The organism is Gemmatimonadaceae bacterium (assembly GCA_036003045.1).
In the GTDB taxonomy this organism is placed as follows: Bacteria; Gemmatimonadota; Gemmatimonadetes; order Gemmatimonadales; family Gemmatimonadaceae; genus JAQBQB01.
In genome coordinates this window covers 57,672-113,037 of the sequence record DASYSS010000047.1, presented here as the reverse complement: position 1 = coordinate 113,037, position 55,366 = coordinate 57,672, and the positions used below count along the sequence as shown (strand labels likewise).

General features: G+C 66.6%; 53 protein-coding genes (1 of these 53 running past the window's edge). 28 read left to right on the top strand and 25 right to left on the bottom strand.

Annotation, left to right across the window (positions count from 1 at the left end):
• The 3 genes from VGQ44_12385 to VGQ44_12375 form a co-directional block, all read left to right on the top strand.
• Positions 1 to 473, top strand: a 473-nt coding sequence (locus tag VGQ44_12385; protein ID HEV8447617.1) for an electron transfer flavoprotein subunit alpha/FixB family protein, incomplete at its 5' end; no start/stop codon positions are given.
• A complete protein-coding gene (locus VGQ44_12380) occupies positions 473 to 2,548 on the top strand; it encodes a heterodisulfide reductase-related iron-sulfur binding cluster (protein ID HEV8447616.1) in 2,076 nt (691 codons plus the stop codon). The genes VGQ44_12385 and VGQ44_12380, both read left to right, overlap by 1 nt.
• Position 2,549: 1 nt before the next feature.
• Positions 2,550 to 3,314 carry a methyltransferase domain-containing protein gene (locus VGQ44_12375; GenBank protein ID HEV8447615.1) on the top strand — a complete coding sequence of 255 codons (765 nt, stop codon included), beginning with the start codon at positions 2,550 to 2,552 and terminating at the stop codon, positions 3,312 to 3,314.
• On the opposite strand, the gene VGQ44_12370 is transcribed toward VGQ44_12375, so the two are convergent.
• From VGQ44_12370 to gpmI, 7 genes are all read right to left on the bottom strand, one after another.
• Positions 3,304 to 4,005: a class I SAM-dependent methyltransferase gene (locus VGQ44_12370; GenBank protein ID HEV8447614.1), complete on the bottom strand. Its 702-nt coding sequence runs from the start codon at positions 4,003 to 4,005 to the stop codon at positions 3,304 to 3,306. The two genes, VGQ44_12375 and VGQ44_12370, sit on opposite strands and share 11 nt — an antisense overlap.
• Before the next feature lie 5 nt (positions 4,006 to 4,010).
• Positions 4,011 to 5,261 carry a gephyrin-like molybdotransferase Glp gene (gene glp, locus VGQ44_12365; protein HEV8447613.1) on the bottom strand — a complete coding sequence of 417 codons (1,251 nt, stop codon included), beginning with the start codon at positions 5,259 to 5,261 and terminating at the stop codon, positions 4,011 to 4,013.
• Positions 5,262 to 5,266: 5 nt separating this feature from the next.
• A complete protein-coding gene (dacB, locus tag VGQ44_12360) occupies positions 5,267 to 6,754 on the bottom strand; it encodes a D-alanyl-D-alanine carboxypeptidase/D-alanyl-D-alanine-endopeptidase (GenBank protein HEV8447612.1) in 1,488 nt (495 codons plus the stop codon).
• A 91-nt stretch (positions 6,755 to 6,845) separates the two neighbouring features.
• On the bottom strand, positions 6,846 to 7,475 hold the full coding sequence (locus VGQ44_12355) for a molybdenum cofactor guanylyltransferase (protein HEV8447611.1): 630 nt from the start codon (positions 7,473 to 7,475) through the stop codon (positions 6,846 to 6,848).
• A 1-nt stretch (position 7,476) separates the two neighbouring features.
• On the bottom strand, positions 7,477 to 7,893 hold the full coding sequence (locus tag VGQ44_12350) for a 6-carboxytetrahydropterin synthase (GenBank protein HEV8447610.1): 417 nt from the start codon (positions 7,891 to 7,893) through the stop codon (positions 7,477 to 7,479).
• Between the two features lie 13 nt (positions 7,894 to 7,906).
• A complete protein-coding gene (locus VGQ44_12345; protein ID HEV8447609.1) occupies positions 7,907 to 8,623 on the bottom strand; it encodes a hypothetical protein in 717 nt (238 codons plus the stop codon).
• On the bottom strand, positions 8,620 to 10,176 hold the full coding sequence (gene gpmI, locus VGQ44_12340; GenBank protein ID HEV8447608.1) for a 2,3-bisphosphoglycerate-independent phosphoglycerate mutase: 1,557 nt from the start codon (positions 10,174 to 10,176) through the stop codon (positions 8,620 to 8,622). Before gpmI ends, VGQ44_12345 begins: the two co-directional genes overlap by 4 nt.
• A 192-nt stretch (positions 10,177 to 10,368) precedes the next feature.
• On the opposite strand from gpmI, the gene VGQ44_12335 reads away from it, so the two are divergent.
• The 10 genes from VGQ44_12335 (at position 10,369) to VGQ44_12290 (ending at position 20,347) form a co-directional block, all read left to right on the top strand.
• Positions 10,369 to 11,373 carry a hypothetical protein gene (locus tag VGQ44_12335; protein ID HEV8447607.1) on the top strand — a complete coding sequence of 335 codons (1,005 nt, stop codon included), beginning with the start codon at positions 10,369 to 10,371 and terminating at the stop codon, positions 11,371 to 11,373.
• The gene (locus VGQ44_12330; GenBank protein HEV8447606.1) at positions 11,370 to 12,416 is read left to right on the top strand and encodes a hypothetical protein; all 1,047 of its coding nucleotides are present in this window, start codon (positions 11,370 to 11,372) and stop codon (positions 12,414 to 12,416) included. The genes VGQ44_12335 and VGQ44_12330 overlap by 4 nt, the downstream gene beginning before the upstream one ends.
• A gap of 43 nt (positions 12,417 to 12,459) precedes the next feature.
• Positions 12,460 to 12,882: a hypothetical protein gene (locus VGQ44_12325; GenBank protein ID HEV8447605.1), complete on the top strand. Its 423-nt coding sequence runs from the start codon at positions 12,460 to 12,462 to the stop codon at positions 12,880 to 12,882.
• On the top strand, positions 12,879 to 13,337 hold the full coding sequence (locus VGQ44_12320; protein ID HEV8447604.1) for a YkvA family protein: 459 nt from the start codon (positions 12,879 to 12,881) through the stop codon (positions 13,335 to 13,337). Before VGQ44_12325 ends, VGQ44_12320 begins: the two co-directional genes overlap by 4 nt.
• Positions 13,338 to 13,499: 162 nt before the next feature.
• On the top strand, positions 13,500 to 14,948 hold the full coding sequence (gene guaB / locus VGQ44_12315; GenBank protein HEV8447603.1) for an IMP dehydrogenase: 1,449 nt from the start codon (positions 13,500 to 13,502) through the stop codon (positions 14,946 to 14,948).
• A gap of 38 nt (positions 14,949 to 14,986) precedes the next feature.
• Entirely contained in the window at positions 14,987 to 15,508 is a 522-nt protein-coding gene (locus VGQ44_12310) for a hypothetical protein (protein ID HEV8447602.1), read from the top strand.
• A gap of 216 nt (positions 15,509 to 15,724) precedes the next feature.
• Complete coding sequence (locus VGQ44_12305) at positions 15,725 to 17,278, top strand: amino acid permease (GenBank protein HEV8447601.1); 1,554 nt, start codon at positions 15,725 to 15,727, stop codon at positions 17,276 to 17,278.
• Positions 17,279 to 17,363: 85 nt separating this feature from the next.
• Entirely contained in the window at positions 17,364 to 18,428 is a 1,065-nt protein-coding gene (locus VGQ44_12300) for a DHH family phosphoesterase (protein ID HEV8447600.1), read from the top strand.
• 19 nt (positions 18,429 to 18,447) lie between these two features.
• Positions 18,448 to 19,572: an Mrp/NBP35 family ATP-binding protein gene (locus VGQ44_12295; GenBank protein ID HEV8447599.1), complete on the top strand. Its 1,125-nt coding sequence runs from the start codon at positions 18,448 to 18,450 to the stop codon at positions 19,570 to 19,572.
• A gap of 19 nt (positions 19,573 to 19,591) precedes the next feature.
• Positions 19,592 to 20,347 carry an SAM-dependent chlorinase/fluorinase gene (locus tag VGQ44_12290; protein HEV8447598.1) on the top strand — a complete coding sequence of 252 codons (756 nt, stop codon included), beginning with the start codon at positions 19,592 to 19,594 and terminating at the stop codon, positions 20,345 to 20,347.
• Positions 20,348 to 20,353: 6 nt separating this feature from the next.
• On the opposite strand, the gene VGQ44_12285 is transcribed toward VGQ44_12290, so the two are convergent.
• From VGQ44_12285 to VGQ44_12275, 3 genes are all read right to left on the bottom strand, one after another.
• Positions 20,354 to 21,454: a polymer-forming cytoskeletal protein gene (locus VGQ44_12285; protein HEV8447597.1), complete on the bottom strand. Its 1,101-nt coding sequence runs from the start codon at positions 21,452 to 21,454 to the stop codon at positions 20,354 to 20,356.
• A gap of 2 nt (positions 21,455 to 21,456) precedes the next feature.
• Complete coding sequence (locus VGQ44_12280; GenBank protein ID HEV8447596.1) at positions 21,457 to 22,047, bottom strand: hypothetical protein; 591 nt, start codon at positions 22,045 to 22,047, stop codon at positions 21,457 to 21,459.
• A gap of 97 nt (positions 22,048 to 22,144) precedes the next feature.
• Positions 22,145 to 22,753 carry a sigma-70 family RNA polymerase sigma factor gene (locus VGQ44_12275; GenBank protein ID HEV8447595.1) on the bottom strand — a complete coding sequence of 203 codons (609 nt, stop codon included), beginning with the start codon at positions 22,751 to 22,753 and terminating at the stop codon, positions 22,145 to 22,147.
• Between the two features lie 163 nt (positions 22,754 to 22,916).
• Here VGQ44_12275 and VGQ44_12270 point away from each other — a divergent pair, with 163 nt between their 5' ends.
• The 5 genes from VGQ44_12270 to VGQ44_12250 are packed head-to-tail and all read left to right on the top strand — an operon-like array spanning position 22,917 to position 27,227.
• The gene (locus VGQ44_12270) at positions 22,917 to 23,666 is read left to right on the top strand and encodes a ubiquinone/menaquinone biosynthesis methyltransferase (protein HEV8447594.1); all 750 of its coding nucleotides are present in this window, start codon (positions 22,917 to 22,919) and stop codon (positions 23,664 to 23,666) included.
• Positions 23,667 to 23,669: 3 nt separating this feature from the next.
• The gene (locus VGQ44_12265; GenBank protein ID HEV8447593.1) at positions 23,670 to 25,163 is read left to right on the top strand and encodes a menaquinone biosynthesis decarboxylase; all 1,494 of its coding nucleotides are present in this window, start codon (positions 23,670 to 23,672) and stop codon (positions 25,161 to 25,163) included.
• Entirely contained in the window at positions 25,160 to 26,131 is a 972-nt protein-coding gene (locus VGQ44_12260; GenBank protein HEV8447592.1) for a UbiA-like polyprenyltransferase, read from the top strand. The genes VGQ44_12265 and VGQ44_12260 overlap by 4 nt, the downstream gene beginning before the upstream one ends.
• Entirely contained in the window at positions 26,128 to 26,730 is a 603-nt protein-coding gene (locus VGQ44_12255) for a flavin prenyltransferase UbiX (GenBank protein ID HEV8447591.1), read from the top strand. The genes VGQ44_12260 and VGQ44_12255 overlap by 4 nt, the downstream gene beginning before the upstream one ends.
• A 14-nt stretch (positions 26,731 to 26,744) precedes the next feature.
• Positions 26,745 to 27,227 (top strand): metallophosphoesterase family protein, encoded by a 483-nt coding sequence (locus tag VGQ44_12250; GenBank protein ID HEV8447590.1) that lies wholly within the window; start codon positions 26,745 to 26,747, stop codon positions 27,225 to 27,227.
• Between the two features lie 8 nt (positions 27,228 to 27,235).
• Here the strand turns inward: VGQ44_12250 and VGQ44_12245 are convergent, their stop codons facing one another.
• The 6 genes from VGQ44_12245 to VGQ44_12220 form a co-directional block, all read right to left on the bottom strand.
• Positions 27,236 to 27,457 (bottom strand): hypothetical protein, encoded by a 222-nt coding sequence (locus tag VGQ44_12245; protein HEV8447589.1) that lies wholly within the window; start codon positions 27,455 to 27,457, stop codon positions 27,236 to 27,238.
• A gap of 123 nt (positions 27,458 to 27,580) precedes the next feature.
• Complete coding sequence (locus VGQ44_12240) at positions 27,581 to 28,699, bottom strand: UvrB/UvrC motif-containing protein (protein HEV8447588.1); 1,119 nt, start codon at positions 28,697 to 28,699, stop codon at positions 27,581 to 27,583.
• Complete coding sequence (mutM, locus tag VGQ44_12235) at positions 28,687 to 29,514, bottom strand: bifunctional DNA-formamidopyrimidine glycosylase/DNA-(apurinic or apyrimidinic site) lyase (GenBank protein HEV8447587.1); 828 nt, start codon at positions 29,512 to 29,514, stop codon at positions 28,687 to 28,689. Before mutM ends, VGQ44_12240 begins: the two co-directional genes overlap by 13 nt.
• Complete coding sequence (purD, locus tag VGQ44_12230; GenBank protein HEV8447586.1) at positions 29,492 to 30,808, bottom strand: phosphoribosylamine--glycine ligase; 1,317 nt, start codon at positions 30,806 to 30,808, stop codon at positions 29,492 to 29,494. The genes mutM and purD overlap by 23 nt, the downstream gene beginning before the upstream one ends.
• Positions 30,793 to 31,767: a M48 family metallopeptidase gene (locus VGQ44_12225; GenBank protein ID HEV8447585.1), complete on the bottom strand. Its 975-nt coding sequence runs from the start codon at positions 31,765 to 31,767 to the stop codon at positions 30,793 to 30,795. Before VGQ44_12225 ends, purD begins: the two co-directional genes overlap by 16 nt.
• A gap of 57 nt (positions 31,768 to 31,824) precedes the next feature.
• Positions 31,825 to 33,069, bottom strand: a complete 1,245-nt coding sequence (locus tag VGQ44_12220; protein ID HEV8447584.1) for a cystathionine gamma-synthase — start codon at positions 33,067 to 33,069, stop codon at positions 31,825 to 31,827.
• A gap of 73 nt (positions 33,070 to 33,142) precedes the next feature.
• On the opposite strand from VGQ44_12220, the gene VGQ44_12215 reads away from it, so the two are divergent.
• The 7 genes from VGQ44_12215 to VGQ44_12185 all read left to right on the top strand — a co-directional run bounded on the left by VGQ44_12215 (position 33,143) and on the right by VGQ44_12185 (position 39,870).
• Complete coding sequence (locus VGQ44_12215; GenBank protein HEV8447583.1) at positions 33,143 to 34,225, top strand: HD domain-containing phosphohydrolase; 1,083 nt, start codon at positions 33,143 to 33,145, stop codon at positions 34,223 to 34,225.
• An 81-nt stretch (positions 34,226 to 34,306) separates the two neighbouring features.
• The gene (glmM, locus tag VGQ44_12210) at positions 34,307 to 35,704 is read left to right on the top strand and encodes a phosphoglucosamine mutase (GenBank protein HEV8447582.1); all 1,398 of its coding nucleotides are present in this window, start codon (positions 34,307 to 34,309) and stop codon (positions 35,702 to 35,704) included.
• The gene (gene glmS, locus VGQ44_12205; GenBank protein HEV8447581.1) at positions 35,682 to 37,550 is read left to right on the top strand and encodes a glutamine--fructose-6-phosphate transaminase (isomerizing); all 1,869 of its coding nucleotides are present in this window, start codon (positions 35,682 to 35,684) and stop codon (positions 37,548 to 37,550) included. The genes glmM and glmS overlap by 23 nt, the downstream gene beginning before the upstream one ends.
• Before the next feature lie 46 nt (positions 37,551 to 37,596).
• Positions 37,597 to 38,022: a MarR family transcriptional regulator gene (locus VGQ44_12200; protein ID HEV8447580.1), complete on the top strand. Its 426-nt coding sequence runs from the start codon at positions 37,597 to 37,599 to the stop codon at positions 38,020 to 38,022.
• A gap of 127 nt (positions 38,023 to 38,149) precedes the next feature.
• Positions 38,150 to 38,716, top strand: a complete 567-nt coding sequence (locus VGQ44_12195) for a YceI family protein (GenBank protein HEV8447579.1) — start codon at positions 38,150 to 38,152, stop codon at positions 38,714 to 38,716.
• Between the two features lie 42 nt (positions 38,717 to 38,758).
• On the top strand, positions 38,759 to 39,280 hold the full coding sequence (gene dtd / locus VGQ44_12190) for a D-aminoacyl-tRNA deacylase (GenBank protein HEV8447578.1): 522 nt from the start codon (positions 38,759 to 38,761) through the stop codon (positions 39,278 to 39,280).
• On the top strand, positions 39,277 to 39,870 hold the full coding sequence (locus VGQ44_12185; GenBank protein ID HEV8447577.1) for a Maf family protein: 594 nt from the start codon (positions 39,277 to 39,279) through the stop codon (positions 39,868 to 39,870). Before dtd ends, VGQ44_12185 begins: the two co-directional genes overlap by 4 nt.
• On the opposite strand, the gene VGQ44_12180 is transcribed toward VGQ44_12185, so the two are convergent.
• A complete protein-coding gene (locus VGQ44_12180) occupies positions 39,837 to 40,892 on the bottom strand; it encodes a glycosyltransferase family 9 protein (protein HEV8447576.1) in 1,056 nt (351 codons plus the stop codon). The genes VGQ44_12185 and VGQ44_12180 overlap by 34 nt on opposite strands.
• Positions 40,889 to 41,899 carry a glycosyltransferase family 9 protein gene (locus VGQ44_12175; GenBank protein ID HEV8447575.1) on the bottom strand — a complete coding sequence of 337 codons (1,011 nt, stop codon included), beginning with the start codon at positions 41,897 to 41,899 and terminating at the stop codon, positions 40,889 to 40,891. Before VGQ44_12175 ends, VGQ44_12180 begins: the two co-directional genes overlap by 4 nt.
• A gap of 68 nt (positions 41,900 to 41,967) precedes the next feature.
• On the opposite strand from VGQ44_12175, the gene VGQ44_12170 reads away from it, so the two are divergent.
• Positions 41,968 to 43,116 (top strand): glycosyltransferase family 4 protein, encoded by a 1,149-nt coding sequence (locus VGQ44_12170; GenBank protein ID HEV8447574.1) that lies wholly within the window; start codon positions 41,968 to 41,970, stop codon positions 43,114 to 43,116.
• On the opposite strand, the gene VGQ44_12165 is transcribed toward VGQ44_12170, so the two are convergent.
• From VGQ44_12165 to VGQ44_12155, 3 genes are read right to left on the bottom strand one after another with little or no spacing between them, the layout of a single operon-like run.
• On the bottom strand, positions 43,029 to 43,808 hold the full coding sequence (locus tag VGQ44_12165; protein ID HEV8447573.1) for a lipopolysaccharide kinase InaA family protein: 780 nt from the start codon (positions 43,806 to 43,808) through the stop codon (positions 43,029 to 43,031). The two genes, VGQ44_12170 and VGQ44_12165, sit on opposite strands and share 88 nt — an antisense overlap.
• Positions 43,808 to 45,337 carry an adenylate/guanylate cyclase domain-containing protein gene (locus VGQ44_12160; GenBank protein HEV8447572.1) on the bottom strand — a complete coding sequence of 510 codons (1,530 nt, stop codon included), beginning with the start codon at positions 45,335 to 45,337 and terminating at the stop codon, positions 43,808 to 43,810. Before VGQ44_12160 ends, VGQ44_12165 begins: the two co-directional genes overlap by 1 nt.
• Before the next feature lie 7 nt (positions 45,338 to 45,344).
• On the bottom strand, positions 45,345 to 46,871 hold the full coding sequence (locus tag VGQ44_12155; protein ID HEV8447571.1) for a chorismate-binding protein: 1,527 nt from the start codon (positions 46,869 to 46,871) through the stop codon (positions 45,345 to 45,347).
• Positions 46,872 to 46,916: 45 nt separating this feature from the next.
• Between VGQ44_12155 and VGQ44_12150 the strand changes: the two genes are divergently transcribed.
• Complete coding sequence (locus tag VGQ44_12150; GenBank protein HEV8447570.1) at positions 46,917 to 49,076, top strand: hypothetical protein; 2,160 nt, start codon at positions 46,917 to 46,919, stop codon at positions 49,074 to 49,076.
• 222 nt (positions 49,077 to 49,298) lie between these two features.
• Positions 49,299 to 51,302 carry an ATPase, T2SS/T4P/T4SS family gene (locus VGQ44_12145; GenBank protein HEV8447569.1) on the top strand — a complete coding sequence of 668 codons (2,004 nt, stop codon included), beginning with the start codon at positions 49,299 to 49,301 and terminating at the stop codon, positions 51,300 to 51,302.
• Positions 51,303 to 51,317: 15 nt separating this feature from the next.
• Here VGQ44_12145 and VGQ44_12140 read toward each other — a convergent pair whose 3' ends face one another.
• The 4 genes in view from VGQ44_12140 to lon are tightly spaced (at most 39 nt apart) and all read right to left on the bottom strand, a layout consistent with a single transcriptional unit that may run on beyond the window.
• Positions 51,318 to 52,163 (bottom strand): acyltransferase, encoded by an 846-nt coding sequence (locus VGQ44_12140; protein HEV8447568.1) that lies wholly within the window; start codon positions 52,161 to 52,163, stop codon positions 51,318 to 51,320.
• Between the two features lie 39 nt (positions 52,164 to 52,202).
• Positions 52,203 to 52,913: a hypothetical protein gene (locus VGQ44_12135; GenBank protein HEV8447567.1), complete on the bottom strand. Its 711-nt coding sequence runs from the start codon at positions 52,911 to 52,913 to the stop codon at positions 52,203 to 52,205.
• Positions 52,895 to 53,527, bottom strand: a complete 633-nt coding sequence (yihA, locus tag VGQ44_12130; protein HEV8447566.1) for a ribosome biogenesis GTP-binding protein YihA/YsxC — start codon at positions 53,525 to 53,527, stop codon at positions 52,895 to 52,897. Before yihA ends, VGQ44_12135 begins: the two co-directional genes overlap by 19 nt.
• A gap of 6 nt (positions 53,528 to 53,533) precedes the next feature.
• A protein-coding gene (lon, locus tag VGQ44_12125) for an endopeptidase La (GenBank protein HEV8447565.1) crosses the window boundary here: on the bottom strand, positions 53,534 to 55,366 show its 3' portion. 627 nt of this gene lie beyond the right edge of the window; the window shows 1,833 of its 2,460 coding nt (coding positions 628–2,460); its start codon lies beyond the right edge, outside the window — the gene reads right to left on this strand; it ends in the stop codon at positions 53,534 to 53,536.

The following is a 55,366-nucleotide window of genomic DNA, read 5'->3' as shown; positions in this document are numbered from 1 at the left end:
GCTCCGAGTCGGTCGCGCTCGGCGCCGACCCGGCTGCGTCGAAGATCAAGGTCAAGGAGATCGCCGAAGGCGCGTCGGGCAAAATCGACCTCGGCGACGCGCCGATCATCATCTCCGGCGGACGGGGGCTCAAGTCGGCGGAGAACTTCAAGCTCGTCGAGGACCTTGCCGCGGCGTTCGGCAACGCGGCCGTCGGCGCCACGCGCGCGGTGACAGACGATGGATGGCGCCCGCACAGCGACCAGATCGGACAGACGGGGCGGCAGGTGAGCCCGCGTCTCTACGTCGCGGTCGGAATCTCCGGCGCGATCCAGCACCTCGCCGGCATGCGCACGTCGAAGACGATCGTCGCCATCAACAAGGACCGCGAGGCGCCGATCTTCAACGTGGCCGACTACGGCATCGTCGGCGACGTGCTCGAGGTTGTGCCCGCGCTGACGAAGGCGGTGCGCGAGGCGAAAGCCGGCCACTGATGTCGGCCTCGATCGCGATTTTCCTGGTCGTGTTCACGTTGAGCGCGGGGTTGTTCGCGCTCAACGTCCAGCGTCTCGTTCGCTACGCGCGGCTCGGCCTTCCGGAAGACCGCACCAACGATCCGCGCACGCGGATCAGGAACCTGATCTCGATCGGCATCGCGCAGAGCAAGATCTTCCGCGAGGAGCCGGCGGGGCTCATGCACGCGACGATCTTCTGGGGCTTCGTCGTGCTCACGGCGGGCACCGTGGAGATCATGATCCAAGGTGTGTTCGGCGGATTCTCGTACGGTCTGATTCTGCCGAAGCCGGTCTATCTCCTCTATTCGTTTTCGCAGGATGCCTTCGCGGCGCTCGTCATCGCCGCCGTCGCGTTCGCGTTCTACCGCCGCCTGGTGCTCCATCCGAAGCGCCTCGAGGGGGACAAGCTCGAGCACACCGACGCGCTCATCATCCTGAGTCTCATCGGCGGGCTGATGGTGACGCTGCTGCTCGCGAACGCCTGCAACTATCTCGCGTTGCCCGGCGGGGGCACGATCGGGCCGGAGAAGGTCGTGTCGCGCGGGCTCGCGGGGGTGATCGGATCGTCGGTGAGCAACCCGGCCGCATTGGCGATGGGGTTCTGGTGGGCGCACGTCGTGTTGATCCTGACTTTCCTGAACTATTTGCCGTACTCGAAGCACCTCCACGTCGTGACGTCGCTGATCAACGTGTATCTGTCGAACACGAGCGGTCCGGGCACGCGCGGCGCGATGAAGCCGATGGACCTCGAGGCCGAGAACGCGCAGTTCGGCGCGGCGGACGTCGAGCAGTTGTCGTGGAAAAACCTTCTCGACGGATACTCGTGCACCGAATGCGGCCGCTGCACGGCGGCGTGTCCGGCCAATATCACGGGCAAGCCGCTCAGTCCGCGGAAGATCGTCATCAACACGCGGCAGCGTCTGATGGAGATGGGCCCGGCCGCCACGGGCGACTGGATGGCGTTCAAGGGGCCCGCGCTCGCGCACGAGACCGCGGCGGTTGCGGCGGCGGAAGCCGGCCACACCGGCCAGGATCGTCTCCTCGACGGCTACATCACGGAAGAGGAGCTGTGGGCGTGCACGAGCTGCCGCGCTTGCGTCGAGGAATGCCCGGTGTCGATCGACCAGCTCGAGATCATAAATGAATTACGGCGGAATCTCGTACTTTCCGAGTCGCGCTTCCCGGAAGAGATCCAGCCGGCCTTCGAGTCGCTCGAGCGCAACGGGTCGCCGTGGGCGTTCAACCCCGCCGACCGCGCCGAGTGGGCACGCGGGATGAACGTCCGCACGATGGCCGAGATGGCCGAGCGGGGTGAGCGTCCGGACGTGTTGTTTTGGGTCGGCTGTATGGGGTCGTTCGACGACCGCGCGAAGAAGATCACCGTGGCGTTCGCGAGAATTCTCGATGCGTGCAACATCAGCTTCGCGATCCTTGGTCAGGAAGAGCACTGCCACGGCGACCCCGCCCGGCGCATGGGCAATGAATACCTCTACCAGATGCTCGCCAAGGACACGATCGAGACGCTCGACCGCTATCACGTGCAGACGATCGTGACCAGTTGTCCGCACTGTTTCCACCAGATCGGCAACGAGTTCCCGCAGCTGGGCGGCAACTACGACGTCATCCACCACTCGACGTACATCGAGCGGCTGCTGTCGGAGCACCGCGTGCCGCTCGAGTCGGAGAACGGCAAGCGTCTCACCGTCGCCTACCACGACTCCTGCTATCTCGGCCGCTACAACGACATCTATGACGCGCCGCGCGAGACGCTGCGCCGCGCGCTGCCGGTCGTCGAGCTCGTGGAGCCGAAGCGCACGCGCGATCGAGGATTGTGCTGCGGTGCGGGCGGCGGCCGCATGTTCATGGAAGAGCGAACCGGCAAACGAATCAACGTCGAGCGCACCGAGGAGCTGTTGTCGCTCGAGCCCGACCGCATCGCCGTGGCATGCCCGTTCTGCATGACGATGATGAGCGACGGTGTGAAGGCGGCCGATTCGAGCGTACCCGTCGTCGACATCGCCGAAGTCGTGGCCGAGCGACTCGCCGCGGGATAGCGTGGTCGACTACGACGGAACTACCATCCCCGAAGGCTACGACCGCGCGCGCGACCACGGCCCCGAGGCGCTCGCGCTGTGGATGTCGACGATCGAATCGCGCGTTCACGGCCGGCCGATCCGCCGCATCCTCGATCTCGGCTGCGGCACCGGACGATTCTCGCAGGCGCTCGCGACTCGATTCGACGTCGAGGTCGTCGGAGTCGACCCGTCGCAGAAGATGCTGTCGGTCGCGCGCGGCAAACCGCACGAGCCGCGCGTGCACTATCAGGAGGGGCGCGCGGAAGCGATTCCGCTCGAGGCGAAGTCGGTGGACATGGTCTTCACGTCGATGACCTTCCACCACTTTTCCGACCGACCGCTCGTCGCGCGCGAATGTCGGCGCGTGTTGAGCGACGGCGGCGTATTGGTCGTAAGGGCGGGGACCCGGGAACAGATCGATTCCTACGCGTACATCCCGTTCATCCCGGTAACGCGCGCGTTGCACGAGGAGGTGCTGCCGAGTGTTTCCGAGATCCGTGACACGTTCGAGGGTGCCGGGTTCCGCCTCGTATCGTCAGAGCTCGTCACGCAAACCATTGCACCGACATGGGCCGTCTACGCGGAGAAGCTTGCGGCCGGCGGCGACTCCGTCCTCGCGCGCGTGAGCGCTGCCGAGCTCGAGGCGGGCTTGGAGCGAGTGAGAAGGCACGCGGCCGCGGTTGATCCGCAGCCCGTGACCGAGCCGATCGACCTGCTGGTGTTCGAGGTCGCGCCTACGGGGTGATCGCGTACGTCGAAGGCTCGATGCGGAACAGCGTAATGGTCTGTCGAATCGCGCCCTCCTCAAAGCCCACATCCTCGCGCCGCGCCGTCGCGAGGCCGAGCGGCCCCAACGCGCGTAGAAAATCGTCGCGCGCGATGCGGCCCGGATCAGCGATCAACGCCAACCCGTCGGGCGCGAGGAGCGTCGCGAGCGTTTGCGCCACGAGCGTCCCGTACGCGCGCTCGTACAGCACGTCCGACGCAACGACGCAGTCGAACCGACCGATGTCGGCCGGGATGTCCCGCCAATCGAAAAGACGCGTCGTGATGTCCCGTCCGGCGTTTCGATTCGCATTCACTCGTGCGAACCGCAGCGCATCGTCGTAATAGTCCGTCGCCGTGACGTCGAAGCCGGCGACCGTCGCCGCCGCGGACGCGAGCCCGGCGCCGCATCCCAGTTCGACGAGCGATCGCCCCGCGCCCTTCTCCTCGAGAAGCCGCGTCGCGAGCACGCGCGCCGAGGGCCAGATGTCGGCCCAGTACGGCAGCCGCTCGTCGCGCTCGAAATCCTCGTCGCTGATCAGCTCCTCGGCGCTCGCGGGATGCCGCATCACGAACGAACGTGCACCGATTTCGACGCGAGTTTCCATTACGCGAAAGCGACGCTCGAGCGACGCCTGAAGCTGGTCCACCTCGCCTGTCAGCGGCGACACGTCGCTCAGAGCGCGAACGACGCCGACGACAGCGCGCCGTCGCCGAGAAGGATCGCCCTTGCCGTTTCACCCGCGCGCACGAGCGGCCGGTCGGGAGGCACGACGAGCAGCGCGTTGGCGCGCGACATCGAAGTCAACAATCCCGACCCCTGAGGTCCGGTCAGTCGAGCCCACGCGACGCCGTCCTCCCACGTCACGACGACTCGCATGAAGTGCGTGAGCGGCGCGCCTATGGCGACGTCGTCCCGCACGCGCACCGCGATCGGGTGAGGAAAGATGTCCTTCTCGCCGTGAAGCCGCCGGATCACTGGTCGCGCGAAGATCTCGAACGTCACCATCGCCGAGACCGGATTGCCGGGGAGTCCGAGCCAGGGCACCCCGCGAAGCGTTCCGAACCCGAGCGGCGCGCCGGGCCGCATCAACACGCGCCACAGCTGAAGGTCCGCGCCGAGCGAGCGAACGACGTCTTTCGTGAAGTCGAACGCGCCGACCGACACGCCGCCGGTCGTGATGACGAGATCGGATTCCAGCGCTCGCGACAGACGCTCGGCGTAGACCGCCGGATCGTCGGGGACGATGCCGAGGTCGACGACCTCGGCTCCGACGACCATCGCCGCCGCGGTCGTCGTGTATCCGTTCGACGACACGATGCGGTCGCCGCGCCTGACGAGGTCGAACTGGTCGACGTCGACGAGCTCGTCGCCCGAGGTGAGAACCGCGACGCGCGGACGGCGAAACACGTCGACCATCGCGCATCCGATCGACGCCAGCACGCCGAGCTGCGCCGGGCCAACCACGCGGCCCCCCGCCACCGCGACGTCGCCCACTTTCAAGTCTTCGCCGCGCGGACGCACGTTCCGGCCGGCGTCGCGCGCGTCGCGGATCTCGACGCGCGTCTCGCCGCCGTCCGTGTCCTCGACGCGAATCACCGTGTCGGTGCCGTCGGGAACGGGTGCGCCGGTCATCACGCGCACGGCGGTCCCGGCTCGAAGCGGCGCGGAGGGGCGCTGGCCGGCGCGAACCGTTTCGGCGACGGGCAGGACGACGGGCGATGACTTGCTCGCGTTCGCGGCATCCGCCGCGTGAACGGCGTAGCCGTCCATCGACGAATTGTCCCACGGCGGATGTTCGATCGGCGAGCGCGCGTCGTTCGCGAGGACGCGGCCGAGCGCGTCGCGCAGACGAATGGTCTCGGTGCCGAGCGGGTGGATCGCGGCGAGGATTCGCCCGCTCGCCTCCTGAACGCTGAACGCCACGATCGCTAGCGCAGCCGCATGCCGGCGAGCCGCGCGGCGATCGAGTCTTGCACCACCTCGACCGACCTCACCGGCACCGTCCAGTTGTTCGACAAGAAGCTGAAGATCAGCATATGGCGGTCGGCCGTGGTCACGTAACCGGACAGCGATCGTGATTGCGCCACGGAGCCGGTCTTGGCGCGTACGTTGTTTTCGGCCGGTGTGCCCTTCATGCGATTGCGGATCGTGCCGTCCACGCCGCCGATGGGCAGGGCGTCGTAGAAGGCTTGAAAGCTCGGTGCTTTGCGCATGGCGTCGAGAATTCTCACGACAGTGCGCGGGGAGATGTAGTCGTAACGAGCCAAGCCGCTGCCGTCGCGGACGATCGCCTCCGACGGGACGGCAACTCCCCACGACGCGATCTGACGTGCGACGGTCGCGCGCGCGCTGTCGGCCGGCTTCCCGATCGCCACGGTGCGAAACAGCATCTCGGCGATCTGGTTTTGCGACGGCTTCATGAGCGCCTTGAGAATCTCGCTGAGCGGCGGCGATGTGAGTGTCGCGAGGGTGTCGACGCGCGCCGTCGTGTCCGCCCACCCTTGATCGATCGTGATTCCCTTCGACGCGAGCGCTTCGCCGACCGCGGCGACGTACGCCGCGTCGGGATCGTGGTGCGTGACCTCGATCGTCGCCGTGTCGCGGACGCCGATCTGTCCCTGGAGGATGACGTCCCAGGTCGTGCTGTCCTTCACCGCGCGTAGCGTGCGCCGGCGCCGTGCGCGAACGGTGTCGGTGCTCGCGGCGACCGTCACGGCCATGTTTCGCACGCGCGGCACCGAGCGCGCCGGGCTCACGTCGACGCTCACCGGCGCGCCCGGCGCGTCGCCTCCCCGCACGTGCAGCACGCTGAACCCTTCATTGAAGAGCAGTTCGTCGATCGGCGCCGAGTAGGAATCCTCGAAGTCGTCGTACGTCCAGCCGTAGCCGAGCACCTCGCCCGGGAACGCGTCGCCGTACGGGACGACTCGGCCAGTGATGTGACGGATGCCGCGCGCGGCGATCGAATCGGCGATCGTGCGCAGCGGGATCATCGCGTCGTGCATCATGTGGTCGCTCACCGACGGATCGCCCCGGCCGACGACGAGCACGTCGCCGGTCAGCGTGCCGTCGGCGATCGTGCCGCGGGCAAGAAACGATGTGCGGTAGCGATAGTCTGGGCCCAACTGCGTCAACGCAGTCGAGCTCGTGAGAATCTTCATGTTCGACGCAGGCATGAAGAGCTTGCCCGCGTTGCGCGAGTAGAGTGTGTCGCCCGACTCCGGGTCGACGATGAGGATTCCCCAATGCGCGTTCGAGAACTCGGGCGCGTCGGTGAGCGAGTCGATGTACCGGCGAAGTCCGGCGTCTCGGCCGAAGCTGATCGAAGCCGGTGATACCGCGGTCGACGGTCGGCAGGCGAGTGTCGCGGCAACGAGCACGGCGGCGCCGCGCAAGCGGGCAGAGGAGGGCGTCAACGCAAAGGCTCCCGGGGGCGTGTGGTTCCGAGGGGTTGGGGGGCGTCGTTGAACAATACCAGTTCGCGACGCGCGCTGGCGAGCCGACGCGTCACGCCGTCGCCGCCATTCGCTCGGCTTCCTCGAGATCGGCGGGGGTGTTCACGTTGAAGAAGAGCCGCCCCGGGTCGCCGAACCGCCGAACGTCGGTCTCGCCGATCCGCGAGACGTTGGGCAGCGCGGTCACGACGCTCGATAGTCGGAAATCGCCGCGAGCGATCGCCTGCTCGATGTGTGACAGACACGCGCTCGTGTACGCGGCGCAGAACGGCTCGGGGCCGTCCGGGCTCTCCGGGATCGCCGCCGACGCGCCCTCCCGCACGCGAGTCACGAGCAGCGAAAGCAACGCGGCGCTCACGAACGGCATGTCCCAAGCGGCGACGAGTGCGATATCGCCCTCGGGTACCGACGCGATCGCGGTATGGAGCCCGACGACGCTGCCGCGTTCCGAGCGAACGTCGCGACGGACGGGAACGCCGTCCAGCCACGCCTCCGCTTCGCGTGAATTCGCGACGAGAACGATCTGGGGTGTCACAGCGCGAATCGCGGCCGCGACGCGGTCGATGATGCGCACAGCGCCCACCCGCCGCAGCCCCTTCGATTCACCGCCGAACCGCTCGTTCGCCCCGCCGGCGACGATGGCGCCCGTGACTCCACGACGCGCGTCGGCCGGGCGAGACACGCTAGTCGGGCCGGTAGCTCGCCCGGAGCGTTCGATCTTCGGCGATCGATACTTCGACGACGCGCACCGACCCGAGCGCCGACTGCACCCGATCGTGGATGAATCGCGCCAGCTCCTCCCCGGTCGGGATCCGCTTCCCGTCGGCAAACTCGGGCACGTCCAGATTCACGTTGCGGTGATCGAAACGCGACCGCACTTCGGCGTCGAGCACGCGGTCCAGCAAGCCGAGGTCCATCAGCATTCCGGTTTTCGGATCGACGTCGCCGGTCACAGTGACCTCGCAGACGTAGCTGTGTCCGTGGTAGTTCTCACGCGAGCAGAGACCGAAGACGCGCGCGTTCTCCTCTTCCGACCAATCGGGCCGCCGGTAGCGATGCGCGGCGGCGAAGGTGACGCGACGAGTGAGGAAGGTCGGCACGCGTTGAGCCGGATCAGAACAAGTACGACAGGCCCAGCGTGAAGGCGGGGTTACTCAACCAGTAGGACCGTTCGGCGTGCGTCGTGACCACGGCCGTTCCGCCCGCCGGCGCCGTGAAATAGGTCTGCGGATACGAGATCGTGTAGAAGCGGTCCTTCAGGTCTCCTCGGATCTGCCACTTGCCGCCGGGTACGTAACGGATCCCGACGCTGCCGTTGAACGTGAATCGCGTTCCGAACGCGAAGCCGCCGGAGTCGGGCTGCGAGCGGAGATCCGAAATCAAGCCCACGCCACCGCCAACCATAGGAACGAGATGGTGCCAACTTTTCTCTCCCGTGAGACTGAGGCCAAGTCCGACGTCCGCCGTGTAGAGTGGGCGCGTCGTCGTTCCGAGGTTGCGCGCGAGCCCAGCTTTCAGCGGATTGATCAGGTTACGATCCGACGAGATGTACGCGACCTCGCCGGTGATGTGCGCTGGTCCGCCGGCCCGCCAGGCGTAGCTGACGCCCGCAATCGGACCGCTTTGCGGCCCGACGTCGGCGATGTCGCGATGCGCGTGATACATCCCGCCGAAGAACGTCAGCTCCTGTGAAAACGGGAGGTCGACGTATGGGCTGTTCGACGGCAGAGAGCCAACGCGTCCTCCACCTGGTTGCGCCCTCAGTTGGCCGGCGCCGGCGAGCAGCGCTCCGAACACGACGGCATAGATCGACGTTCGCTTTCCGTTCATTGGTCGTTGGCTCCCTGCCGAAGGTCGACTCCCGTCATCTCGGACGGCTGCTCGAGTCCGAGCAGAGTGAGGAGAGTTGGACCGACGTCGCACAGAGCGCCCCCGGGGCGCAGCGGGGGCGGCGACTTTCGTTCGTGATCGACGATGAGAAATGGCACTGGGCTGGTGGTGTGGGCCGTATGCGGACCGCCGGTTTCAGGATCGATCATGAGCTCACAGTTGCCGTGATCCGCGGTGATGAGCAACCGCGTCCCGCTCGATTCGGCCGCCTTCATCACGCGCGCGAGGCACGCGTCGACCGTTTCGACAGCTCTGATCGTTGCCGGGAGCGAACCCGTGTGTCCGACCATGTCGCCGTTCGCGTAGTTGCAAAGAATGAACTCGTGGTTGCGCTCTTCGATCGCATTGCAGAGCACGTCCGTGACACCCGGCGCGCTCATCTCGGGCATCAAATCGTAGGTCGCGACCTTCTGACTCGGGACGAGCAGCCGATCCTCACACGGAAAAGGGGCCTCGACGCCGCCGTTGAAGAAGTATGTCACGTGGGCGTACTTCTCGGTCTCGGCGGTGCGGAACATCCGCATGCCGGCTTTGGACACCACTTCGCCGACGATGTTCGCCATCGACTGAGGCGGGAACGCCACCGGAACGTCGAACGTCCGATCGTACGACGTCATCGTGGCGACGTGCACCGAGGGGCGTCCGCTCACGTCGAACGCGTCGAACGATGGATCGGTCAGCGCGCGTACGATCTGGCGCATGCGATCCGCGCGAAAGTTGAAGCAGATGACCGAGTCGCCGTCGCGCATCGGCGCGACGGGCTCGCCGTCGTGGACGATCACGGTCGGCGTGATGAACTCGTCCGTCTCGCCGCGCTCATAGGCCTCGCTGATCACGCGAAGTGGATCGGCACCGGTAGGACCGACACCCTGCACGGCGGATCGGTACCATTTCTCCGTACGGTCCCAGCGCTTGTCGCGGTCCATCCCGAAGTAGCGGCCGCCCAGGCTGGCGACGGACGCCCGCCCTGCCACCTTTCCAAGCAACCCTCGCATGAAGCCGAGCGACGAACGAGGCATCGTATCGCGCCCGTCCAACAGCGCGTGGATGGCGACTCGGGCGGGGGGAACACGCCGCCGCGCGCAGAGCTCCACGAGCGCCACGAGATGCGCGTCCAGCGCGTGGACGCCCCCGTTGCCGATCAGACCGACCAGGTGAACGGTGCCGCCGGTTCGGACCGCGTTGTCGCAGGCGCCGAGAAACGCGCGATTCTCGAAGAATGACCCGTCGCGAATCGACTCGCCGATCCGAACCAGATCTTGTGACACGACGCGGCCGGCGCCGAGGTTCAAATGGCCGACCTCGCTATTCCCCATTTGTCCTTCAGGAAGTCCGACCGCGCGACCGGACGCCTCCAGCAGCGTCCATGGGTATTGGTCGATGAGCCGGTCCCATGTCGGCGTCTCGGCCAGGGCGATGGCATTGCCATCGCGCTCGCGGCGGTATCCCCATCCATCGAGCACAATCAAAGCAACGGGCTTACTGCTGGGCACGGTTCGTGGGAACAAGGGTGGAAACGACGAGCCCGAAATCTATTGCGCGCTGTTCGCGCGGTGGAACGGAATGATTACAAATAAGTTGAGCAAGAAGTCCCATCTGTTGCATTTGCAACGGACAGCTTATGATGGGGCCGTCAAGGCGCTGTGAGTTCCCACCACGCCGCCGGTCAGCCAAAAAATTCGCCGATGTCGAACCGAATTCGCTCTGCCGCGACGATCATCGCGCTGGGCGCCACGCTGAGCATTACCTTCGCCGCAGCGGGCCCGGGCCGTTTGGACGCGCGTTCTACCCTCGAAACCCGGCTCGCGGCCAACCGCGCGCGGACGGCCCATGGCCCCGGCGACTCGACGCAGACAGCCGCCTCGGCGATCGCGCGCTTCGCGGACGCCCTCCGCGGGCTCAGCGGGAGCCTTTTCGCCCGTTTCGTCTCCCCGAGTACAAAGACGCCCGCCGTGCCGGCGTTCGCCGCGCTGTTCGGCGATTCGAGCCTCTTGCGCCCCGGGATGTATCCCGTCGCGCCTCTCGCGCGTCCCTTTGCGTTCATCACGATGCACCCGTTCGCCGAGAAGCATGGCATGAAGCTCGGCTCGTATCGCCTCGGTTTCTGGCCCGCGGAGAAACACGCGGTCAAATCGCCTGCGTACGCCAACCCCAACGGGTTCATCGAAGTCACGCAGGCGAACATGGACACGCCGGTCTCGGAGCACTTCAAGCTCGGCGACTTCATTACGCATGACCAGGCGGACGTCTGGCCGAAGTACCTGGTGCTCAACGACAAGTTGATCGACAAGCTGGAGCTGGTGTGGCAGGAGCTTCAGCGTGAAGGCGTGCCCGTGAAGCACATGTCCGTGATGAGCGGCTTCCGGACTCCCTGGTACAATGCGAACGGCGGCTCGACGGCCGGCCGCGCCGCGGAAAGCCGCCATATGTACGGCGACGCCTCCGACGTCTTCGTCGACAACGACGGGCGTGGACGGATGTCGGACCTCAACCACGACGGCCGCGTCGACTGGCGCGACTCGAGGGTGATCGCGCGGGCGGCCGATCGCGTCGGCGAGGAACACCCGGAGCTCGTCGGCGGAGCCGGGGTCTACTCAGGAAATCGGTCTCACGGGCCGTTCACCCACATCGACGTTCGGGGCTCCGCCGCTCATTGGGGTGTCGGGATGCGGATGGGGGTCGGCGAATGATCCTCAGCCGCGGCGCCAAGCTCGCCACGAGAATCGACCGCGCGCGCGTGAGCGCGTTTGCGGCGATCATCGCATCGGCGCTTGGGGTCGCGGCCTTCTACAACCCGGCTCCCGCGCCGACCGCGCCGTTCGCGGCGATCGCGGGCGAGGGGATCGCTGCCGGCGCGTCGCTCAATGCATTCGGTGCGAGCCACGAAGTGCGAGTTCGCGTCGCGCTTCCTGAACAGCGCGTCGAGTTTCCCGTTCAGGTGGGCGGCGACATCGAATCGCTCACGTACGAGTGGATTCGCGAAGGCGACTCTGTCGGCGTCGATCTTCCGCAAGCACTGAACGGCCCGGGGTTCACGGCGCCGCATCGCCCGGGGTTTTATCATCTCGCGATCGAACGCGGGACGTCGCGTCAGGTTCTTCCCGAGCCGACGCTCGTCGTGCTCGTGCCGTTCTCGCGAAAGGTCGGCAGCATGCTCAACGGGTATCGCATCGGTACGTACGTCGCCGAACGATTCGCGCAGCACGACCATCCGCAGGGCTTCGTCGAGGTGCGCCAGGAGGACGTCGATCTCAAGGTCAGCGAGCATCTGCGGCTCGGCGATTTCCTCACGCACGACCAGCAGGACAACGTGTGGCCCAAGTACGTGGCGCTGAATCCGCGTCTGCTCGACAAACTCGAGTTGGTGCTCGCCAAGCTCGGCGAGCGCGCGCGTATGTCGTCGGCGAACACGGACGGCTCCGAAGAGTCCGGGGGCGACGTCGCATTCGACGTCCACAGCGGCTACCGGACCCCGGCGCATAACGACGGCGTGTGGCGCGCCGCGACCGACAGCCGCCACGAGTACGGCGATGCCGCGGATCTTGCAATCGACGCCGACGGCGACGGCCGCGTGACGGTGCGGGACGAAATGCTCGTCGCGCGCGCCGTGGAAGAGGTCGAGGCCGAGCATCCCGACTTGGTGGGCGGGCTCGGCTTGTACACCAGCGGACGGTACAACACGCCGTACGTGCACATCGACGCGCGCGGAACTCGAAGTCGCTGGCGCGGCTGACGGGGTTGACGCGGGTCACGCGCGGCGCCCGATTTCAGAGACCATGAACGAGCACCTGCGCGACCGAATCCTGAGAAAACTCGAAACACTGCCGGACGAGCGCGGCTACCAGGTCCTCGACTACGTCGAGTTCCTGGAGTCGAAGTTCGCCGAGCGCGCCTCGCCAAGCGCCAGCACGTTCACGCGATTCACGGAAGCGATCGAGGACCAGCTTCGCGCCGGACGGATTTCCGCGTCGACGATCGCCGAAACGGTCGGCTTCATGAACAGGGCGGCGAACGCGTTGAACAGCGCGCTCGAGACGGGAAAGACGATGGCGAGCGAACTGGTGAATTCCGCGCGCTCGACGTCTCCGAACTCCGCTCCAGCGACGCCGACCTCGCCGACGCCGCCGGCGACCGGCGATTCCGCGTCGTCACCCGCGCGAGACATTCAGGACCCCGGCGGTTCGGGAGAAAAGCTATGAAAACACGACGCGGTTCGGCGGCACGCGTACATCGCGCGTTGCACGAGGAAGAAGAGCGCGAAGTCCGGCGTCCGCGAACCGGGGCGAGGCGGACGGTGCTCTACTACGTGCGCCAGTTGCCGTCGTATCTCCGGCTGCTCGGCGGACTCGTCGTCGACAAGCGGGTTGCCACGTTCGACAAGCTGCTCGTCGCGGGCGCGGTCATCTACATCGTTTCGCCGATCGATCTCATCCCCGACTTCATTCCATTTTTCGGCGAGATCGACGACCTGTTTCTTCTCGTGCTCGCGCTGCAGCATCTGATCAACAACGCGGGGCGAAAGGTGGTGCTCGACCATTGGACCGGGGATCCCGCCGATCTCGCGGACCTCAATTTGAAAGGCGCCTTAGCGGCGGCCGCGTTTTTTCTGCCCAAGCGGATTCGCCGCCGTTTACGCGTGATAGGAAGAGTTTAGAGCGCCGGAGAGGGCTGGCCGCGGCCTACCATTCATTTGGGGCCGAGCCTATCTTTCACCATGGCAACCAGAACTCGACCACCAGTGCGGCCCGCGACCTCGGATAGCTCGGGGAGCGGGCTTTCGCGTCTTCAGCATCAAGGTCGCGGCCCAGCCGCGCGGGTGCGCGAAGAATACGCGCTTACGTTCGACGACGTCCTCCTCGTCCCGCGCCATTCGTTGACGCACCCCAAAGACGTTTCCGTGACGTCGCGCTTCACCCGCGGAATCGAGCTCCGCGTGCCGCTCGTTTCGGCGGCGATGGACACGGTCACCGAATCCGACATGGCGATCGCGATGGCGAGGGCCGGCGGCATCGGCGTGCTGCACAAGAACATGTCGATCGACCGCCAGTCCTCCGAAGTCGATCGCGTAAAGCGGTCCGAAAGCGGCATGATCCTCAAGCCGATCACGCTGCGATCGAGCGACACGGTGCGTGAGGCGACTGCCCTCATGCACCGTTTTCGCATCTCGGGTGTTCCGATCGTCGACGACGACGAGAAGCTCGTCGGCATCATCACCAATCGTGATCTGCAGTTCGAGCGCAACCTCGACCGGCCGCTGAGCGAGGCGATGACGAGCGAAGGGCTGATCACCGCGCGCGAAGGCACCACGCTGGATGAAGCCGAACAGATCCTCGGTCGCAACCGGATCGAGAAGCTGCCGGTCGTCGACGAGCGCGGCGTTCTGAAAGGGCTCATCACGATCAAGGACATCCACAAGCGGCGGCAGTATCCGGACGCCAACAAGGACAAGTTCGGCCGGTTGCGCGTCGCCGCCGCGATCGGCGCGGCGGGAGACTTCATCTCGCGAGCGCGCGCGTTGATCGACGCGGGCGTCGACGCGATCGTCGTCGACACGGCGCATGGACACGCCGACGCCGTGCTCGAAGCGACGGCGCGGGTGCGCGAAGCGTTCCCCGACGTTCAGCTCATCGCCGGCAACATCGCGACACGCGAGGCCGCCGAAGCGCTCGTCGAGCGCGGAGTCGATGCGGTGAAAGTCGGCGTCGGGCCTGGATCCATCTGCACGACGCGCGTCGTGACGGGTGTCGGCGTACCGCAGCTCACGGCGGTTCTCGATGCCGTGGATGGGGCGGGAGATATCCCCGTCATTGCAGATGGCGGCATCAAGTACTCCGGGGACGCGGTCAAAGCGCTCGCCGCCGGCGCGTCGTGCGTGATGATGGGATCGATGCTCGCCGGGACGGAAGAAAGTCCGGGCGAGTCATTCCTGCTCGAGGGGCGCCGCTTCAAGATGGTGCGCGGCATGGGCAGTCTTTCGGCGATGCAGGACGGAAGCGCGGATCGGTACTTCCAGGAAGGCGAGCTCTCGCCGAGGAAGTTGGTGCCGGAGGGCATCGAGGGCCGCGTGCCGTATCGCGGGCCCGTCGCGGACGTGCTTTTTCAGATGGTCGGCGGTCTGCGCAGCGGAATGGGTTACGTCGGATGCGCCACGGTCGACGAGCTGCGAACGGAAACGGAGTTCGTGCGCATCACGTCGGCGGGGCTGCGGGAGTCGCATCCGCACGACGTGCAGATCACGCGCGAGGCGCCCAACTACTCGGTGTGACGACCGGAAGACCGGTGGACCGGCGGACCGCTGGACCGGTGACCACACTCGCGGGCTTCCGTCGATTGGCCAAAGCTGTCGCCGGCGCTCTGGCGATCGCGTCGCCGCTCGCGGCGCAGAAGCCCGCGCCGGGCGCCGAGCCGCTCGGGGCGATCGTCGGCGTGTGGCAGAGCGACGCGACGCAAGGCGTTTCGGCGAAGTCGAGCTGCGATTGGACCCCGCAGGGTAACGGCGTGATCTGCGACCAAACGATCACGACCGTCGCCGGCGTGCAGCACGCGATGAACTTCTTCACGCGAAATCCGAGGACCGGAGCGTTCGTATTCTACGTCGTGCCGAATCCGGGCGACACACTCGCGCCGGTTCCGCTGACGATCAACGGCGTGGTGTGGACGTATGGCGGGCTCGCGGCGAGCACGAACGGGCGCTGGTTCCGGACCGTCAACGATTTCACGAAGCGCGACGAGTACACCTGGCGTCTCGAGACGAGCGACGACGGAAAGACGTGGCGCACGGCGAACGGCGGCCGATCTCAGCGGGTTCTTCCGTCGAAACGTTAGTACTGTCGGGCCGCAGGTCAGAGGCGTGTCAGGATCGCGGCCGATTGCTTGACAACGCTTTTAATGTGGCGCAAGTTGCGCGCAGACAAGTGTATACAGTAGTTCGATCCGCGCCACCTCCTACCCGGCGCTGAGCAGGCTCGACGGAACGTTTGTTCGCCGGCGGCGCGATTCATCGGTGCCGCCTCTTTTACGTCAGACCTCGGGAGACCTTCAATGGGCTTGTGGTCCACGAAAAGCATCAGCCTGCTGCAGTCGGAGGCGGCGTCCGAGGGACAAGAGGTCACGCTCAAGCGTGCGCTCGGCGCCCTCAACCTCACGATGCTCGGCATCGGCGCGATCATCGGCGCCGGGATCTTCGTGCTCACCGGCACGGCAGCCGCGCAGACCGCGGGGCCCGCGATCGTACTGTCATTCGTCGTCGCCGGACTCGGGTGCCTCTTCGCGGGCCTCTGCTACGCGGAGTTCGCGTCGATGATTCCGATCGCCGGCAGCGCGTACACGTACGGCTACGCAACGCTCGGCGAGTTCGTCGCGTGGATCATCGGCTGGGACTTGATCCTCGAGTACCTGTTCGGCGCGGCGACGGTCGCGGTGGGATGGTCCGGCTACTTCGTCGCGTTTTTGCGCGACAACCTGGGCATGCACGTCTCGGCGGCGTGGACGCAGGCGCCACTCGGCATCGTGGGCACGCACACGATCGTGAAAAACCTGATGTGCATCGACTCGACCGGCGCGGCGACGGCCGCGGTGAACGGCGCGTGTCCCGCGGGAGCCGTGCTTCAGCCGGGCATCATCAATCTGCCGGCGATCGTCCTCGTCGGGCTGATGTCCGCGCTGCTCGTCATCGGCATCAAGGAATCGGCGAGCTTCAACAACGTCATCGTCTTCGTGAAGGTCGCCATCGTCATCGCGGTGATCGGCTTCGGGTTCATGTACGTCAACTCGGCGAACTGGCATCCGTTCATCCCGCCGAACACGGGCGAGTTCGGACACTATGGGTTCAGCGGGATCATCCGCGGCGCAGCCGTCGTGTTCTTCGCCTACATCGGATTCGACGCCGTTTCGACCGCGGCCCAGGAGGCGAAGAATCCGCAGAAAGACATGCCGATCGGCATTCTCGCGTCGCTCGGCATCTGCACCGTCCTCTACATCTTGATGGCGCTGGTGATGACGGGGCTCACGAACTACAAGAATCTGAACGTGCCGCACCCGGTGTTCGTCGCGATCGAGGCGGCCGGTCCGGCGCTCAGGTGGCTTACCTATTTCATCAACATCGGCGCGATCCTCGGGCTTGCGTCGGTCGTGCTCGTGATGCTCATGGGGCAGCCGCGAATCTTCTTCTCGATGAGCCGCGACGGGCTGCTTCCCGCGGTGTTCGGGAAGGTCCATCCCAAGTTCCAGACCCCGTACGTGACGACGATCGTGACGGGTATCGTGGCCGCGCTCGTCGCCGGTTTCTTCCCGATCGACCTGCTCGGTCAGCTGGTATCGATCGGCACGCTGCTCGCCTTCGTGATCGTGTGCTTCGGCATCATGGTGCTTCGCTATCAGCGGCCCAACATTCCGCGCCCGTTCCGGACCCCGATGGTGCCGCTCGTTCCCATTCTCGGAATCCTGATCTGCGCGTACATGATGTACAGCCTTCCGTCGGACACTTGGCTTCGCTTGATCGTTTGGATGATCATCGGCTTGGTCATCTATTTCACGTACAGCAGGACCCACTCGCACGTCGGGAGTCAGCCCATGGAGGCTGCCGCCGGCGACTGACGGCGCGACTTGGTCGCGTTAGCTTTCGAGACGGCGCCCGGCACCGGGCGCCGTTTCAATTTTTCGGGAGAGCGCTCCGCACGACGTGTCCCACACGGCCGAAGAGTACCTGAAAATTCCGGAGTCGCGGCGCACGGCGATCGAGGCCTTGCGTCGTGAGCTCGTTCCCGGCCGGCGCGTCGCGCTGTCGACGCACATGAACGCCGACGGCGACGGTTGCGGTTCCGAGGCTGCGCTAGCGCGCATGCTCACCCAGCTCGGCCTCGTCGTTCGCATCGTGAATCCCACGCCATGGCCCGAGCTGTTCTCGTTTCTGCTCGGCGACGGCGTTCGCGACATGACGCACCGCGGCGCGTCGGCCCTCGAGGGCATCGACGTGCTCGTCGTGCTCGACATCAGCGATGTGAAACGGCTGGGCATGCTCGCCGACACGGTTCGCAAGCTGCGCGTGCCGAAGCTCGTCATCGACCATCACATCGCGTCCGACGACCCCGCGGGCGACATCGTCTTCACCGACGTCGCCGCGTGCGCGACCGGTGAGCTGGTTTACGATCTCGCCTGCGTGCTCGACCTCGAGATCGACCCGGACATCGCGCAGGCGCTTTACACGGCGATTCTCACCGACACGGGCGGATTCCGGTTCAGCAACACGACGCCGCGCTGCCACGCGATCGCCGCGGACTTGTTGCACGCCGGCGTCGAGCCCGAGGACATGTACCTGCGCATCTATGCGTCGGCGCCGGCCGGCCGAGTGCGTCTGCTCGGCGAGGTGCTCGACAGTCTGGGCGTCGACGAGGAGCACGGCATCGCGTGGCTTTCGATGCGCGGGGGGGCGCTCGAGAAGCATGGCGTCCGCCAGGAGGATCTCGACGGCATCGTCGAGCACGCGCGGTCGATCGCGGGCACGCGGATGGCGCTCTTTTTCCGCGACCTCGGCTACGGGAAAGTGAAAGTCTCATTCCGCAGCACGGGCGAGGTGGACGTCAACGCGTTCGCCCGACAGTTCGGCGGCGGCGGCCACGCCAAGGCCGCCGGCGCGTTGATCTCCGGATCCCTCGACGACGTCCGCGCGCGCGTCATCGCCGCCGCGCAGGGCTACCTGCCACCGCTCACCAACGAGGGAAACGGGTCGGCGCGCGCGGCAACGTGAAGAGCCCTACCTTCTAGACATGGCAGCGACTCTACAGCACCGAATCGCCGAGGCCCTCGGCCGCGTTCGTCATCCGCGCACGGGGCGCGACGTGATGGAGAGCGGCGCGGTGCGCGACATCGCAACGACGACGACGGGCCGTGTTCGGCTCACATTGCAGCTCGCTCCGGGCGACGACCCCGCGCTCGCGCGCGTGATTCGACAGGCAGTCGAGCAGGTGGACGGCGTTGAGGACGTCACCGTGGACGTCGCGGCGGCGAATCATTCCGCTCCACCCCCGCCCCCGGCGAAATCCGCCGGCCGAGCACTGCCGGTGATGGATGATCGCCCGGCGCAGCAGCGCGTTCCAGCGCCGACGCCGGTCACATACCCGAATCTCGGGAAAATCATCGCCATCTCGAGCGGCAAGGGCGGCGTCGGAAAATCGACGGTCGCCGTGAATCTCGCCGTCGCCCTCGCGCAGCAGGGAGCGCGCGTCGGTCTCATGGACGCCGACATTTACGGACCGAACATCCCGCTGATGATGGGGGTGAACGAACCGCCGATGGTGATCCAGGAGCGCATCATCCCGCTCGAGGCCCACGGCGTGAAGGTCATCAGCCTCGGCTTTCTGATCGACCGCGACCAGCCGGCGATCTGGCGCGGTCCGATCATCATGAAGATCATCACACAGTTTCTGCGCGACGTCGCGTGGGGGACGCTCGACTATTTCATCGTCGACCTTCCGCCGGGCACCGGCGACGCGCAGCTCACGCTCGTACAGGCGACCCAAGTCACCGGCGCGGTGATCGTCACGACTCCGCAGGAAGTCTCGGTCGGCGACGCGCTGCGGGGCGTGAAGATGTTCGAGCGCGTGACCGTGCCCGTCCTCGGCATCGTCGAGAACATGAGCTGGTTCGAGTGTCCGCACTGCGGCAAACCGTCGCCCATCTTCGGAAGCGGCGGCGGCGAGCGGCTCGCGAAGGAGCTCGAGTTGCCGCTTCTCGGGCAGATTCCGCTTTATCAGCGCGTGATGGAGGGCGGGGACCGCGGCGCGCCGATCGTGGTCGCGGAGCCGGCCTCGTCTGCCGCGCGCGCTCTCGCATCGATCGCCGGGCGAATCGCCGAGCGAGTGAACGATGGAGTGGCAGCCGCGACGACCTGATCGCCGAGGGAGTCCGACGATGACGCACATCGTCACGCTCACGACCGACTTCGGTACCGCCGACGGCTACGTCGGCGAGATGAAAGCCGAGCTGCTCACGCATGCGCCAGGCGCGACGCTCGTCGACATCACGCACGACATTCCGCGCCACGACGTCGACTCCGCGCGGCTCACGGTCGCGCGCTTCTGGCGCCGATTTCCGGCGGGCACCGTCCATTTGGTCGTCGTCGATCCCGGTGTCGGCTCGTCGCGCGCGGCCCTCGCTGTGGCGAGCGACGATCGCTATCTCGTTGGACCGGACAACGGCGCGCTGTCGCCGGCGCTGTCGCGGTCGGATGCGCTCGTCGTCGAGCTTCGGATTCCCGGCGACGCGTCGGCGACCTTTCACGGACGCGACGTCTTCGCTCCGATCGCGGCCGCGCTCGCGCGTGGCGAGCCGATCACGACACTGGGTTCGCCGCCGCGAGAAACGCCGATCATTTGCAGTACGCCCGAGCCGGTTCGAGGTCCGGGCGGCGTCATCGAGGGCGAGGTCGTGGCGATCGATCGATTCGGAAACGCGATCACTAACATCGTCGCTGAGGGAGTCGCGGCGGTCGTCGTGGGACACCGGACGATTCCGCTCCACCGTGCATACGCCGACGTCGCGGTCGGCGAAGCGTTGGCGGTCGTCGGATCAGGCGGTGCCATCGAGATCTCGATCCGAAACGACAGCGCCGCGAGAGCGTTGCACCTCTCTCGCGGCGACAAGGTCATTCTTCGCGCGGAATCCTGATCGACGCTAAGGGGTCGACGACGACACCGGACGCCGTGAAGAGGCCGCGACGCCTGTGACCGGCGTCGGAGTTTGCCAGGCGAGGTCGTCGCCTGTGTACTTCGACGCCGGACCAGTCGCGCGGTGAGTTCCGGCGCGTGAAGAAATCGTCGCGCCGAGTCCGGCCGTGGCGGCCACCCACGTCACGGCGACCGCGATCACGCGCAGCACGGTACCCACTCCCGGGGTGTGCGAGAAGAGCGCGGTCGCAACCCAGAGCGCCAGATACACGAGCAGCCCGAGGAACAGAGCGCGCAGATGGACACCGCGTGGCGACGCGGTGCCGTCGTCGGACGCGAGGCCTCCGCCCAGCAGACGTGCCGCGGCGAGGAATCCCAACGTGAGGAGGCCCGCGGCCGCCACGATGTACGCGACGATCGCGAACGGCACCAGCAGTAGTCCCACCACCGTGATCGCGAGACCGACGACGACGATCAGCAGACCGGGCAACGCGAGCAACTGCCCGGCGAGCCCGATCCAGAACGCGCGCGCCACGCCGCGCTCCAATTCACCGACGACGCCGTCGAGGTTCGCGTCGGCGAAGAGCATCACGCCGATGCCGATGATCGCCAGCACCGCGAACCATCCAACCGCGAGCTTGAACGCCTGCCAAACGCTGAGCGGCGTTCGAGCCACGCGCGGTCCGGTGTATTTCGGGACGGCGACGGCGCGTCGTTCGCCCTCGACGACACCGCCGTCGACCGACAGCGTCCCGCCAACCGCCCACGCGTCGCCGGTAACTCGACCCCCGTTGTGCACGCGGATGTTGCCGCCCAACGCGACCGCGTCGCCGTCGATCGTGCCGAACACGTCAAGGTTGCCGCGCGCGACGGCGATGGTACCGCGGACCGTCGAGTCGGCCGCGATCGTCCGGTCGCCAATGCTGAAGCTGCTCGCGTCGGGAAGGCGGTCGTCGCCCTGCGCTCGACGTTGTGCGACTTCACGCGCGACCGCGGAATCCGCGGCCGGAGTTGCGGAAGCTGGCGGATTCGTCTTCGTCTGACCGGCCTGCGCTGACGCCCGCATGCTGCCAAGCGCCAGAGCGGCGATCGCAAACAGGGGGCGCATTACTACGCCCGGCGTCGGCTCGAAACGAGCGCTAGCGCCCGGAATCCGGCGACCGACCCTGCTGTCGCCAACACGAGTACGGTCAACGCCGCCGCAATGCCCAGTGATCCGGCGCCCTGAACGAGGCGCAGCGCCTGTTCACCGAAGATGGCCGCGACGGCCCGCTGGCCGGCGTCCATCGCCATGCTCCGAAGCTCGTTGCCCGCCGCGCCGGTGACCAGCACCAACGCATCGGTCTGGGTCGCGACCCACAGGATCGCGATCGTGACGAGCGACGCCACCGAGGTGGCCAGTCCCGCCACGATGAACCGGGTGCGTCGGGCCTGCGGCAGCCATCGTTCGGCGGCGTCTCGGGCGGCGACGTGCCACGGGACGAACACGGGCACGCGCGCCATGACGCGATCGGCGAAAAGGTGGGACGGGGCGAAGTGTGGAATGGCCTCCAGGGCGTCCACGGCGACGCGGGCTTCGTCGACCAGCGCACGGCATTGTGTGCACTCGCGAATGTGGGCCCTCAGGGGGGTCACCCCGAAGCCCACCTCGTCATCGAGGAGGAGGTCGATCTCGTCTGGAAGGAGGTGCCGGTGGTTCATGGAGTCTCCGAGGGTCAGTACGGAGGGTTCGCGGCGTCGGTTTCAGGAGTCGGATCAAGGCAGGGTGAACCCTGACGTCGGGTTCCGGTGACCGGGGTCACCCGCTCTCCCGCAGGTGGTCGAGCGCCCGGCGGAGCTCGTGTCGAGCGCGGTGGATATACGTCTTCACGGTGCCGAGCGGGAGATCGAGTGTGGCCGCGATCTCTTCGTATGAACGTCCTTCGACATGTCTCAGCATTATGCAGGACCGGTACTCTGGCCTGAGCTGCGAGATGGCGCGTTCGATCGAGGTCCCGAGCTCTCGAGCCTCGAGCTCGTCGAGGGCCGATTCCTGATCTCCGACGATGTCGAACGAGGTCGCCTCGATGGCGTCGGAGGTCAAGGCGTGGGGCGATCCGTCGATGCTCACCGTTTCGAGCTGTCGCCGTCGCAGATGATCGATGGCGACGTTGTTCGCGATCTTGAAGAGCCAGCTCGACAGCTTGAATTCCGGCCGATAGCGGTCGAGGTGGTTCAGGACCTTGATGAAAGTGTCCTGAGCGAGGTCCTCGGACAGCTCGCGGTCGCGCACCATCCGGTAGATGAGCGAAAAAACTGGCCGCTCGTAGCGCCGGATCAGCTCGCGAAACGCCCCGTCGCGCCCGTTCTGGGCCAGCGCGACTACGTCGGCGTCGGGAAGATTTTGTAGGTCGAGAGCTGGTGGCATCGGCCTCGTGGCGCGAGCCCATCATGAAGCGGCGCCGTCGGTTGACCAAAGCTATGCTTGCCGGTATCCCCCGACCAGCCACTTCGGCTGGTCGGCATCCATCGTCAGCCGCTTCGGCTTGCCCAGCTTGCCCATCAATTCGGGCACGGGCAACTTTCGCCGCATGACGGTGAGCGAGCTGGAGACGGAAGAAGCGCGTGCGGCGGCCGATGGCGGTCGAGTCAAGCGCGATTACGTCCGCCGGACCTTCGGTCAGATCGCGCCGACCTACGATCGGCTCAACCACATCCTGAGCCTCAACGTCGACCGCGGGTGGCGGCGCAAGGCGATCGCCGCGTTGGAGTGGACACGGGCGCCGCGCGGAACCTATGTCGACCTTTGCGCCGGAACCCTCGACGTGGCTGCCGAGCTCTCGCGCTCCCGCGGATTCGAAGGGCGCGTGGTTGGGGCGGATTTTGCCGAGCCCATGCTTCGCGCCGGACAGGGCAAGGCACCTCGAGCGGTGGTGTGGCCCGTCGTCGCCGACGCACTCGACCTGCCGCTCCGCGACGGCGAAGCCTCGGGCGCCATCGTCGCATTCGGCATTCGCAACGTGACCGACCTCGACGCATCGCTGCGCGAGATCCACCGCGTTCTGGCGCCGGGCGCGCGATTCGTGATTCTCGAGTTCACCACGCCCCGGCTGGCCGTCGTCCGATGGCCCTACCACTTCTATTGCCATCGCGTGCTGCCGCGCATCGGCGCGATGCTGAGCGGTCATGGCAGCGCGTACGCCTACCTGCCGCGGTCGGTCGCGAACTTTCCGCCCGAGCGAGAGCTCGCGGACCGGATGAGCCGCGCCGGGTTCGCCGACGTCGGATGGCGATCATTGAGCCTCGGCATCGCGGCGATCCACACCGGCCGAAAGGCATAGCGATTGTCCAACCCTACCATCGACACACTTTCGGAATTCGTCTCGCGGCTCGACCGGGCCGGCGAGCTGGTTCGCGTCCGACCGCCGGTCTCGCTCAACCTCGAGCTCTGCGAGATCGCCGATCGGGTGATGAAGCAACCCGGTGGCGGAAAGGCGCTCCTGTTCGAGCAGCCGATCCTGATGAATGGTCAGAAGTCGGCGTTTCCGGTCGGCATCAATCTCTTCGGATCGATGCGCCGCATGAGCATGGCGCTCGGCGTCGAGTCGCTCGACGAGATCGGTGTGCGTATCGACGAGATGCTGGCGATGAAGGTCCCGGAAGGAATCATCGCCAAGCTCGCGCTGCTTCCGCGCCTGCTCGAGATGGGGAAGTTTCCGCCTCGAACGAAGAAGAGCGGGGCCGCGTCGCAAGAGGTCGTGTGGCGCGACGGCGAGGTGGATCTCGACAAGCTGCCGCTCATGAAGTGCTGGCCCGAGGACGGCGGCGCGTACATCACCTTTCCGATGGTCATCACGCGCGACCCCAAGCGCGGCATTCGAAACGTCGGGATGTACCGAATCATGCAGACGGGCAAGACGACGCTCGCCATGCACTGGCAGCGGCACAAGGTCGGCGCGGCACATTGGCGTGAGATGGCCGAACGCGGCGAGAAAATGCCCGTATGCATCGCGCTCGGCGCCGACCCGCCGTCGATGTACTCGGCGAGCGCGCCGCTCCCGCCGACCATCGACGAGTTTCTGTTCGCCGGGTTCCTGCGTCGATCGCCGGTGTCGCTCACGAAGGCCGTGACGTGTGATCTCGAGGTGCCCGCCGAAGCGGACTTCGTCATCGAGGGGTACATCGATCCCGCGGAGTCGCTCGTCACCGAGGGTCCGTTCGGCGATCATACCGGCTTCTATTCGCTCGCCGACCTCTATCCGCAGGTGCGCGTCACGGCGATCACGATGCGTAAGTCGCCGATCTTTCCGGCGACGATCGTCGGCCGGCCGCCGATGGAAGACTTCTACCTCGGGCACGCGACCGAGCGAATCTTCCTGCCGCTGCTCAAGCTGACGATCCCGGAGATCCGTGACTATCACATGCCGGCCGAGGGGATCTTTCACAACCTCGTCTTCGTATCGATCAAAAAGGAATATCCCGGGCAGGCGTACAAGGTGATGAACGCGCTCTGGGGCCAGGGCTTGATGTCCCTCGCGAAAGTGCTCGTGATCGTGGACGAGTGGGTGAACGTGCGGGATCCGCAGGAGGCCTGGTGGGTCGCGCTCAACAACATCGATCCGCAGCGCGACGCGCGCTTCACCATGGGGCCGGTGGACGTCCTCGATCACTCGAGCCGCACGTTCACGTACGGCTCCAAGCTCGGCATCGACGCGACGAAGAAGCTGCCCGAGGAAGGCTTCGCGCGTGAATGGCCTGGTTTGATCCTGATGGATGACGCGACCAAGCGTCGCGTGGACGAGCTCTGGCCGATGCTCGGCCTCGGAACAAAGCCATGACCGCGGCACCAGGCGCCGAGCATACCCGTGAAGGACAGACCTTCGCGCACCGCGGATCGCGCGTGCTGGCGTACATCAACTTCGTCAAGCTGCCGCACACGCTCTTCGCGCTGCCGTTCGCGCTCGTCGGCGTCGTTCTGGCGTCGTACCGCGCGCAGGTCACGTGGGGCTCGTTCGGCTGGGTCGTGCTGGCGTTCACTTGTGCGCGCTTCGCGGCGATGGGTTTCAACCGCATCGTCGACCGCGAGATCGACGCGCGCAATCCGCGCACTCGACAGCGCGAGCTGCCGAGCGGCGCGCTCCGTGTCGCCGAAGCGGTGATCGCCGTCTCGGTCGCGTCGGCGCTCTTCGTGTGGGCGGCGTGGCAGCTGAATTCGTTGTGCGGCAAGCTGTCGCCGCTCGCGCTCGGCTGGGTGTTCTTTTACAGCTACACCAAGCGATTCACGCGCTGGTGCCACCTTGTGCTCGGCGTCGGGATGTCGATCGCGCCGGTCGGCGGATACCTCGCGGTGGCGGGCCGCTGGAGCTCTCCGTGGTGGATGTTGATCACGCTCGCGCTCGCGGTCGCGACGTGGGGCGGGGGATTCGACGTCCTCTACGCGCTCCAGGACATCGACTTCGATCGCGAGCAGCGGCTTCACTCGCTGCCGGCGGCGATCGGCGGCGATCGTGCGCTGACCGTCGCCCGCGGTCTTCACATCGTCACGGTGCTCTGCCTGGCAGCGGTCGGCGCGGCGACGTTCGGGGCCGGGTCGGGGGGTTCGTTCTATGCGCTGGGAGTCGCGGCGGCGGCGGGGTTGCTCGTGTACGAGCATTCGTTGGTGACGCCCAACGACTTCTCGCGTCTCGACGCGGCGTTCTTCACGATGAACGGCGTGATCAGTATCGCCTTTTTCCTTTGCGTGCTGATCGAACGGCTCGTGCACACGAACCCGGTCGCTCTCGCGTTGCGCGCCATCGGCGCATGACGAAGCCGCCGATCGTCGTCGCGATCACCGGTGCATCGGGCGCGCCCTACGCGGTGCGCCTCCTTGCCTCGCTCGCCAAGGCGAAGGAGTCAGTCCAGCTCATCGTGTCTTCGCACGGTCTCCGGCTCCTCAAGACGGAGATGGACGTCGGTTCGATCGGCGCGCTCCGAGAGCGCGTCGGCAAGGCGGCGTGGGACACCTACGTGACGACGTTCGATGACGCCGACCGTGGCGCATCGCCGGCCTCCGGCTCGGCGGTGAACGCCGGCATGGTGATCTGTCCCTGCTCCATGGGCACTTTGTCCGCGATCGCGGCCGGGTCGTCACGCTCGCTCGTCGAGCGCGCCGCCGACGTCGCGCTCAAGGAGCGCCGCAAATTGATTCTCGTGGCGCGCGAGACGCCGCTCAGCGCGATTCATCTGGAGAACATGCTGCGGGTGACACGAGCCGGCGCCGTGGTGATGCCGGCCGCTCCGGGTTTCTACCACAAGCCGGCTTCGATCGACGATCTCGTGAACTTCGTCGTCGCGCGCGTGCTCGATCATCTCGGGGTCGCGCACTCGCTCGTGCCTCGCTGGAGCGAACGCCCCGCGGATTGATGGGTATTTCCGGCATGCCGGGCAAATCTCACGTCATTGGTCTGATCTCGGACACACACGGGCTCCTGCGGCCGGATGTTCACACGGCGCTCGCCGGCGTCGAGCTGATTCTCCACGCCGGCGACGTCGGCGGCGCCGACGTACTCGCGGAGCTCGAGCGAATCGCGCCGGTGCGCGCCGTGCGTGGAAACACGGACCCACCGGACGATCCGCCGCTACCCGCCGCGATCGAATTGACCGTCGGCGGCGTGCGAATCCACGTGAGCCACGGCCACGAAGTCGGGAGTCCCGCTCCTCGGCGGCTTCTCGAACGCTACGATGCCGACGTGATCGTGTACGGACACACGCACAAGCAGTTGGTGACTCACGTTGCCAATCGCTGGGTGGTGAATCCGGGCGCGGCCGGTCCTCGGCGGTTCGACCTCATGCCGAGTGTGGCCAAGCTCACAATTGTCGCTGGCGAAGTCGAGGTAGAGACGCTCGACCTCGCTCCGTAAGCCGCGGCCTACAGCAGCGTGAAGTGCGACACGGGATAAAGAAAGTCGTCGCCCGAGTCGTCGATGATTCTATAAAACGAGCCGCTCCCCTCGACACCGAGGCTTTCGTAGATCTTGCCCAGTGTGAGGTCGTGGCATCCGCCGGGCTCATCGCACCCGGGATACACGAGCCACGGACGAACACTCACGCACTTGACCAGAGTTGTCGGCTGCCAGGAGGTCGTCGCCATCGCTGTCGTTTGGCGGTTGCTGGGTGTGGCGCACGGGACGAACAGTGCGCCCTATGAGGCTGTGCAGAACGCGCGCCAGGGTACCCCAGGCCGCTGTACGCGGCGTCGCGATTCAGCGAACGGCTACGACGCCGCGGCCACAGCCGCGGGTGTCGCGCTCGTGCGATGCAACTCCTCAGGGAAACGACGAAACCAGGAGGACAAGAGCAACAACTCGTCGATCTCATGCGTCGGGATCTGCGTCGTTCGGCGTTCCATCGGTGAAAAGACGCTGTCGATGAGCTGCATGAGTGACGCCGCCTCATCCGTCGTCGTCGGCACCGACGCTTCGGCCCGCACGAGACCGCGACGAATCAAATAGACGCGGTCGGCCCCATCATACCCCGGCACGCTATACACAAACGAAAGGTTCTCGACCGCGAATCGCAGGTGCGCGAACTGCCCCCGCAGCGCCTCGAGCCGACGCATCTTGTCGCGCAGCGACGCCGCGCGTTCAAACTCGAGCCGCTCGCTCGCCGATTCCATATCGTTGCGCAGACGCTCGATCGGGCCGTCGTCGACGCCGTCGAGAAACGCGCGCGCGAGGAAGAGCCGCTCGTCGTACTGCTGCACCGTGCACCCGCCGACGCACGGCCCGAGACACTTCTTCACCTCGAAGCGGATGCAGCCCGGTGTGCGCGGAAACGAATCGAACAACTCCGGTTGGTCGGCGAAGTGCATTCGTTGGTCGGTGGCGCAATCGCGCAGGCCAAGCACGTCGTTCAGCTCTCGCAGCGCTTCGCCGACGCCCATCGCGCCCATGAACGGCCCGTAGTAGATCGCGTTGTCGTCGCTCCCCGGTCCTCGGACGACGACGAGCTTGGGCGCCGGCCCCTTGGTGAGCTTGATGAAGCAGTAGTTTCGCCCGTCGTTCTTCATGGCGACGTTGAAGCGCGGCCGAAACCGCTTGATGAGCCGCAATTCGGTGAGCAGCGCGCTGAACTCGCTCGGCACGTATTCCCACTCGATGCGCTCGGCTTCGCGCAGAATGCGCGCGCCCTTGTCGTCCGGAAATGCCGCGCGGAAGTAGCTGAGCAGCCGAGAACGCACTTGCTTTGACTTGCCGACGTACACGATCTCGCCGTCGGCGGCGATCATCTGGTAGACCGCCGGCCGGTCGAGCGCATTGTCCTTGACGTGCGTGCGCATCACGCGCAGCTGCGCGTCGGACGTCGGGGGGCGAAGCAGCTTTACTTTTGGCATCGCGCGCAGAAAACGGTCGACCGGCCGTCGATCGCGTGCGTCTCGATCAACCGCGCGCCGCAGCGCGAGCACCGCTCGCCGGCGCGTCCGTACACGGCGAGCTTCTCGACGAAGCGGCCGCGCTCTCCGCGGGCGTCGCGATAGTCCCGGAAGCTCGTGCCACGCGCCGCGATCGACTCACGCAGCACATCCACGATCTCTTCGCGGAGCGCGGTTGCCTCGTCGCTCGCGATCGAGCCCGCGGCGCGCGACGGGTCGATACCCGCCCGCCAGAGTGCTTCGTTCGCGTAGATGTTGCCGATGCCGGCGACGACGCGCTGATCCATCAACGTTTTTTTGATCGATTGACGGCGGCCCGCGAGGAGGGCCGATAGATGCTCGGCGGTGAACGCGCGGTCAAGTGGCTCGACGCCGAGCGAAGCCGTGTATTCGTGGAATCGCGCCCGCGACATCAGGGTCACCGTGCCGAGGCGGCGGATGTCCCGGTAGTGGAGCGTGCGCCCGTCGTCGAGCGTGAACGCCACCGTCGAATAGCGGCGTTCGTCGGCGGCCAGAGTTCCGTCGTCGATCAGCAGCGCGCCGGTGAATCTCGGCTGGACGACGAGGTGTTCGCCGGACGACAGCGACATCACGACCAACTTGGCGCGCCGCCAGCACCGCTCGATCGTGGCGCCCGTGACTCGGCGGACGAACCGGCCGGGCGAGCTCTCGCGCAGGACGTCGGCTCGTCGCACGACGACCCGTTCTATCCGCCGGCCCGCGACCTCTTGGTCGAGGTCGCGGGCGATCGTTTCAGTCTCGGGAAGCTCGGGCACGGCGCGAAAGTTCGCGCCACGCGATATCGGAACGGAACTGCTTGCCGGCGAATTCGACGCCGCGCGCATACTCCTGGCTTCGCGCGCGGGCGTCTTCGAGCGTCGGACCGACGCCGGTGACGGCGAGAACACGACCGCCGGACGTCTCCAGGCTCCCGCTTTTGCCCTTCGTCGTGCCCGCGTGAAAGACGAAGACGTCGCGCTCGGCGGCCGGTAAACGAATCGCATCGCCGGTGCGAGGTTGCTCGGGGTAGCCCGCCGCGGCGATCACCGTCGTCACCGCCGCTCGATCCGCGGCGACGGAAGATTCCGACAGCCGCCCGCCGCGCGCGACGGTCGACATGGCGTCGAAGATGCCTGCGTCGTCGCCGAGCGCCGGCAGAACCGTCTCGGTCTCCGGATCGCCGAAGCGGCAGTTGAACTCCACCACTTTGGGACCGGCGGCGGTCAGCATCAGTCCCACGTACAGCAAACCCGTGAACGGAGCGCCGCGCGCTTGGAGCGCCGCCAGCGTCGGTCGGACGACGCGGTCGACGACGTCGTCGGTGAACGCCGGCGAGTCGGTAAGAGAAACCGGGCAGTACGCGCCCATGCCGCCGGTGTTCGGACCACGATCGCCGTCCGCGAGACGCTTGTGGTCTTGCGACGCCGGCAGCGTCACGACGCGCTCGCCGTCGGTGATCACAAAGACGGAAAGTTCTTCGCCGTCCATGAACTCCTCGACGAGCACTGTGTCGCCGGCCTCTCCAAAGGCGTGGTCGCTGAGCATCGCCGCCGCGGCGCTTCTCGCGTCGTCGATGCTCGTCGCGACGATCACGCCCTTTCCCGCGGCAAGTCCGGAGGCCTTGATCACCACGCGCTGAGATTCGTCGGCCAACTCGTCGATCGCTCGATTCGCCTCGGCGAGAGAGCCGCACGTGCGCGCGCGGGCCGTCGGAACGCCGGCGTCGACCATGATCCCCTTGGAGAACGCCTTGGACGACTCGATCGCCGCGGCGGCGCGCGACGGTCCGAAGATCGGCATCGACTCGGCGCGAAACGCGTCGGCGAGGCCGGCGGCGAGCGGCGCTTCCGGGCCAACGAGCGTCCAGTCGACGCGCTCTTGCCGCGCCAGCGCGACGAGTCCGGCGGCGTCGGTCGCTCGAACAGGAACGCACGTCGCAATCTCGCCGATCCCGGGATTGCCGGGCGCGGCGAGAATTCGAGACGACGGATTTTCTTGGCGCAGGCGCCAGGCGAGCGCGTGTTCGCGCCCGCCTCCGCCCACGAGAAGGATGGTCAGCGGTTCCGCCACGCGGAGCTCACCGCGTCGCGCGCCCGACTGAGCCCATCCTTGAACTGATTCACCGTCTCGCGGGTCTTCTGCCCGTAGTAACCCGCGGCGTCGGCGTAATCCTCACCGAGCGGCTGATCCTTGTCACCGCTTCCGCGTCGCACGTAGTCGCCGGCCATGATCTTGTCGAAGCCGCCCGCGCGCTGCCAACGCAGAAGCTCGGCCGCGCGAACGGTGTGCATTGGGTGCGTGCGCATCACGGTGTTGAGAATCTTGAGCACCGTGTCCCAGGCGTCGCCGCCTGTCTCGTAGGCCTCGGCCTGACGAATGAACTCCTCGACGCGCAGCGTGTCGCCGTACGGCTTGCCGCCGGCGAGCTTCATCTCGGCGCCCATGACCTTGTTGAGGTCTTGCACGGCAAGCAGGCCGGCGCGGTCCGACGAGAACTCGCTCTTGCGGCTCCACTCGAGCAGCGCGAGCTGGAAGGGCAGAAGCGCCGCCGCAGCGAGGAAGGGCAGGTTGCTCACGCCGAAGTACATCAGGATCACGGCAATCGTGGTGTACGTCGGATGCCCGCTCATGATGTGCCCGAGCTCGTGCCCGAGGATCGAGCGCACTTCGTCTTCGTCGAGGATTTCGAGCAGCCCGGAGTGAATCACGACGAACGGCTTGTCGAATCCCACCGCCATCGCGTTGGCGACCGGCGTTTGGCTCACGTACAGCTCGGGGCGTTCGGGCCAATCGAGGGTCTCGAGGACTTCGGTCCACATGGCGTTCAGCTGCGGCCGTTGACCGGGGGTCACCTGCACCGCATCGCCCAGAAACAGCTGGCGGATTCCGCGTTCGCCGAAGAAGCCGGCGACCTTTCTCACAACCTCGTCGAAGCCGGGAATGGCGCGGAGCGTGTTGAGCGCGGCGCGGTCGGCCGGGTGCTCCCACGCGCGTGACGAGATCTGGACGAGCTGGACGCGGTTTGCCATGGCGAAGTCTGGATGAAGGTCGCTGTCTCTGGAGGGGGCGGGTAGTCGCTCCGATCCCTACGGTGCTCCGCTTCCGATTGTGTCGCGAGCGCGCGAGCCTCTCGCTGATTCGCGCCCGCCGCCAGCCCTTTCCGGAATCCCGTCGAACGCCTGTTCCAGGTCGGCCAGCAAATCGCCGACGTCTTCCACCCCGCAAGAAAGCCTGACCAGGCCGTCGCTCAACCCGAGCGCGGCACGGCGATCCGGTGGAACCGACGCGTGCGTCATACCGGCCGGCTGGCTGATCAGGGACTCCACGCCGCCGAGTGATTCGGCGAGCGCGAAGACGCGGACGCGGCCGAGCACGTGGGCGGCCCGCTCTTTCGTCCCGAGCTCCACGCTGATCATGCCGCCGAAGCCGGACATCTGCCGCTTGGCCAACTCGTGCTGCGGGTGAGACGGCAAGCCGATGTAATACACATTCTCGGTGCCGACGCGCTCGACCAGCCACTTGGCGATCTCGCGGCCGTTCGCGTCGTGCTGCCGCATGCGGAGGTGCAGGGTCTTCGTGCCGCGAAGCGCGAGCCAAGCGTCGAACGGTCCCGCGACCGCGCCGGCGGCGTTGTGGATGAATTGCAATCGCGCGCCGAGATCGTCGTCGCGAGTCACCGCGCAGCCGCCGATCATGTCGCTGTGGCCGTTCAAGTATTTCGTGGTCGAGTGGTACACGATGTCCGCGCCCAGCTCGAGCGGCCGCTGGAAATACGGTGATGCAAACGTGTTGTCGACGACGAGCAGCGCGTTCGCGCGGTGCGCGATGTCGGCGACGGCCGCGATGTCCGTGAGCCGCATGAGCGGATTGCTCGGCGTCTCGGCCAGAACGAGCCTTGTCTCGGGGCGCATCGCGTCGGCGACGCGCTGAGGATCGCGCGTGTCGACGTAGGTGAAGCTCAGACCGAAGTTCTGCAGGAGCTTGTCGAACAGGCGGAACGTTCCGCCGTAAACATTTTCCGCGCAGACGACGTGGTCGCCGGCGCGGAAGAGCTTCATGATCGAATCGAGGCAGCCCATGCCGCTCGAAAACGCGAATCCGTGGCGGCCGTTCTCGAGCGCGGCCACGTTGCGCTCGAACGCCTCGCGAGTCGGGTTCTTTCCGCGGGCGTATTCGTACCCTTTGTTCTGACCCAACCCTTCCTGCACGTACGTCGAGGTCAGGTACACCGGCGTCATGATGGCGCCGGCGAGGGGTTCGGGGCGCTGGCCGGCGTGGATGGCGCGAGTGCCAAATCCCGTAGCGAGATCGTCATCAAAGACTCGAGTCATGCCGATACTCTATCCTGTGCCATGCGTAGAAGTTAACCCCTGAAGGCGACTTGACGAAGCCGAACCCCACTCGATGATCGCGCGGCCGCACGAAGTCTCCCCGGTTTTGCCCTGCTGTCTGGTCGTCGACGACGAGCCGCGCCTTCGACAGGCCATGGTCCACCTGATGCGCGCCGACGGGTTCCAGTGCGTCGAGGCGGCCAACGGCGTCGAAGCGCTCGAGCAGTTGGAACGCTATCCCGTGTCGCTGATGCTGAGCGACCTCCGAATGCCGAAGATGGACGGCCTCGAGCTGCTCCGAGAATCGCGGGTGCGCTTTCCCGACATCGCCGTGGTGATGATCACCGCCGTCGCGGACGTTCAAGTCGCGGTGAGCTGCTTGGCCAACGGGGCGGCCGATTACGTCGTCAAACCGTACCAGATCGACGACGTCCGGGCCCGAGTCGCCCAAGCGCTCGACAAGCGGCGGTTGCTCCTCGAGAATCGCGCGTATCGCGAGAGCCTCGAGGATCGGGTCAAGGAACAAGCTCGCGAGAACGAAGAGCTCTTCCTCGCCAGCATTCAATCGCTCGCCGAAGCGCTCGAGCTCAAAGACCCTTATACACGCGGCCATTCGATTCGCGTGAGCCAGTACTCGCGCGCCATCGCCCGCGCGATGGGTCTGTTCGGAGACATGCTGCGGCAAATCGAGCTCGGCGGACACGTCCACGACATCGGCAAAATCGGCGTTCGCGAAGCGGTGCTCAACAAGGCCGAGCGGCTCACCGCTGAAGAGTACGAGCACATCATGACGCACCCGGTGCTCGGCTGGCGAATTCTCGCTCCACTCCTCGGCGACCGGCCCTGCGCGCTCAACATCGTGCGTTCACACCACGAACGCTACGATGGGTTGGGGACGCCGGACGGTCTTCACGGAAATCAGATCCCTCTCGAGGCGCGCATCGTCGCCGTCGCCGACGCGCTCGACGCGATGACGAGCGATCGGCCATATCGCCCGAGCGAGATGTCTCTTTGCGCGGCGCTCGAGGAGATCCGCCGCAACACGACGACGCAGTTCGATCCTGACGTCGTCGAGGCACTCACTCGCGTCGTCGCCGCGGGCGATCTCCAGCTTCTTCCCAAGTCCCCGCACGGTTCGCTGGTTCCGGCGCATTGATGCGTCGGCCGCGCTTCGCGAACGCGAAGCCCGCCGCCCACCGCGGCTTGACCCTTTCCTCGGACGACTAGGTTTCGCCCGATGTCCACCGACGGATTGATGGTGAGTGTCTCGGGCATTCGCGGCCGCGTCGGTGGGGCGCTCACGCCGGATGTCGTCGCGTGCTATGCGGCCGCGTTCGGAGCTTGGTCCGCGTCTCGGGCCGGGACGACCAAAGCGGCAGGCACGCGCCCGAGAATCGTCGTCGGCCGCGACAGCCGTGTCTCGGGGCCGATGTTCCACCGAGTGGTTCTCGGCGCGCTGCAATCCGTCGGCTGCGACATCATCGACATCGGATTGACGACCACTCCAACGTGCCAGCTTGCCGTCGAGCACCATCACGCGGCGGGCGGTCTGATGATCTCGGCGAGCCACAATCCGATCGAGTGGAACGCACTCAAGTTCATCGGGCCGACCGGGCTTTTTCTCGAGGCGTCCGAGGGGAACGAGATGCGCGCGCTGGTCGAGGGCGGGATTGCGCGCGCGACGTGGGATCACCTCGGCGAGATCGAGCTGGATGACCGTGCGATCCTGCGACACATCGAACGTGTCCTTGCGATACCGTACCTCGACGTCGCCGGCATTCGCGCGCGCGGCTTTTCCGTCGCAGTCGATTGCGTCCGAGGAGCTGGTGCCGTGATCATGCCGGAGCTCCTCGAGCGGCTTGGCTGCCGTGTCACGACGATCAACGCCGAAACGGATGGAAGATTTCCGCGGCCGCCGGAACCGGTGGCGGAGAATCTTGGGGAGCTGGAACGACTCGTGCTCAAAACCCGCGCGGCGATCGGATTCGCGGTGGATCCCGACGTGGACCGTCTTGCGTTGGTCTCGAACGAAGGGAAGGCGATTGGCGAGGACTTCACGCTGGCATTGGCGGCGAGAGTGGTCCTCAGGCATCGACGAGGCGCACTTGTAACGAATCTTTCCACCAGCCGGATCGTCGAGGATGTGGCCGTCTCGGCGGGGGTCCCTGTCCTCAGGGCGCCGGTTGGCGAAGTGAACGTCGCGGTTCGTATGCGCGATGAGAGGGCTCCGATTGGTGGCGAAGGAAATGGTGGCGTGATTCTATCCGAGGTGCATCTTGGACGGGATGCGCCGGTGGGCGCGGCGCTCGTCCTACAACTGCTGCACGAGGAGAATCGCTCTCTGTCCGAGATCGTCGCGGAGCTGCCGAAGTACGTCATCGTCAAAGACAAGCTGGACCGCCCGTCCGCTCCGCTCGGTACGGTGTACGAAGCGTTGCGCGCGGCGTTTCCGGATGCCGAGGCGGACGCGCAGGATGGCCTCAGGCTCGCGTGGATCGACCGGTGGGTTCACGTTCGACCGTCCGGTACCGAGCCCATCGTGCGCGTGATCGCCGAGGCTCCGACCGACGCGGCCGCTCGAGAACTGGTGCGCAAATCACGCGAGCCGCTCGATGCGCTCGCCGCTCAACATTGAACCGGATTCGCAATTCATGTGCGGAATAGTCGGATACGTCGGATCTCGTAGCGCCGGAACGCTGTTGGTCGAGGGGCTCAAGCGTCTCGAATATCGTGGCTACGATTCGGCCGGAATCGCGATGATGAACGGCAACGGGCTCGAGACTCGCAAAGCGAAGGGCAAGATCTCGATGCTCGAGTCGGTGCTGAAGACGAATCCCATTCACGGCAGTGTCGGGATCGCCCACACGCGCTGGGCGACGCACGGCGCGCCGAGCGAGGGCAACGCGCATCCGCAGGTCGACTGCACCAACACGATCGCGGTCGTCCACAACGGCATCATCGAGAACTACAGCGCCTTGCGGAAGATGCTCCAGATGCAGGGGCACACGTTCAAGTCGGACACCGATACGGAGGTTCTCGCGCACCTGATCGAGGCCGCCATCGCCGACGAGCCGCTCGAGGACGCGGTGATCGACGCGCTCAACTTGGTCGAGGGCACCTACGGCATCGCGGTCGTTTCGAGCAAAGAGCCCGGCAAGATCGTCTGCGCCCGCCAGGGGAGCCCGCTGCTCATCGGCCTCGGCGACGGCGAGAACTACGTGGCGAGCGACGTGGCCGCGATTCTCAAGCACACGCGCCAGGTCGTCTACCTCGACGACGGAGAGATGGGCGTGCTGACCAAGGACGGATACACGGTTCTCGATTTGAACGCGCGCCGTATTTCCAAGGGCGTGAGCCGGATCGATTGGTCGCTCGATGAGATCGAGAAGGGCGGCTTCGACCACTTCATGCTCAAGGAGATCTTCGAGCAGCCGCAGACGATCCAGAACACGATGCGCGGACGTCTCGTCGTCGACGAAGGCTTCTCGAAGCTCGGCGGTCTGAATCTCACGCGCGAAGAACTCCAGTCGATCAACCACGTCGTGATCACGGCGTGCGGCACGAGCTGGCACTCGGGGTTGATCGGCGGGATGTACATCGAGGAGCTCGCTCGGCTGCACGCGGAAGTGGAGTACGCGTCGGAGTTCCGGTATCGCAATCCGATCGTCGACGACAAAACGCTGTGTGTCGTGATCTCGCAGTCCGGCGAAACGGCGGACACGCTCGCCGCGATGCGCGAAGCGAAACGCCGTGGGGCGAAAACGCTCGGCCTCGTGAACGTCGTCGGCTCGACGATCGCGCGCGAAGACAACGGCGGCATCTATTTGCATGCCGGTCCGGAGATCGGCGTCGCATCGACGAAGGCGTTCACGAGCCAGGTCATCGCGCTCGCGCTGCTCACGCTCAAGCTCGCGCGTCTCCGCAACATGTCGCTCGTCGCCGGCAAGGAAGTCGCGCAAGCCATGCTCGCGCTCCCGGATCAGATCCAGTCGATCCTCGACCGGGCGCCCGAGATCGAGAAGCTCGCCGACCGATTCAAGAACGCGACCAACTTCTTGTACTTGGGCCGCGGCTACAACTTCCCGGTCGCTCTCGAAGGGGCGCTCAAGCTGAAAGAGATCAGCTACATCCACGCCGAGGGGTATCCCGCGGCCGAGATGAAGCACGGCCCCATCGCCCTGATCGATTCCGAGATGCCCGTCGTGTTCGTGGCGCCCCACGACGCCGTGTTCGAGAAAGTCGTCTCGAACATCCAGGAGGTGAAAGCGCGTGGCGGCAAGGTCATCTGCATCACCAGCCAGCCTGAACCAGTTCTCGATGGGATGATCGACTACGAGATCCGGATTCCGCAGACGATCGACATGCTCTACCCCGTCCTGACCGTCGTGCCGCTCCAGCTGCTGGCGTACTACATCGCCGTGAAGCGCGGGCTCAACGTTGACCAGCCGCGAAACCTGGCGAAGTCAGTCACCGTGGAGTGACTTGAAGCCACTTGACTAGTGGGTTCACTGCATGTACTATTCATGCGTGAACGACACTATCGTCAGTCAGTCGCCGAAACACCTGGATGCCATCCTGCAGACGGCCCATGCCCTCGAAGCGCGCCTCGAAGCGGCGCTGGGAGAGGCCGGGCTGTCCGGAGCCAAGTTCTCTGTTCTGAGCGAGTTGGTACGCTCAGGAGAGGCATTGCCGCTCGGTGAGCTAGCGTCCAGACTGGCCTGTGTCCGATCAAACATGACCCAGCTGGTCGACCGCTTGGAGGCCGATGGCCTGGTTCGCCGGGTGGCGGATCCCAACGATCGACGCTCGGTAAAGGCGCAGATCACCGACGAAGGCGCAAGCCGCCAGGCCGATGGGGCAAAAAGGGTCGAGACGCTCGAACACGAGTTAGCGGCCCTCGTCTCTCAGGCCGACGGCGCCGCGCTGCATCGCATGCTGCTTGCTCTGCGGTGAGGCCATGTCCGCATCGCTGTTTTTTGTTCGTAAGGTACAGATATGCACTTTCGATGTGCGAATCATACAGAGATGACCGATGCCGGCCTGTCTCTTCCAGGCTCACTAGTAGCTCTTGAGGATTCCCATGAACACCACTGATGCAACCACCGTTTGGACCGTCGACCCCGCGCACGCCGAGTTGGCGTTCTCCGTCCGCCACCTGATGATCAGCAACGTGCGAGGACGGTTCGGCAAAGTCGAAGGGACCGTCACCGTCGACAACGCGGACCCGAATCAGTCCAAGATCGACGTGACGATCGACGTCAATTCGATCGACACGCGCCAGGAGATGCGCGACAATCACCTTCGGTCTGCCGATTTCTTCGACGCGGGCAAGCATCCGACGATGCACTTCGTGAGCAAACGGATCGCCGGCGATGTCACGAAGGATTTTCAGATCATCGGCGACCTCACGATCCGCGGCACGACGCGCGAGATCGAGCTGAACGCGAACCTCGAGGGGCGCGGCAAGGATCCGTGGGGGAACGAGCGCGCGGGGTTTCACCTCAGCGGTTCGCTCAACCGCCACGACTTCGGCTTGAACTGGAACCAGGCGCTCGAAGCCGGCGGCGTCACGGTCGGCGCCGAGGTCAAGATCTCGATCGACGTGGAGATCTACCACAAGCTCGAGACGCTGAGCGCCGCGGCGTAGTCGCCCGGCGACCAGCGGCGCGGGCATGTCTCCGCTAGCTTCTTGCGTCGACATGCCCGCGCACCAGCTGATAGGTTCCTCGCTTCCGCGCTTTGCACCTCTGCTCGGAATGCTGGTCATCTAGCTTTGAGAGTTCTCGTTCAACGCGTCACCCGCGCCAGCGTGAGCGTAGACGCTCGTGTCGCCGGCGCGATCGACCGCGGGTTCGCGGTTCTCGTCGGATTCACCCACACGGACGCGCTCGACCACGTCGAGTGGATGGCCGAGAAGCTCGTCGGCCTGCGCCTGTTCGCCGACGACGAAGACAAGATGAATCGCTCGATCGTCGACGTCGGCGGCGCGATGCTCGTCGTGTCGCAGTTCACGTTGTACGGCGATGCGGTGAAAGGGCGCCGGCCGAGCTTCGTCGACGCGGCTCGTCCGGAGCACGCGCAGCCGCTCTACGACAAGTTCGTCGACGGGCTTCGAAAGCGCGGGGTGCCCGTCGAGACCGGCGAGTTCGGCGCGGCGATGCAAGTCGAGATCGTGAACGACGGCCCGGTCACGCTCTGGATCGAGCGGTGAGTCGCCCGCCGGTCGTTCTCGCGTCGGCATCGCCGCGGCGTCGCGAGCTGCTGCGTCTCATCGGCGTCGAACACGTCGTCACACCGGCCGACATCGACGAGACTCACCGGCCCGGCGAAGCGCCGGCCGTCTACGCCGAGCGTCTCGCGCGGGAAAAGGCGACGGCGATCGGCCGCACGGATGCCATCGTCATCGGCAGCGACACGGTCGTAGTCGTCGACGGGGACGTGCTTGGAAAGCCGCACGACCGCGACCACGCCGCGGACATGCTCCGCCGTCTGAGCGGCCGCTCTCACGTCGTCATGACCGCCGTCGCCGTCGCCTGGCGCGGCCGAACGTCCTCGGGCGTCGAAGAGGTCGGCGTCACCTTTCGCGAGCTCGGCGACGACGAGATCCGGCGCTACATCGAGACCGGTGAACCGATGGACAAAGCCGGCGCGTACGGAATCCAAGGATTCGGTGCGACGATCGTCGACCGCGTGGACGGCGACTACTTCGCCGTCATGGGCCTGCCGCTCAACCGCCTCGTGCGGCTCTGCCGCTCGCTCGGACTCGGCTACGAATTCGGGCCGCTCACGGCCGACGCGTAGTTCACCCGCCAGCGCTCGACGCGGTCGAGGACGTCCTCGACGCGAATGCGCACCATTCGCTCGAGCCGATTTTCCATGGTGATCGGATACTCTTCGCCGGGGTCCCCATACGCGTCGACGATCAGGTCGTGAAACCGCCGATAGGGCCCTGTTCGCCTCGGGTTCGTGTAGCCCATGAGCGAGACCACTGGCCGGTCGAGCGCCACGGCCATGTGGAGCGGACCGGTGTCGGGCGAGAGCACCAAGGACGAACCGTCGAGAATGCCGACGAGATTCCTGAGACCGCTGCCGAGCGCCGAGACGACCGGAGCGCTCGCGCGCGCGAGGATTGCTTGTTCGGCGAGCACCTCTCGCGTCGAATGGCCGCCGACGAGCACCGGCTGCAGACCGAAGTCGTAGTACAGCGCGTCCGCCACGGTGGCCCAGCGCTCGGGGAGCCAGTCCTTTTGCGGTTTGCTCGTCGCCACGACGATCGACGCGGCGGGCCGATCGAACGGCGCGAAGAATTCGCGCTGTATCGCGCGCTCCTCGCCCCACGGACCGAGATTCCAAACGACGTCGCCGATGGGCACGCCCAACGCGGTCAGGAACTCGAAGTACTGATCCTGCACGTGCTGCTGCGCGTGGGGCGGAATTCGCTGGTTCGTGAACAACCAATTCATGTCGCGGGCGCGCGCTTTGTCGAACCCGAGCTTGATCGGCGCGCGGGCGAGCGACGTGACGATTCCCGCCTTGAAGTACACCTGAAGATCGATCACCACGTCGAAGGGTCGCGCGGCGAGCTCGCGCCGCACGTCGAGAAACACGCGCCAGCCTCGAGCCCGGTCGAAGAGGATCATCTCGTTCACCGCCGGGTGACCGAAGACGAGGCTCATCGGGCCTGGTTGCAGCACCCACGTAACGTGCGTGTTGGGCGCGTATCGCTTGAGCGAGTTCACCACGGGAAGAACGTGAACGGCGTCCCCCACCGCGCTCATCATGACGATGCAGACGCGATCGAGGCGATCAGGCCTCTCGCTCATCGCCCCGGCAAGACCTCGAGCTCTTCGATCTCGCGGACGATCATCGACGCCGAGATTTCCGTCGGCGTCTTCCGGTGCAGCATCCGCCACACGCCGGCGCCTTGCGGGAAGGTGCGCTCGGGTTGCCCCGGCGCGAAGACGCCGACGACGGGCACGCCGAAGGCCGCGGCCATGTGCAACGGGCCCGAGTCGTGCCCGACCATGCACGTCGCGCGCGACAGCACGGCCGCCGTGTTGGCGAGTGATGCGTCGCCCTCCGCCTCGCCCAGCGCGTCCGAGTACGAGCCGCGGGGCTGCGGTTGCGAGCGACGCAATTCCGCGAGCTCCTCGGGGGTGCCGACCCACACTGTCGGCATGCCGAGCGTCTCCAACTGAGCGGCGACGCGAACCCACTCGCCCAACGGGACACAGCGCGCGCGATCGCCGGCGAACGGATGGAGCGCCGCGAATCGCGCCGGCAGCGCGCCGCCCAGCGCTCGAACGGTTTCCGACAGCGGGGCGGCGTCGAGCTGATAATGATTGGCACGGTTGTCGATCCCGAACGCCTTGAGCATCCTACCTTGCTCGCGCACGACCGGCTTCTGCGGGTCCTGCGCGGGAAGCACGTGCGTCAAAAACGTGTCGTTGCGATGCCGAGCCAATCCGATGCGAACGGGAATCGCCGCCGCCGCGACGGCCGCCGCCGTGCGCCACGGCGCCTCGCTCAACACGGCGACGTCGTATTGCCCCTGACGCACCTCGTTCATCGCGCCGAAGAAGCGCAGCATCGGTCCGCGCGAATGGCCGGCGGGCGGAGACCAGAAGGGATCCGCCGCGATGACCCGGCGCACGTGCGGCACGAGCGCCGCGACCGGTGCCGTGTACGCCTTGCACCAGATGTCGATTGTCGCGTTGGGAAACGCCTCGCGCAGCGGCGGGGCGAGCGCCGACGAGAACACGAGGTCGCCCAGGTTGTCCAACGCGACGATCAGGATGCGTTCGGGTGTGGCGAACGGGACGCCGGTCATCTCGTGCGGGGCCCGCGCCTGCGTCCCGGCGCTTGCGTCACCGAGCCGAGCGACGGAAGTTGCGCGCCGTGACGATCCGCGTGCTGCACGTCGACACGGAGAAAGGGTGGCGTGGCGGCGAGCGACAAACGCTCTGGCTCGCCGCCGAGATGGCTAAACGCGGACACGAGTCGGTGGTCGCCGCCCGTCACGGCGAACCGCTGGCGTCGCGGGCCGCGGCGACGGGCCTCGACGTCGTCGACTGCGCCCCCGCCTCGGAGCTCGACGTGCGCGCCGCGCTGCGTCTTCGGCGCGAGATCCTTGCTCGACGGATCGAAGTCGTCCACGCGCACACCGCGCACGCCGTCGCGATCGGGGCGATGGCCACGATCGGCACCGGAATACCTCTCGTCGTCGCGCGGCGTGTGGACTTTCCGCTCCGCGCGAACGCCGGGACCCGCTGGAAGTACGGTCGTGCGGCGAAGATCGTCGCCGTCTCGAACGCCGTCGCGAACGTTCTCGTCGCAGGCGGAGTCGATCGTTCGAGGATCTCGGTGGTGCCCGATGGGGTCGACGTGCACCGAACCGTCCACCCGGCGACGCCCGCGACGCTCGCCGCATGCGGCGTGGCGTCGAATCGTTCTCTCGTCGTCCAAGTGGCCCAGCTGGTCGGTCATAAGGATCCTGTGAACTTCGTCCGCGCGATGGCGTACGCAAACCGAGCGAGCCCTAACTTGCAAGCGCTGCTCGTGGGTGACGGCCCGCTTCGGGAGGAAGTCACCGATGAAATCCAGCGGCTCAGGCTGGTTGACGTCATCCGCCTGACAGGATTCCGGGAGGACGCCGACTCGCTGCTCGCCGCGGCCTCGGTCGCGTGTCTCAGCTCCCGCGAAGAAGGCATGGGATCCGTGCTCCTCGACGCGATGGCCTTCGGCCGCCCCATCGCCGCCACGCGAGCCGGAGGCATCCCCGAAATCGTCGTCGATGGAGAAACCGGGCTGCTCGCCGAGCGCGAGGACCCGGAGGCCCTCGGCGACGTCATCGTCCGTCTGGCGACCGATCGCGCGCTCGCCGACCGCCTCGCCGCGGGCGGTCGCCGGCGCGTCGAGGACTTCTCGGTCGAACGATTGACGGATCGCACGATCGAAGTTTACGAGCGCGTGACAGCGGATAGAGAAGCCTCGAACACCGAGCGCGCGAGCACGGCGAGTTCCGACTCGTCCAGCGTGGCACCCTGACGCTCCCGCCACTTCCGCGCCGATCGCGAAAGGCGCGCGATGTTCGCCGCCATCACGTCTTCGCGCTCGAAGGTCACGCGGTCGACGTCGAGCGCGAGGGCCTCGAGCGCGTCGCCACGCGGACAGAGGAGAACGTTCTTCACGTTCAAGTCGTGGTGACGGGCGCCGGCGACTGCGAGCTTGCGGAGCAGATCGGCCACCGCCGCCCAGGCGCGCGCGCGAAGCGACTCGTCCGATTTCGTGAGAACGGCCGACAAATCGAAGCTGTCGGGCACCTCGCGCGTGGCGACGTCGGCCCGCCGGAGTCCGAACGGCGCGGGATAGATCGCGTACGCGAGCAGCTCGGGCGTCGGCACGCCCGCGCCTAAGAGTCGCAACGACGCCTCCAGCTCCAACGGCGCGCGCGTGGGCCCGAGAAACACGTCGCGCGTCAATGGTCCGAACAGCCCGCCGTGCCGGTTGTGGCGCACGACCACGCGGGCGCCGTCAGGCAGGGGAGCGGCGTACGCGATGCCACGCCCGGCGAGCGCCCTCGCGGCGGCGTGACGACGCGCGTACTCATGCAATGTCGCGGAACCCGATTCGAGAGCGGCTCGAATCGACCCGGCGACGAGTTGTGCGCTCACCACCTCGGCGCCGCCGACCGCGAACGCGACGTAGCCGGATGGAACGGCGCGCGCGTCGGACGGCATCAGACGACGGCGACGCAGTACACGGTGACCGGCTGCACTTTGTTCTTGAGCTCCATCGGCGCTCGCTCGATGAGAGTCGCCGGCGTCGTGAGAGCCCGTCGTACATCCTCGGTGATGAGGATTTCTCCCGAGTCGGCACCGGAGCAAAGACGATACGCCGTGTTCACCGTGTCGCCGATGACGGTGAACTCGAGGCGCCTCTCCGAGCCGATGTTGCCCGCGAAGGCTTCGCCGTAGTTCAGCCCGATGCCGACCTTGAGCTCGGGGCGGCCGCTCGTTCGCCAATGCGCGTTGAGCCCGTCGAGGGCCTTCATCATGTCGATCGCCGCCGCGACGGCGTTGTCGGCGTCATGATCTCCGCCAATCGGCGCGCCCCAGTGCGCCATCAGGGCGTCGCCCATGAATTTGTCGAGCGTACCGTTGTGCCGAAAAACGCAGTCCACCATCTCGGTGAAATACTCGGTGAGCAGGCTCGCCGTATCCTCGGGGCGCATCGACTCGGCGAGCGCGGTGAAACCGCGGATGTCGCTGAAGAGCACCGCGACCGGCCGTTTGTCGCCGCCCAGTCGAATCGTCTCCGACGACTCGGCGATGCGTTGCGCGATCTGCGGGGCGAAAAAGCGCTCGAAGTTGCTGCGCGCGATCACCTGGCGCTGAATCCGCTGGATGAATTCGCCGTTCTCTATCGCGACCGCGGCGATGCCGGCGAACGCGACGCAGAAATCCAGGTCATCTTCGTCGAACCGGTGCTCCGATCCTATCGAATCGACGTAGAGCACGCCGAGCGCGCGCCCCTCGGTGCCCATGAGCGGAACGCAGATCGCCGATCGCACCTGCTGCATCACGACCGACTGTCCGGTAAAGCGCGAATCCTCGCCGGCATTGTCGGTGAGGATCGCCATCTTGTCATCGAGCGCCTTGCGCGCGATCGACTTCGGAATCGCGCCCGCCGTATTCGTTCCCTTGCGGTCGCGCGCGAACTTCGGGAGCAGGTTGCCGTGCTCGTCGACGAGGATGATCGCGACGCGATCGACCTCGAGAATCTGATATGCGTAGCCGGCGATCTTGGCGAGCAACGCGTCGGTGTCGGCCGCCCAGCCAAGCCCCTTCGACACCTCGAGCAGCGTGGCGAGCTTGCGACGGCTCTTCTCGTCGGCGCCGAGTTCGGGCGCGTCGCCGTCGAGGATGGCGCGTTGACGCACGATCGTCGGGCCGGTGACTGCGGTCGCCGCGGTCTGCACCTTGGGCGACTCACCCTCGAGCCGGAACGTGACTTTGCCGAAGGCGATCACGTCGCCGGGGACGATCGGCGCGGTGGTGATCTTGTTGCCGTTGACGAAGGTTCCGTTGCTCGACCCGAGGTCGTGCACGGTGAGGCCGTTCTCGTCGCTCAAGATCTGTGCGTGGCGCCGCGAGACGGTCGGGTCGACGACGGGCAGATCCGCGGTGGGCGCGCGGCCGATGATCGCCGAGATCGAGCTGAGCTCGAAGGTCAGCGTTCCGTCGGTGCTCGCGAGGCGATAGGGCATCGTTCCGTTATACCCGTACGCTCGTGCGGCGAGCCGCGCGAACCTGTCCGATCGCGGTGAGGAGCGCGCGGACCTTGTTTTCGTGCTCGAGGAACTCCTGCTCGGGAATCGAGTCGTAGACGACGCCCGCCGCCGCCTGAACCGACGCGATGCCGTGCGCGATCACACACGTGCGAATCGTGATCGCGAGGTCCATTCGCTTTGCCCCCGCGCCGATGTAGCCGACCGCGCCGCCGTACGGACCGCGGCGCTCGGGCTCCATTTCGTCGATGATCTCCATCGCACGAACCTTGGGCGCGCCGGTCAGCGTGCCGGCGGGAAACCCCGCCCGGAACGCATCCATCGCCGTGAGGCCGTCGCGCAATTTGCCGTCCACTTGGCTCACGAGGTGGAGGACGTGCGAGTAGCGCTCGACGACCATGAGCTCGGAGACCTTCACCGTGCCGTATTCGGCGATTCGGCCGACGTCGTTGCGTCCGAGATCGACGAGCATCAGGTGTTCGGCGCGCTCCTTCTCGTTGCTCACCAATTCCTGCATCATGCGCGCGTCGTCTTCGGCGGACCGTCCGCGCCGCCGCGTTCCCGCGATCGGCCTGAGCGTCACCGTTCCATCGGTGGCGACGCGAATCAGGAGTTCGGGGGAACTCCCCACGATTTCCGTGCCGTCGAGGACCAAATGATACATGTACGGCGACGGGTTGATCACGCGCAGCGCGCGATAGAGATCGGTCGGCGCGAAGTCGAGCGGAACGTCGATGCGACGCGCGACCTGCACCTGGAACGCGTCGCCGGCGATGATGTACTGCCGCACACGCTCCACGTCGGCGAGAAACTTGTCGCGCTCGTATCTCGAGCGGCCCGCCACCGGCGGGGCGTTCGGGTCGAGGTCGAGGGGCTCGAGCATCGACGGACCGCGCAGGCGCTCGACGGTGGCTTCGACGGCGGAGCAGGCGCGCGCGTACGCGATGTCGAGCTGCGCATCGGTCGAATTCGGCTCCACGCGCGCCCCTGCGACGACCCGCGCCTGTGAGCGCAGGTTGTCGAAGATGACGAGAGCGTCCGTGAAAACGAACAGCGCATCGGGCACGTCTACGCCCCGTGCCGGCGGTGTCGGCAAGCGCTCGATGAGGCGTGCGACGTCATAGCCGAAGTAGCCGACCGCGCCGCTCCAGAACTCGCCGACTTCCGGCGCATCGACCGGATCGGCGGCGCGGAGCAGCGCCTCGAGGTCGGCAAGCGGATCGACCGGCGTGCGCGCGTTGTGCCAGCCGCGATCGGAGGTCCAGTCGTGGACGACGCCGTCCTGGAGACGCCACGCCGCTCGCGGTGCGGTGCCCATGAAGGTGTACCGCGCCCACGTCTCGCCGCCCGCGGGCGCGGATTCGAGCAGGAACGCGAACGGTCCGTGACGGATCTTGGCGAACGCGGCGACTGGCGTGTACGCGTCGAGCAGCACGTCCCGCCACACCGGGACGAGCCGGGGCGAGCCGTTGTCAGCCAGACGCGCCCGGGCGCGAAAATCCTCGAGGCTCACGCCGCCCGTTGCTCCGCCAGAAACGCTCCGCGATATTCGCAAATCATGCTTCGATTCCTCGCGGCCCGCGGTCGCGCCGCCGCGTGTGTGTTCGTTTGTGTGCTGGGCCTGCCGTACGGACGGGCCGTCGTCGCGCAGACGTGGAACGACCCGCGCAGCCTCACGCTCGTCGCCGGCGCCACGCGGCGACGCGCCGAACAGTTGGCCGACACGGGACTCGCCGACTACCGGGCCACCGCCCACGGGTACGTGACTTTCCTGGCGCAGCTTGGTGAGGGGCTCCGTACTCCGCCCAAGGTCATCAAAGCCGACGAGTTGGCGCTGGAAGTCTACTGGCACGCGCCCAACCTGAGCAAGCAGCGGATTGTGGGCCGTCGCGACACGCTCTTGCTCCCCACGGACATCGCGTATCACCGCGACCATCTGGGGATCGTCCAAAACAACTTTCCGAACATCATCCGCATCGGCGAAGGCGACGAAGTGGCGGACGTGCCGCACCCCCTGTCGCCGGCCGGACTGCGCGAATACGACTTCGCGCTCACCGACAGCTTCGCGATCGGCGCGGGCCCGCGGCGCATCAACGTCTACGAGATCAAGGTCCGCCCGAAGGACGACAAGAAGCCGCGAGTCGTCGGGGCGATCTACATCGATCCGTCTGGCGGCCAGGTCGTTCGAATGAACTTCGGCTTCACGCGCGCGGCTTTTCTCGACGATGCGCTCGAGGACCTGTCCATCGTCCTCGAGAACCGGCTCGTCGGCGGCCGATTCTGGTTGCCGAGCCGGCAGGAAATCGAGATCGAACGGCGCGGAACGTGGTTGGACTACCCCGTGCGCGGCATCATTCGTGGCCGCTGGGAGATCGGCGACTACCAGTTCAACACGTCGATCCCGACGCAGATGTTCGTCGGACCGGAGATCGTGCAGGCGCCGCCGGCGGAGCTGAGCCGCTACGCATGGAAAGGACGCGTGCTCGATTCGCTCCCGCCCGACGTGCGCGCGGTTTCCGAGCCCGACATCGCGCGTGTCCAGTCCGAAGTGCGGCAACTCGTTCGCGCCCAGGCATTGGCACGCGCTCAGGCCGCGACGCTCTCAGCGCGCAACGCCTCCGACTTCGTTCGCTTCGATCGAGCCGAGGGGCTCGCGTTCGGCGCCGGAGTGTCCGAGCAGTTCGGCGCAGGGGTCTTTTCCAACGTCCGCGCTCGCTACGGGTCCGCGGACAAGCTGGGAAAGGGCGCCGTCGAGCTGGGTCTCACGCGGCCGAGCGGATCGTCGATTCGTGCCTTCGCGTCGCGAGACTACCGCGATCTCGGCGACGTCGCCGAGCGCTCGACGGCCGTCAACAGCATCGCCGCGCAGGAATTCGCCAGCGACTACACCGATCCGTATCTCGTGCGCGCGGCGGGTCTTCGAGCGGAAGCGATCTCGCTGTTGGGCTTCGACGCGGCCGTCAGCGGCGCGCTCGAGTGGCAGTCGCCGGTCGCGGTCCGCGCCACAGCGGTCACGGGAACATTCATACCAACCGTTCCTGTCGCCGACGCTCACGTTCTGCGCTGGGCGCTCGACCTCGACCGTCCCACGTCGCTCTGGCTCTTCGGGACGGAGCTGGCGCTGCACGCGCAGACGCGGCTCGTCGTGCCCCAGGGGCCGGCGGCCCCTAGCCCCGGGCCAATCTTCGCCGGCGATCTGGGGACGACCCTGAGGGGTTCGCTCGTCGCGCGCCTCGAGCGCCCCGTGGGAGACATGCGGCTCGTGACCGCGACGACCGTTGCCGGGGTCGGCGGTCAGAACACCGTCGACGCGCCTCAGCGCGCGGAGCTCGTCTATCTCGGCGGCCCGGTGTCGGCGCCAGGCTACGACTACCACTCACTCGTCTCCGGCGTCGGCGCTACGGAGCACCTCGAGTGGCGTGTGCCGGCGCCGTTCATACCGTTTTCGCTCGGCAGATTCGGGCGCGTCCCGGCCCGCGGCGCGTTTGCGCCATACGCCCATTTCGCTCTGATCGGACAACAACCCCTCGTGTGCACGTCGAGCGTGGGCGCGCCAGGAGCCCGATGTCCGTCGGTGCCGCAGCTGTACCCGGCGTTCGGTGCGGCTTACCTGTTTCCGTTCGACGTCTTGAGGGTCGACGTGGCACGCGGCATCGCGCGCGGCGGACGGTGGACGTTCAACATCGACGTGAGCCGTGAGTTCTGGAGCATCTTTTAAGCAGACGGTTCGGCTGACCGCCAGGAACAGCTCGAACGCGGATGCTCAATGATTCGAAGCGATGCTCGCGGCTTTGTTCTTTTTAAAACTTCATCCGCGGAATTGGCAGTACAGATCCGCGCGTTTCCGCGTTCGTGTTGCGTCCCTCTCACCTGCAACAGCACGATCGGCACCGCGCGAATTGGGTGACGCACGGGACCGCGCACGGCTGATGTTGTCGGCGTGGACATTCAATCCGTCTTCCCGACACCGATTGCGCAGGATGTCGAGACCCTCGCATCGCGCTTTCGGCTTCCCATTGCGGACCTGAACCGCGTCAGCGACCAGGCTGTCGCCCTCGTCCCAGAGAAGTGGGCGAGGCGGTTCCACGTGCTGCCGCTGGCCGCGACGGAGCACGAGCTGGTCATCGCGACCGCGGATCCACTCGATGTGGACTGCGAACGCACACTCGGGTTCGCCAGCGGACGGCGCATTCGTCTGGCGATGGCCGCCGCTGCGGCGATCGCTCGGCGCATCGATGAGGTGTACGCGGGCGACTCGATGGAGCGAAACGCTGAGCCGTCCGTCGAAGTCGAGCACCTGCGCGGCGAGTCGGACGCGGCGCCGCCGATCCCGGGGAACGACACGGCGGCGACCGTGAGCGCGCTCGTCGACGAGCTGCTCGCGGCCGGCATCTCGAGCCGCGCGAGCGACATTCACATCGAGACCGAAGAGCGGGGGATCGCCGTGCGCCACCGCGTCGACGGCGTCCTCGCCGTCGTGCGAACCCTGCCGCGCACACTCGGCCCCGCGCTCGTATCGCGAATCAAGATTCTCTCCGGCCTCGACATCGCCGACCGTCTTCGACCGCAGGACGGGCGTGCGCGGGTGGCGATCAACGGCGCCGCGGTGGACCTGCGCGTCTCGACACTCCCCGCTTCGCACGGCGAAAAGGTCGTCATCCGCGTGCTCGACGGCCGCGCCACCGTCCCGACGCTCGACGGTATGGGGTTCCACGGCGAGGAGCTGGAACGCATCGAGCGCCTGCTTCAGTCGCGCGAAGGGCTGATTCTCGTGACCGGTCCGACAGGTTCGGGCAAGACGACCACACTCTACGCCGCGCTGCGCCGCATCAAAGAGCGAGGCGTGAACATCGTCACCGTCGAAGACCCGATCGAGTACCGGCTTCCGGGGATCGTGCAGGTGCAGGTCAACGAAAAGGCCGGGCTCACGTTCGCGACCGCGCTCCGCTCGATCATGCGGCAGGACCCCGACGTCGTGCTGATCGGTGAAATTCGCGACCGCGAAACCGCGGAGATCGCCATCCAGGCTTCGCTGACCGGACACCTCGTGCTGTCCACGCTCCACACGAACGACGCACCGAGCGCCGTCACGCGACTGATCGACATCGGCGTTGCGAGCTACAAGATCGCCACGGCGGTAAAGGGCGTGCTCGCGCAGCGACTCGCGCGGCGTCTCTGTGCGTCGTGTCGCGGGGTGGACTCCAGCTCGTGTGGGGAGTGCGGCGGCTCAGGCTTCCACGGCCGTCTGGCGATCGCCGAGGTGCTCGTCGCGACGCCGGAGTTCGAGCGGTGCGTAGCCGCCGGGGAACCCACCGAGCGCGTCGCGGAGGCCGCGCGAAGCGACGGCATGCGCTCGCTGTGGGGGTCGGGAATGGCCCACGCGAACGCCGGGCGCACGACGGCGGACGAGATCCGTCGCGTGGCCACGCCCGACGAGGCCGACCGCCCGCGCGCGCCGGAGCCGGGTAGGTTCCTGCCCATGACACGCATCGAAGTCGGCACGGTCGACGTCTACGTCGCGCGCCCGCTCGCGTCGGGCTGGCGAGTGCTCGCGCTGCAGCGCGGGAACGACACCCGCTGTCCCTCGGCGTGGGAGCCCGTACACGGCCACATCGAGGAGGGAGAGGAGCCCGACGACGCCGCGTTGCGCGAGCTTCGCGAAGAGACCGGGCTGACTGCCGAGCGGCTCTACGTCGTGCGAGTGCAGCCGTTCTACCTGCGTCGCTTGCAGACGGTGCAGCTGGCGGTCGTCTTCGCCGCGTTCGTCGCCGAACCGGCGTCGGTCGCGATCGGCGCCGAGCATCAGCGATTCGAGTGGCTGTCGGTCGACGACGCGCTCTCGCGTTTCGCGTTTCCCGGCGAGCGCGCGTCGCTGCGCGAGGTCATCGAGCTGCTCGGCACCGGCAACGCCGGCGCCGTCGAAGACGTGATGCGCGTTCGCTGACGCGAAGGGCGACCGTCAGCGTCCGTCGGTTTGACGGTCGCTGCTCGTCCGCAGAACCGTCGCCGCTTGCGGCGCGTTGGGCTTGACCCTCACGCTCTTCGCCGGAATCCCGACGTACACGTGATAGGGCCGCACGTCCTTCGTGGCGACGGCCATCGCGCCCACCATTCCCTGCTCGTGGACGTGCACGCCGGCGAGCACGGTGGCGTGATAGGTGATCCGGACGCCGTCTTCGATCACCGTCGTCGAGTTGGTGACCTCCTTCGCGTCGACGATGCTGTGCGTGTGGCTGTAGACGTTCGCGTAGTCGCTGATCGACACGTTGTTGCCGAGCACGATGCAACCGCGATCGTCGAGCAGCACGTGGCGGTGCACCACCACGTTGTCGCCGACGTCCATGTTGTAGCCGAACGAGAACTCGACGTTCTGGAATGCTTTGAAGTTCTCGCCGCACCGCTTGAAGATGTATTTCGCGAGGATCCGCCGCAGCTCGACGCCCAGCCATACGTTCTGTCCGCCGGCGAGGCTGCGGTCGAACGAGTACCAGAGCCAGAGCAGCGGTTTCACTTTTTGAAATCGCTCCTGGTCGCAGTCGGCGTAATACTCAGGCTCGAGCGTGATGTTGCACGGATCCATGCTCGTCAACGCCAATCGTCGTGCAACGGGAATGGCCGAATCATTGACGGCCGTTTCCCAATTCCGGGCGAACTCCGGGTGAAACAGGTCCGTCAACACGGACCGGCAAAGAAGCCGGCGGTCCGTCTTCGGGTCCGCGAGCGTGGCGTTCAAACCCTCGAGCCACTCGGTGGCGATCGATCGGGTCGGGCATTCGGCCACTTGTTTCAGGGGAAGGTACGCCATGCTTGCCTCGCTTACGGTTCGTGATGACGGCGTCGCGGTTCAGCGGGCCGGCTGTGGCGGTTTCGCGGCGGGCGTCGACTTCGCGGCGGCGCGCGCGCGCACCGCCGCGCGTTCGGCGTCGACCCGCCGCAGGATGACGTCGCCCCAATCGGTGTTCTGCTCGGCGCCCATTCGCACGACGATCGGCTGCGAGACGTCCACGCCGCCCTCGAACAACAACAGGCCGGTCTGCGTTTCGCGCGGTTGGAGTTGGTGCGTGCCGAAGTCGCCGGAGACCGGAATGACGTCGAAGGGGCGGAAGTCGCGTCCGCTCACGCTCACCGTGACGTCGGTCGGGTCGTATCGTGCATCCGGCGCCAGTCCGTAGAACCGGACAAACCATACGCAGGGCGCGCGCTCGCCGTGCATCGAGGCCCGCTGCCGAATCTGCGCGGCGCGGCTCTCGAGATTCGCGTGCATCGCGCGATACGAATCTGGCGCGAGCGTGCGAATCACCGATTCATCGAGCGGGAACGTCGTGACGCGAACGCCCGTCGGCGGCTGGAGCGTGATCGAGATGTCGGCTTCCTTCAGCGTGCCGAGGCCCGGAGGAATGAGGATCGTATTCGTGTCGGATTGAACGCGCGCGCCTTGTGCCGCCGCGGACGGCGCCGGCGTAGTCGAGCTGGCCGAGGGCGCCGAACCCGTTTGTCCGGCGCACGCCACCGCGACGGCGAGCAACGCGAGGCGTTTCACGAGGCCGCCCGCCACGACGGCTGCTCGAGCAGCGCCTCGATCGCTTCGGCCAGCGCGTCGCGCCCTTCGCCGGTGACCGCGCTGAATGGAATCACTTGATCCGAGTCGAGTCCGAGCTGCGCGGCGCGCTCGTGTGCGCGGACTTTGCGTTCCGACGGAGTGAGCTTGTCCATCTTCGTCAGGGCGACGATCGTCGGGACGCCGATCTCGCCCAAGAAATCGAGCATCTTGAGATCGTCGGCCGTGGGGTCGTGTCGCGCGTCGAGCAGCTCGACGATCCCGCGGAGCTGAGTGCTCGTGCGCAGGTAGCCTTCGATCAAAGGCCGCCACTCGGCGCGCCGTTCTTTCGAGAGGCGCGCATAGCCGTAGCCCGGGAGGTCGACGAGCACGAAGCTGTCATTGACCTTGAAGAAGTTCACTTCGCGCGTGCGGCCCGGTGTGTTGCTCACGCGGGCGAGTTTCTTTCGGTGCACCAATCGGTTGAGGAGCGACGACTTGCCGACGTTGGACCGTCCGGCGAACGCCACTTCGGGCAGCGTGGGCTCCGGCCGCCAGCCGCCCGCGCTCGCCATTCCGCCGATGAACTCCAGCGATCGGATCACCAACGGTTCGCGCGACGGCGCGGGCATCGTCGACTAGTTCGGCGCCACTGTCGGCGCGTCGGCCTCGAGGCCCGTGCGGACGAGCGACAGCGCGAGCACTTCGTCCATGGTCTTCACCGGGTGGAACGTGACCGCCGCCTTGACCTCGTCAGGCAGCTCCTCGACGTCGCGCAGATTCTGATGCGGGATGAGCACGTGGCGCACCGCGTTCCGGTGGGCGGCGACCGCCTTTTCCTTGAGACCGCCGATGGCGAGCACGCGCCCGCGCAACGTGATCTCCCCCGTCATCGCCACGTCGCCGCGCACCGGAATTCCGGTGAGCGCGCTGACGATTCCAGTCGCGATCGCGATTCCCGCCGACGGACCGTCCTTCGGCGTCCCGCCGCTCGGGATGTGGATGTGCAGGTCGCGCGCGCGATGAAAGTCCTTGTCGATGCCGAGCACCTTGGCGCGCGAGCGCGCGTAGCTGAGCGCGGCGCTCGCCGACTCTTTCATCACGTCGCCGAGCGTTCCGGTGAGTTGCAGCTTGCCGCGTCCCGAGATCACGCTCACCTCGATCTCCAGCACGTCGCCGCCGACCGCGGTGTAGGCGAGTCCCGTCACGACGCCGACCTTGTGGTCGAGCGTGAGATTCGACGGATCGAACGGCGCGACGCCGAGCAAACCCTTGAGCTCGGAAGCGCGCACGACGGGCTTCGGCGCCGACGTCGAGGCGGCCTTGGTGAGGTCTCGCGTCTCGGCTTCGCGCCGCGCGAGCTTGCGGGCGATCCGTCCGATGCGGCGCTCGAGCTCGCGCACGCCGGCCTCGCGCGTGTAGTTCTGCACGATCGCCGGGATGACGTCGGTGTCCCACTCGACGGAGGCCGGATCGAGGCCGTTGGCGCGGAGCTGCTTGGGCACGAGGAATTGCCGGGCGATCGCGTACTTCTCCTGGTCGAGATAGCCCGCCAGCCGGATGATCTCCATCCGATCGCGCAGCGGCTCGGGCACCTGCGGCAGGTAGTTCGCCGTCGTCAGGAACAGCACCTGTGACAGGTCGTAATCGATCTCCAAGTAGTGATCGTTGAACGCACGGTTCTGCTCCGGGTCGAGCACCTCGAGCAGCGCGGCCGACGGATCGCCGCGGTAGTCGGTGCCGAGCTTGTCCACCTCGTCGAGCAAGATCACCGGGTTCACCACCTCGGCGCGGCGCATCGCCTGTACGACGCGCCCCGGCATCGAGCCGATGTACGTGCGCCGATGCCCGCGGATCTCGGCTTCGTCGCGGACGCCGCCGAGCGACATGCGCACGAACTTCCGGCCGAGCGCGCGCGCGATCGAGCGGCCGAGCGACGTCTTGCCGACGCCGGGCGGCCCGACGAGACAGAGAATCGGGCCTTCCATGCGCTCGACCAACGACAGCACGCCGATGTAGTCGAGGATGCGGTCCTTCACTTCGAGCAGCCCGTAGTGATCCTCGTCGAGAATCCGCCGGGCGTGCGCGACGTCGAGGACGTCGTCGGTGCGCTCGGTCCATGGCAGCGCGACGATCCAGTCTATGAAGTTGCGGGCGACCGTGGACTCCGGAGAGAGCGGCGACATGCGTCGCAGCTTGCGCATCTCGCGCATGGCGCGCGTTTTGACCCCTTCGGGCAGCTTGCGCGCTTCGATCTGGCGCTCGAGCTCCGTGGCGTCGTCCGAATCTTCCTGGCCCAGCTCGCGGTGAATTGCCTTGAGCTGCTCCTGCAGGTAGAACTCACGCTGGTTCTGGAAAAGCGAGCCGCGGACCTCTTCGTCGAGCTTGCGCTCGAGGCGGAGCAGCTCGGACTCGCTCACGAGAAGCTGGTTCAACGCGTCGAGCAGCGCGGGAACCGTCGGCGCCTCGAG

Coding starts and splice junctions, on each gene's coding strand:
- VGQ44_12380 (HEV8447616.1), top strand. CDS start 473: ATGTCGGCCTCGATCGCGATTTTCCTGGTCGTGTTCACGTTGAGCGCG.
- VGQ44_12345 (HEV8447609.1), bottom strand. CDS start 8,623: ATGAACGGAAAGCGAACGTCGATCTATGCCGTCGTGTTCGGAGCGCTG.
- VGQ44_12335 (HEV8447607.1), top strand. CDS start 10,369: ATGTCGAACCGAATTCGCTCTGCCGCGACGATCATCGCGCTGGGCGCC.
- VGQ44_12330 (HEV8447606.1), top strand. CDS start 11,370: ATGATCCTCAGCCGCGGCGCCAAGCTCGCCACGAGAATCGACCGCGCG.
- VGQ44_12325 (HEV8447605.1), top strand. CDS start 12,460: ATGAACGAGCACCTGCGCGACCGAATCCTGAGAAAACTCGAAACACTG.
- VGQ44_12320 (HEV8447604.1), top strand. CDS start 12,879: ATGAAAACACGACGCGGTTCGGCGGCACGCGTACATCGCGCGTTGCAC.
- VGQ44_12305 (HEV8447601.1), top strand. CDS start 15,725: ATGGGCTTGTGGTCCACGAAAAGCATCAGCCTGCTGCAGTCGGAGGCG.
- VGQ44_12295 (HEV8447599.1), top strand. CDS start 18,448: ATGGCAGCGACTCTACAGCACCGAATCGCCGAGGCCCTCGGCCGCGTT.
- VGQ44_12290 (HEV8447598.1), top strand. CDS start 19,592: ATGACGCACATCGTCACGCTCACGACCGACTTCGGTACCGCCGACGGC.
- VGQ44_12285 (HEV8447597.1), bottom strand. CDS start 21,454: ATGCGCCCCCTGTTTGCGATCGCCGCTCTGGCGCTTGGCAGCATGCGG.
- VGQ44_12280 (HEV8447596.1), bottom strand. CDS start 22,047: ATGAACCACCGGCACCTCCTTCCAGACGAGATCGACCTCCTCCTCGAT.
- VGQ44_12275 (HEV8447595.1), bottom strand. CDS start 22,753: ATGCCACCAGCTCTCGACCTACAAAATCTTCCCGACGCCGACGTAGTC.
- VGQ44_12270 (HEV8447594.1), top strand. CDS start 22,917: ATGACGGTGAGCGAGCTGGAGACGGAAGAAGCGCGTGCGGCGGCCGAT.
- VGQ44_12260 (HEV8447592.1), top strand. CDS start 25,160: ATGACCGCGGCACCAGGCGCCGAGCATACCCGTGAAGGACAGACCTTC.
- VGQ44_12255 (HEV8447591.1), top strand. CDS start 26,128: ATGACGAAGCCGCCGATCGTCGTCGCGATCACCGGTGCATCGGGCGCG.
- VGQ44_12250 (HEV8447590.1), top strand. CDS start 26,745: ATGCCGGGCAAATCTCACGTCATTGGTCTGATCTCGGACACACACGGG.
- VGQ44_12245 (HEV8447589.1), bottom strand. CDS start 27,457: ATGGCGACGACCTCCTGGCAGCCGACAACTCTGGTCAAGTGCGTGAGT.
- VGQ44_12240 (HEV8447588.1), bottom strand. CDS start 28,699: ATGCCAAAAGTAAAGCTGCTTCGCCCCCCGACGTCCGACGCGCAGCTG.
- VGQ44_12225 (HEV8447585.1), bottom strand. CDS start 31,767: ATGGCAAACCGCGTCCAGCTCGTCCAGATCTCGTCACGCGCGTGGGAG.
- VGQ44_12220 (HEV8447584.1), bottom strand. CDS start 33,069: ATGACTCGAGTCTTTGATGACGATCTCGCTACGGGATTTGGCACTCGC.
- VGQ44_12215 (HEV8447583.1), top strand. CDS start 33,143: ATGATCGCGCGGCCGCACGAAGTCTCCCCGGTTTTGCCCTGCTGTCTG.
- glmM (HEV8447582.1), top strand. CDS start 34,307: ATGTCCACCGACGGATTGATGGTGAGTGTCTCGGGCATTCGCGGCCGC.
- glmS (HEV8447581.1), top strand. CDS start 35,682: ATGCGCTCGCCGCTCAACATTGAACCGGATTCGCAATTCATGTGCGGA.
- VGQ44_12195 (HEV8447579.1), top strand. CDS start 38,150: ATGAACACCACTGATGCAACCACCGTTTGGACCGTCGACCCCGCGCAC.
- VGQ44_12180 (HEV8447576.1), bottom strand. CDS start 40,892: ATGAGCGAGAGGCCTGATCGCCTCGATCGCGTCTGCATCGTCATGATG.
- VGQ44_12175 (HEV8447575.1), bottom strand. CDS start 41,899: ATGACCGGCGTCCCGTTCGCCACACCCGAACGCATCCTGATCGTCGCG.
- VGQ44_12165 (HEV8447573.1), bottom strand. CDS start 43,808: ATGCCGTCCGACGCGCGCGCCGTTCCATCCGGCTACGTCGCGTTCGCG.
- VGQ44_12160 (HEV8447572.1), bottom strand. CDS start 45,337: ATGCCCTATCGCCTCGCGAGCACCGACGGAACGCTGACCTTCGAGCTC.
- VGQ44_12150 (HEV8447570.1), top strand. CDS start 46,917: ATGCTTCGATTCCTCGCGGCCCGCGGTCGCGCCGCCGCGTGTGTGTTC.
- VGQ44_12140 (HEV8447568.1), bottom strand. CDS start 52,163: ATGGCGTACCTTCCCCTGAAACAAGTGGCCGAATGCCCGACCCGATCG.
- yihA (HEV8447566.1), bottom strand. CDS start 53,527: ATGCCCGCGCCGTCGCGCGAACCGTTGGTGATCCGATCGCTGGAGTTC.